The sequence below is a fragment of the Thalassiella azotivora genome (assembly GCF_054781695.1).
The window spans coordinates 1-56091 of sequence record NZ_BAAGTX010000015.1 but is presented as its reverse complement, the minus strand read 5'-3'; the positions used below and the strand labels follow the sequence as shown (position 1 = coordinate 56091).

The window sequence follows — 56091 nt, the reverse complement described above, 5'->3', positions numbered from 1 at the left end:
GCACCGGAGGTCCGCACCCACTCCTGCATGGTCACCAGCTCGGCCTGCAGCCGGTAGAGCTCCTGCTCGTAGACCTTGCGCCGCAGCCGCTTCGGCGCGCGGTGCCCCGGTTCCGGCTCCTGCTGCTGGTGACGTCGCGCCATCCGCCGAGCCTACGACCGCTCGCCGCTCGTGCCGACCCGCGAGTCGGACGGACGCGCCGTCGATCCCGTCCGGCGGACGGCGCGTCTGCCCGTCCCGGTGCGACCGGGGGCCGGACGGGACGGCGCGGGACCGGCGGGGAGGGGGCCGGACGTCCGCGTCACGCGCCGGAAACACGCCGTGACCTCCCCGGAACGGGACCGGGGGACGGTGGCCACCTCGTCCGGTGGCGCCGACCGCGCCGCCCCGTCGCAGGGAGGTCCCGATGGCACCCACCACCGCCCCCGCACCCCACCGGCCCGTCCCGCGGCAGCGGGCCGCCACCCCGCCCGTCGTGCCAGCGCACGGCCACCGCCCCGGTGCCACCGACCCCGCCGTCCGGCTGGCGAGGCGGCCCTGGGCGCTCGGGCCGCGCACCGGCGCGCCGCTGTCGGTGCGCGGCGTGGAGCCCGCGGACCTGGCGGCGCTGGCCACCCTGCACGCGCGGTGCAGCCGGCAGACGCTGCTGCAGCGCTACCGCACCGGCGGCCGCGCACCGAGCCTGCTGACGCTCGCGGCGACGCTCCGCGAACCGCTCGTCCTCGCGGCGTTCGCCGCGCCCGGGCACGCGGTCGCCCTGGCCACCGCCGACGTCGGCTCGGACGACGGCTGGGTGTCGGAGGTCGGTCTGCTCGTCGAGGACGCCTGGCAGGGTCGCGGTGTCGGCACGGCGCTGGCCCGCCACCTCGCGGTCTGGCTGCGCGCCCGGGGTGCCGTGCAGCTGACGACGCGCTCGGCGTCGGCGTCCGTCCCGCTGCTCCGCGTGATGGAGCAGGTGGGTGAGACGCGGTCGGGGCTGGACGAGCACCGCTGCACCGTGCTGACCACGCGGATCCAGCTCCAGGGGCCGGGGGCGCTCGCTCCCGCAGGGTGAGCCTGCCGACCGGGCGGTGGGGACCTTGGACCCTCACCGGCCGGGTGCCGCGGGGGGACAGTGGCCTCACCAGCACCAGTGAGAGGAGCCGGCCGTGGTCACCGCAGCAGCTCTGCAGAGCCAGGTCCGTCAGGTGATGAGCCGTCCCGTCGCCGGGGTCGACGTCACCGCCAGCATGCGTGAGATCGCGGACCTCCTGACGTCCAACGAGATCAGCGCCGTGGCCGTGCTGGCCGGTGGCCGCTTCGTCGGGGTCGTCACCGAGCGGGACGTCACCACCCAGGTCAGCGTCTGCACCGACCCGGACCTCGTCCGGGCCGACGAGATGGTCACGTACGCACCGGTGACGGTCGCGGCCACCGACACGCTCTCGGACGCCGCGCACGCGATGCTGGACGCGGGTGTGCGGCACCTGCCCGTGGTGGAGGGGGACGAGGTGGTCGGGGTGCTGTCGCTGCGGGACGTCGCCCGGCTGCTGCTCGCCGGCCAGGAGGCCGAGGCCACCGTCGGGTGAGGCGGCCCGCACGGCGCCGTGGCCGCGGCGGGTGGGTCCCGCCGCGGCCACGTGCACGTCAGCCGGCGGTGGCAGCCGGCCCGACGCTGGTCAGCCGCACTCGACCGGCACGGCGTCCACCAGGTTGAAGTTGGCCCGCTCGTCGAGCAGCAGCGGGATGATCGGCTGGCGCTCCTGGGCCATCGACACGGTGACCGTGCGACCCTCGCGGGTGAACTCGATGCCGTGCAGGTTCATCGTGCGCCGCACCTCGCGCAGCTGCTCGACGGTGAGCTCGTACGCGCACGGCGGGTCGAGGTCGACGGCGCTCGGCGACGGCAGCATGTTGTCGGCTCCGGCGAAGAAGAACGGCAGCTCGCCGCTGGCGCCCTCCTCGACCGCCTGCTGTGCCGCCTCGCGGGTGGTCGCGAGGATCTGCGCCCCCTGCTCGAGCATGAGGTCCAGCGTCGCCTGGTTGGCGAGGACGTGCGTGCGCACACGCCGGATCTTGTTCTCGGTCTCGGTCTCGTCGTCGTCGAAGTCGTTGACCCGGCTCTCGGTGAGCTGCCCCACCTTGTGCTTGAGGCCCATCATGTTGCGCATGATGCGCTCGTCCTCGTTGCCCGCGACCTGGGCGATCGGGCGGCCGTCGGGGCCGTACCAGATGCCGTAGTCGCCGGTCGTGTACCCCTCGTACTGGACGGTGGGGTCGATGTAGTCCCTGGCCAGCGACTGGGCGACGGCGCGCACGTCCTCGTCCACGTTGAGGTTGCGCGGCCACAGCCTGATGAGGTCGCGGTCGTAGACGTCGGGGCGGCCGCCGTACTCGTGGGCGTCGAGGACGACCTGGGGCCGGTAGTCACGCAGGACCCTGGCGAGCGCCTGTCCCTCGTTGGTCTCCAGCACGAGGTGGTCGCGGTTGACGTCGATGCCCTGGCTGTTGCCGCGGGTGTCGGCGGCCCGGCCGTCGGGGTTGGCGGTCGGGACGACCAGGACGGTGGTGCGCTGCAGCAGCCGGCCGGTCGCGGGGGTGTCGTCGTACGCCAGGTCGCGGATCAGCTGCAGGCACGACTCGCGACCCGCCGGCTCGTTGCCGTGCTGGGAGCACGCGAACAGGATCGTGCTGCCCGCAGCCACCTGCTCGGGCGTCCGCGGCTCGGCACCGAGCTGCGCCATCCAGATGGGGCGACCCTGCAGCGTCGTCCCGATCCGACCGAGGCTCATGCGGTCGCTGCCCTGGTCCACCTGGCGCAGGAACTGGCGTTCCTCCTCGAGGGTGGTCCAGTCGGCGCCGCCCCGCTGCTCGAAGCCGGTGAGCGGGCCGTCGTCCACGGCCTGGGCGGGGGCCTGCGCGGCGGGCCCGTCGGCCTTGACGGGAGCGTCGAGCGCGGTCTTGTCCGGTGCGCCGACCCCCTGCTCAGGGATCTCCTCCGGAGCGGGCTCGACGGCTTGCGGGAACGCCACGTCGGCGTCCGCCGGCGGCGCGGCGCCCGCGGTGCTGCCGACCGCGAGGGCACCGACGACGGCCATGGCCGCCGTGGTGGTGACCGCGACGAGCTGGGCCCTGCTGGTGAGTCTGCTGCGGTGCACGGGGACCTCCAGGTGAGGGGTTGGCGACCCCACGGATGAGACTCCCCCGGCGCGGCCGGAGGCAATGAAACGTCCCGCTTTGCCCAGGTTGTGCCCCTGTCGGTGGGTGAACGCCCACGTCGCTGCCCCTCGCCGGTCCGGATGCCGTCAGGACGCGGTCACCGTCAGGACGCGGTCACCGTCGCGGCCGGGACGCCCGTGCCGAGCCGTGGCGCGTGACATCTGTCAGGAGACCGTTCCCGTCGGGTCCGCGAGCGCTCCGGCGGGAGCACAATCCGGCTATGGGTGCCCGGTTCTGGAGCGGCGTGTACCTCGTCTTCCTCGCCTGGCCGGTGCTGGTCCACCTCGAGACCCGGCCCGGCGGTCCCGAGGCCGCCGTCGTGCTCGCGGGGGCCCTGGCGTTCGCCGGCCTGTACCTGCGGGTCGTGTGGACGGCGCTGGACAGCCCTCGTGCCGGCCGGCGCCGCGGGGAGCTCGCCCTGCTGATGGTCCTGGGGGCGGCCCTGGCCGTGCCCCTGCGTGAGCCGTGGCTGCTGGTGAGCATGTTCTTCGTCGTCACCGCACTGGTCACCAGCCTCGCCTCGCGTGCGGCCGTGGCCGGCGTCGGGGTCGTGGTCGTCCTCCAGGTCGTGCACGCGCTCCTCTCACGGGCGCCGGCGAGCGAGCTCTGGTGGCTGCCGCTGCAGACCGTGCTCTTCGCCGGGGCCGTCTCGGGCTACCTGCGCTCGCAGCGGGCGCAGGAGAACCTGCTGCGCTCCCGCGCCCTGGGCGAGCGCCTGGCGGTGGAGAACGAGCGGCTGCGTTTCTCGCGCGACCTGCACGACGTGCTGGGGCACAGCCTGTCCGTGATGGCGATCAAGAGCGAGCTGGCCCGGCGCCTGGTCCCCACGTCGCCGGGCCGCGCGGCGACGCAGATGCAGGAGGTGGAGGAGCTGTCGCGGTCCGCGCTCGTCCAGATGCGCCAGGCCGTCACCGGCTACCGACGGCTCAGCCTCGAGGACGCCGTCGACCAGGCGCGCGAGGCCCTCGGTGCGGCCGGGGTCGTCGCCGAGGTCGAGGTGCACGACGTCCCGGCCCGGGCGGGGGAGGTCCTGGCCTGGGTGGTCAGGGAGGGGGTGACCAACGTGGTCCGGCACAGCGGCGCGACGCGCTGCAGGCTGGCGTGCGGGACCGGTCGCGACCACGCGTACGCCGAGGTGCGGGACGACGGGCGACCGGACCCCCGCGCGCGGCCGGGGACGGGGCTGCTGGGGCTGGCCGAGCGCGTGGAGGCCGCCGGCGGCCGGCTGACCAGCGGCGGGGCCGGTGGTGGGGGCTTCCGGCTCCGGGCGACGCTGCCGCTGACGTGATCACGCTCCTGCTCGCCGACGACCAGCACCTGGTCCGCGAGGCGCTGGCCGCCCTCCTGGGTCTCGAACCGGACCTCGAGGTGGTGGCCCAGGTGGCCCGCGGGGACGACGTCGTCCCCGCCGTCCACCGCCACCGTCCCGACGTCGTCCTCCTCGACATCGAGATGCCGGGCAGGGACGGTCTGCGGGTGGCGGAGGACCTGCGCGCCGTCCCGCACGGGCCGCGCGTCGTGGTGCTGACGACCTTCGCGCGGCCGGGGTACCTGCACCGCGCCCTCGGCGCCGGAGCCGCGGGCTTCCTCGGCAAGGACGCGCGGGGAGGCGAGCTGGCGGAGGCGATCCGACGGGTCGACGGCGGGGAGGTCGTCCTCGACCCCGCGCTCGCCGAGGCGGCGCGCGGTGTCGGGGCCAGCCCCCTGACACCTCGGGAGGTCGACGTGCTGAGGGTCGCGGCGAGCGGCGCGCCCGTCGCTGTGGTCGCGCGCCGTCTCTTCCTCGCCGAGGGCACCGTGCGCAACTACCTGTCCGGGGCGATGGCCAAGACGGGTGCGGCCACCCGCGCCGAGGCCGTGCGCGTCGCCGCCGACAACGGCTGGCTGTGAGACGGCCGGCTGCAGGAGGTTTCGCACTACCGGACGGATCGGGCGTCGACCGACGCTGGGACCGTGTCCAGACACCTCACCCCCGCAGCCGGCCTGTTCGTCCTCGCACCGCTCGTCGCCGAGTTCCTCCTCGGGAACCTGCCGCTGACCATGCTGCCCGCCCTGGTGACCCTCGCCCCGCTCTACGGGGGCGGCGCCCTGCTCGTCCGCGAGCTGTCGCGGCGCCGGGACTCCGGCTGGCCGGGGATCCTGCTGCTCGGCGTGGCCTTCGGCCTCGTCCAGGAGGCGTTCGTCACCCGCACCCTGACCGACCGGGACTACGCCGGGTTGGGCCTCCTGGAGATCGCGCACGTGCCGGCCCTTGGCGTGGGCGCGTGGTGGACGGTGTTCGTCCTGGTGGTGCACGCGGTGTGGAGCGTCGCCCTGCCTGTCGCGCTGGTCGAGTCGCTCAGCAGCCCGCCGCGGGACGCGGCGTGGCTGGGCCGGTCGGGCGTGGTCTCCTGCGCGGTGGTCACGCTGCTCGGCGGCGTGGGGGCGAGCGCGTTCGCCGAGGCGGGACGCGCACCCAGCGGGCCGCAGTCGGCGGCGGTGCTCGCGGTCGCCGGTGGCCTCGCGGTGGTCGGGCTGCGGCGCCGCGCCACGCCGACCCGTCCGCTCGCGCGGGGTGGTGGCCGCGCGCCGGCGCCGGTGCTGGTCGGGCTCCTGGCGCTGACGGCGGGGTCGGTCTTCTGGGCGTCGGCGGCTGCGCTCGACGACGTCGTGCGACTCGTCGGCGAGTGGGGCACCGTGGCGCTCTACGTGCTGCTCCCGTCGACCGCCGCCGTCGCCGTGGTCCGTTGGTCCCGCCGACCGGGGTGGGGTGACCGGCACGTGCTCGCGCTCGCCGCCGCCGGGGTGCTCACCTACGTCTGGCACTCCTTCGTCCAGCCCTCGGCCGTGCCGGTGGACCCGAGAGTCGACCTGGTGGGGGACGTCGTGCTCGCGGTGGCTGCCCTGGTGCTGGTCGGGCTGGCCGCCACCCGCTCCGGGATGCCCTCCGACCGGGCCACGAGGCGCGGGTCAGCGGGGCCCGGGGCCGATCAGCGGGAAGGGGTCCAGCGCGAAGACGAACTCGACCGGTACCTCGAAGTACCGGGCGATGCGAAGCGCTAGGTGCAGGCTCGGCGCGTACTCGCCCCGCTCGAGGTAGCCGACCGTCTGGTAGTGCACCCCGAGCGCCTCGGCGAGCTGGCGACGGGTGACCCCGCGCTCCACCCTCAGCATCGCGATCCGGTTGTGCACGGCGTCCGGTGTGGCCTGCGGGCCGGTGCCCGTCCGACCGTCGGCGGGCTCGTCGGACGGCGGCGCGTCCCGCGGCGCGGACCGCTGGCCGGTGCGCTCAGACACGCTGCAGGACCTTCTGCTGGCGCGCGGCCACGGTCGCACCGGACTCCCGGCGGGCCATGCGGCGCAGCAGCGTCGGGGCCAGGGCGAGGCCGACGACGGCCCACACGACGAGCACGGCGACCGCCAGCGGCGTCCGGTCGCCTTCCCCGATCGCGGTGAGCGCCTCGGCCGGCAGGACCGCCTCCCGCATGCCGACCCCGAGCCAGTACAGCGGCGTGACCCGCCCGACGGCCTGGGCCCAGCCCGGCAGCGCGTCGAACGGGATGAAGAGCCCGCTGACCGCGACCAGCCCGCCCATGACCAGGAAGCCCCACCCGCCGACGCTGCGCGGGTTGGTGAAGACGGAGCCGATCGCCAGGCCCAGCGGGATGCAGGCCAGCAGCGCCAGCAGGACGAGCCCCGTCACGGCCAGGACGGTGCCGGCCACCTGGGCGCCACCGCCGCCCCACAGGCCGGGCACGACCACGGTGGCGATGACGAGCGTGAGGACGACGCCGAAGAGGGCCTCGACGGCCGTGCGGGTGACCTGGCCCGCGACGTACCCGGTCATGCCGTGCGGGACGGACTTCATCCGCAGCAGCGTGCCGTCCTCGCGCTCCGTGGTCACGGCGGTCGCCAGCCCGTACGCGGCGGTGAAGAGGATGATGAACGCCAGCACACCGGGGACCATGAACAGCGCCAGCGGCATCCCGGTGCCGGCGATCTCGTTGTCCCGGTTGGCCCACAGCACCGTGGCGTAGACGGCGTTGCCGATCACGTAGTAGCCGATGTCCTCGGGGGCGCGCAGGCTCTTGCCGAACTCCAGGCGGCCCCGCCGCGAGCCGGACAGGACGGCGTTCCGCAGGGGGCTCACGACCGGACCCCCGTCGCCCGCGGGGACGGTTGCTGGGCGGGCTGCTCCCCGGGGCCCTGGGGGGCCGCGGCAGCCACGGGGGGCACGCCGTCGGCGGTCCCCGGGGCCGCCGACCCACCGGGTTCGCTGCGGACGACCATCGCCAGGTAGGTGTCCTCCAGGGTGGTGCGGCGCACCTCCAGCTCGCTGACGTCGTCGTGGTGGGCGAGCAGGTCGCGCACGAACGCCGTGCCGTCGTCCGTGGCGTGCACGTGGCGGTGGCCGTCCTCGAGCCAGCGGACCTCGGTGGCGCCTGCCACCTGCCGGGCGAGCTCGTCGGCGCTGCCGTTCGCGACGATCCGGCCGCGGTCGAGGATGAGGATGCGGTCGGCGAGCCGCTCCGCCTCGGACAGGTCGTGCGTGGTCAGGAGCACGGTGGTGTCCTCGAGGTCGGACAGCCGGTGCACGAGGTCGTGGAAGTCGCGGCGGGCGACGGGGTCGAACCCGGCGGTGGGCTCGTCGAGGAAGAGCAGCTCCGGCCGGCCCACGATGCCCACGGCGACGTCGAGCCGCCGTCGCTGGCCGCCGGAGAGCTTCTTGACCGGGGTGCCGGCCTGCGCTGCGAGCCCGACGCGGTCGAGCAGCTCGTCGGTGGGGTAGGGGCGTGGGCGCTCCGGCCGGCTGAACGGCCGGTAGTAGGAGCCGAGGTGGCCGAGCAGCTCGCCGACCCGCCAGCGGCCGTGGTCGCGCCACGACTGCAGGACGACGCCCACGCCGGCGCGCCAGGTCTCGTCGCCGTGGACGGGGTCGGACCCCAGCACCGTGACGTCGCCGGCGGAGCGTGCGCGGAAGCCCTCGAGGATCTCGATGGTCGTGGTCTTGCCCGCGCCGTTGGGCCCGAGGAGCGCCACGACCTCCCCGCGGTGGACCTCGAAGGAGACGCCGTGGAGCACGTCCACGTCGCCGTAGCGCATCCGCAGGTCGCGGACCCGGACGACCGGGTCGCCTGCCTGGTCGAGGACGTCCACCGCCCACCTCCGTCGTAGGTCGAGGTCAATATGTAGCACAACTGCTATAGGAGTGGGTAGACGTCCGCGCAGTCGTCGTGGGGGCGCGTGCCGAGGCGAGGCACGGGGTCCGCAGGTCTGCCCGAAGGTGCAGGCCGCCCGCGACCACCGGTTCCGCGGGCCCGCGGCTCGCCAGCATGGGCCGTCACCCGCCGCCGGGGCGGGTCGTCCACATCGGGGGGAACCACCGTGCGCCTGCGTCTCGCCACCACCGCCTGCACCGTCCTGACCTCGGCCCTGGTCACCGCCGTCGGCCTGGCGCCGCCGTCCACCGCGGCGGCGGGCGCCGGGGACGCCGTCCCGGTCCCCGGCTGCGGTGCCGTCCTCACCGCCGACGCCTACCTCGTGGCGGACCTGGCGTGCGGCGACGGCGTCGCCATCCGCGTCGGCGACGGCGTCACCCTCGACCTGCGCGGCCGCACCCTGAGCGGGGCAGGGCCCGCGAGCTCCTCGCTCGGCGTCGTCCTCGGTGCCGGCTCCACCGTCCGCCGGGGGGTGGTCACCGGCTTCCACACCGGCATCAGCGCAGGGGCGGTGGGGACCGCCACGGTCGAGCGGGTCACCGTCACCAGCACCTCGACGGGCCTGCTGAGCGCCGGGTGGGTCGTCGAGCCGTGGGACGGGGTCGTGCGCGTGCACGGCTCCCGGTTCGAGTCCAACACGACGGGGATCCGCGGCGGCGACTTCGGACGGGTCGAGGTCCGTGACTCCGCCTTCGTGGACAACCACTGGGGCGTGGACGTCGAGCGCGGTTCGGGTGGGGCGCTGCTGGAGGACAGCCTGATCGAGGGCGGCTCGACCGGCCTGCTGTGCAGCGAGATGACCTGCGAGGTCCGCGGCGGCTCCGTCCGGTCGAGCGCGGAGGAGGGCGTGTTCCAGTACGAGGGCCACGTCACCCTGGACCGGACCCTGCTGGCGGACAACGGCACGGGCTTCTCCGGCAGCTTCGGGACGGCCCGGGTCACCGACGCCACGTTCCGCGGCAACGGGACGGGGGTGCGCAGCGGACTCGGCCAGGGGGTGACGCTCGACCGCGGGGTCCTCGTGGGCAACGGAACCGGCTTCCACGTCCCTTCCGCCGCGGCGGTGGGGTCATCGGCGCCGCGACCGGCGGGCGGGCTCGCGACCGCGTCCGACCCGGCGTCCGACCCGGCGACCGACACGGTGCGCGACAGCCGCTTCCACGACAACGGGGACGGCGTCCTGGTCGAGGACCCGGGTGCGGAGCTCGGCGGCAACACCGCGGTCCGCAACAGCGGCTGGGGCCTGTACGCGCCCGGCGCGGTGGACCTGGGTGGGAACCGGGCCTGGGGCAACGGCCGGACCCCCCAGTGTGTCGGGGTCGTCTGCTGAGGCGCGAGCGCCAGGTCGGGTGACGCGCAGGCGTCACCCGACCGCGCCGTCGTCCGTGGGAACAGGCATCACCTCCGCAGGGTTGAGTCAGGTGGACTCAGTTCTCCTCAGCCTCGGTTTGACAGAGCGGGCGCGAGGACGAACAGTTGAGCCCAGCAGACGCAAGGCCGTCGAGGTCGGCGTCCCCGAACCGAGCACCAGCGGAGGAATGCAGACATGGCACGAGCGGTCGGTATCGACCTGGGCACCACCAACTCCGTGGTGTCCGTCCTGGAGGGTGGCGAGCCCACCGTCATCGCGAACGCCGAGGGCGGGCGCACCACGCCGTCCGTCGTCGCCTTCGCCAAGTCCGGCGAGCCGCTCGTCGGCGAGATCGCCAAGCGGCAGGCCGTCACCAACGTCGACCGCACCATCCGGTCCGTCAAGCGCCACATGGGCACCGACTGGACCGTCGAGATCGACGACAAGAAGTACACGCCGCAGGAGATCTCCGCGCGCGTGCTGCAGAAGCTCAAGCGGGACGCCGAGGAGTACCTGGGCGAGCCGGTCACCGACGCCGTCATCACCGTCCCGGCGTACTTCGACGACCACCAGCGCCAGAGCACGAAGGAGGCCGGCGAGATCGCCGGCATGAACGTGCTCCGCATCATCAACGAGCCCACCGCGGCGGCCCTCGCGTACGGCCTGGACAAGGGCAAGGAGGACGAGCTCATCCTCGTCTTCGACCTCGGCGGCGGCACGTACGACGTGTCGCTGCTCGAGGTCGGCAAGGACGCCGAGGACGGCTTCTCCACCATCCAGGTGCGCGCCACCAGCGGCGACAACCACCTCGGCGGCGACGACTGGGACCAGCGCGTCGTCGACCACCTGGTCACCACGGTGAAGAACAGCAGCGGCGTGGACCTGTCCAAGGACAAGATCGCCATGCAGCGCCTGCGCGAGGCCGCCGAGCAGGCCAAGAAGGAGCTGTCCTCGGCGACCAGCACGACGATCTCGCTGCAGTACCTGTCGATGACCGACAACGGCCCGGTCCACCTGGACGAGAAGCTGACCCGGGCGCAGTTCGAGCAGATGACCAAGGACCTGCTGGAGCGCACCAAGCAGCCGTTCCGCAACGTCATCAAGGACGCCGACGTCTCCATCGGCGACATCGACCACATCGTGCTGGTCGGCGGCTCCACCCGGATGCCCGCAGTCGCCGAGGTGGTCCGCGAGCTCACCGGCGGCAAGGAGCCCAACAAGGGCGTCAACCCCGACGAGGTCGTCGCCGTCGGCGCCGCGCTGCAGGCCGGTGTCCTCAAGGGCGAGCGCAAGGACGTCCTGCTCATCGACGTCACCCCGCTGTCCCTGGGCATCGAGACCAAGGGCGGGATCATGACCAAGCTCATCGAGCGCAACACGGCCATCCCGACCAAGCGCTCCGAGGTCTTCACCACGGCCGACGACAACCAGCCGAGCGTGCAGATCCAGGTGTTCCAGGGCGAGCGCGAGCTGGCACAGCACAACAAGCCGCTCGGCAACTTCGAGCTGACCGGCATCGCGCCGGCGCCCCGCGGCGTCCCGCAGATCGAGGTCACCTTCGACATCGACGCCAACGGCATCGTGCACGTGTCCGCCAAGGACCGCGGCACCGGCAAGGAGCAGTCCATGACGATCTCCGGTGGCAGCGCGCTGCCGAAGGAGGAGATCGACCGCATGGTCCGCGACGCCGAGGCCCACGCCGAGGAGGACAAGAAGCGCCGCGAGGAGGCCGAGGTCCGCAACGGCGCCGAGCAGCTCGTCTACTCCACCGAGAAGTTCCTCACCGACAACGAGGACAAGCTCCCGGAGGAGAACAAGACCGAGGTCAAGGACGCGGTCGACGAGCTGAAGAAGGCGCTGGACGGCGACGACGTCGAGGCCATCAGGACGTCCCAGGCGAAGGTCGCCGAGGTCAGCCAGAAGATGGGCACCGCGATGTACGCGGCCGCGCAGGCGGCCGAGGGTGAGGGCGCCGCGGGCGCCGGCACCGGTGCGGACGCCGGCTCGACCGGTTCCGACGGCGCCTCCGCCGGCGCCGACGACGACGTCGTGGACGCCGAGATCGTCGACGAGGACGAGAAGAAGTGACCGAAGCGCACGAGCCGACCCACGGGTCGGGTCCGCACCCCGGCGCGGACGACGAGGCCCCCCACCAGGAGCCCGTCGTCCGCGACCGGCGGCGGATCGACCCCGACACCGGCGCCGTCCGCGACACCTCCACGCACCACGGGCGGCACGAGGCCCCCGAGGAGGAGGCGGCGCCCACCACCGCGGCCGACGCCGAGGCGCTGGGCGGTGAGGCGGCCACGCTGGCCGCCGAGCGGCTCGCGGACCTCCAGCGGCTGCAGGCCGAGTACGTCAACTACCGGCGGCGGGTCGAGCGCGACCGCGACGTGGCGCGCGACAGCGCCGTCGCCGGGGTCGTCGAGTCGCTGCTCCCGGTCCTGGACGACGTCTACTTCGCCCGCGTGCACGGCGACCTGACCGACGGGCCGTTCGCCGCCATCGCGGAGAAGCTCGAGGGCGTCCTGGCGCGCTACGGCGTCGAGCGGTACGGGGAGGTGGGCGAGGAGTTCGACCCCGCCGTCCACGAGGCGCTGATGCACCAGCACTCGGCGGACGTCACGGTCACCACCGTGACCCAGGTGATGCAGCCCGGGTACCGGGTGGGGGAGAAGGTCCTGCGCCCGGCCCGCGTCGGGGTCAGCGACCCCGAGGGCTGAGCACGACCACGATCACGAGCACGACGGGAGGGAGGCGCCGGTGACCGGGCAGGACTGGTTCGAGAAGGACTACTACGCCGCGCTCGGCGTCTCCAAGGACGCCTCGGCGGCCGAGGTCAAGAAGGCGTACCGCAAGCTCGCGCGGACGCTGCACCCGGACGCGAACCCGGGTGACGAGGCCGCCGAGGCGCGCTTCAAGGACGTGGGCGAGGCGTACTCGGTCCTGTCGGACCCCGAGAAGCGCAAGCAGTACGACGCCGTGCGCGCCATGGCGGGCGGCGCCCGGTTCACCGCCGGCGGCCCCGGTGGCGGAGCGGGCGGCTTCGAGGACCTGTTCGGTGGCCTGTTCGACGCCACCGGCGGCGGCGCCGGTGGGCAGCGGGTCCGCTTCACCACCGGCGGCGGGGGGCGCGGCCAGGCCGGCGGCGTCCCGCCCGGGTTCGAGGACCTCATCGGCGGGATGTTCGGAGCCGGCGGCGCCGGCGGGTTCGACCGCTTCGGCGGGACGCGCGGACCGCAGCCCGGTGCCGACGTCCAGGCCACCACGACCCTCGGGTTCCTGCAGGCCGTCGAGGGCTCGACGGTGACGTTGCGCTCCGGGGACGGCCAGCAGGTCACCGCGCGCATCCCGCCGGGCGTCCGGGACGGGCAGAAGATCCGTCTGCGCGGAAAGGGCCGCCCGGGCGACCCGGGGGCACCGAACGGCGACCTGGTGATCACCGTCGCGGTGCGGCCGCACCCCGTGTGGTCGCGGGACGGCGACAACCTGCGGATCACCGTGCCGGTGACGTTCCCCGAGGCCGCCCTCGGTGCGGAGATCCAGGTGCCGACGCCCGGCGGCGGCACGGTCCGGCTCAAGGTCCCCGCGGGGACGCCGTCCGGCCGAACGATGCGGGTGAAGGGCCGGGGCGTCGTGACGTCCAAGGGCACCGGTGACCTGCTCGTCACCGTCCAGGTGGCGGTGCCGCAGCGCCTGGACGGCGCGGCGCGCGAGGCCGTCGAGGCGTTCCGCGACGCGACGACGGGGTGGGACCCCAGGGAGGGGCTCACCGCACGGGCGGGTGAGGGTTGATGGCCGTCCGCGTGCCCGGCCTGGGGCCCGGCGCGGGTGGGGGCCTCGACGAGGACGCGCCGGTGTTCGTCATCTCCGTCGCCGCGCAGCTCGCCGGGATGCACCCGCAGACCCTGAGGCAGTACGACCGGCTGGGCCTGGTCTCACCGACCCGCACCCGCGGTCGGGGCCGTCGCTACTCGGCCCGCGACGTCGTGACCCTGCGCGAGGTGCAGCGGCTCTCCCAGGAGGAGGGTGTCAACCTCGCGGGCATCAAGCGCATCCTCGATCTCGAGCGGCAGGTCGAGGTGCTGCGCGAGCAGGTCGCCGACCTGCTCGACGAGCTCGAGCACGCCCGCGCCGCCGCCGGGCACGCGCGCCGCGTCTTCGCCGCCGGCCCCGCTGGCGAGGTGGTCGCCGTGCGGCCCGGACGTCGTCCCGACCGCTCGGCGTTCGGCCCCGGCTCCGCGCTGGTCGTCTGGCGCCCCCAGCGTTGACCCGCCCGGCCCCCCTCCCGTGCTGATCGTCAGACCGAGATGGGGGTGATCACCCCCATCTCGGTCTGACGATCAGTGCGGTCAGCGGGGTTCGGTCAGCAGTGGGGGCTGCGGCGGGTCAGGCGCGGCCGTGGGAGCGGCGGCTGCGGCGCGAGAGCGAGTCGACGGTGACCGCGAGCAGCAGCACCGCGCCGGTCACCATGTACCGCACGGACGAGTCGAGGTTCAGCAGCGTCAGGCCGCTGGAGATCGACATGATGACGAGCACGCCGAGCAGCGCGGAGTAGGCGCTGCCCCGTCCGCCGAAGAGGCTGGTCCCGCCGATGACCGCGGCGGCGATGGCGTTGAGGTTCGTGTCCGCCCCGCCGGAGCTCTGGTTCGCGGCCGCGACGCGGCTGGCGGCGAAGATGCCGCCGACCGCCGCGAGCGTCGACGTCAGCATGAACACGCTGACGTAGACCCGGTTGACCGCGATGCCGGCGCGCCGGGCCGCCTCCACGTTGCCGCCGACGGCGAAGACCGCACGGCCCCACCGGGTGCGGCGCAGCGCGACGTCCACCAGCACGACGAGCAGCGCGAACAGGGCGAACATCATGGACACGCCCCGGTCGATCTGCAGGTACCAGACGCCGAGCAGCAGGACGGCGGCGAGCAGGCCGGCGCGGACGGCGACCCCGGACAGCGGCGGCGTCGACAGTCCCGCGGCGGCGCGGCGCCGTCCGCCCACGACCCGCGTGGCGGCGTACGCGGCCGGGATCAGCACCGCCAGGGCGTACGCCACGGGGTCGGGCAGGAACGCCTGCTGGGCGAAGCGGACGACGGCGGAGTCGAACGGCAGGTTGATGGACCCGGTGTCGCCCAGCACGTACAGCTGGACGCCGAGGAAGCCGAGCAGGCCCGCCAGGGTGATGACGAAGCTCGGGACGCCGAAGCGCACGTACAGCAGCCCGTACAGCAGCCCGACGACGGTCCCGGCCGCGACGGCCAGGACGAGCGCCAGGGCCAGCGGGAGGCTGTTCTGGACGAAGGCGACGGCGAGGACGGCCGCCGAGACGCCGCTGACCGACCCGACGGACAGGTCGATCTCGGCGACGAGGAGCACCAGCACGACCCCGAGGGCGATGGTGCCGATCGCCGCCGACTGGAGCGTCAGGTTGACGAGGTTGCGGCTGGACAGGAAGACCGGGTTCAGGGCGTAGAACACCAGCCAGATGACGGCCAGTCCGACGACGACGGGGACGGCGCCGAGGTCCCCGGAGCGCAGTCGCCCGACGAACCGGGTGACGTGCCCGCGCAGGCCCTGCTCGTGCACGAGCCGGTCGTCCTGCAGGTCCGCGGGGAGCGCCGCGGCGGTGGGGGTGCTCGTGGTGCTCACGGGGTCTCCTCCGTCGGGGCGGTCGTGCCGGTGGTCGCGCTGGCGCTGGACGCGGTGGGGTCGCCACCTCGTGCGCCGGGGACGTCCTCGGGTCGGCGTCCCCGGGCCGCGCGCTGGGTCACCGCGTTCGTGGTGGCCCCGGTGATGGCGGCGACGACCTGCTCGTGGGTCGTGGTGTTGACGTCGAAGTCACCGTTGTTGCGCCCGAGCCGCAGGACGCTGATCCGGTCGGCGACGGCCATCACGTCGGCCATGTTGTGGCTGATGAGGATGACGGCCAGACCCTGGTCCCGCAGCGTCTCGACGAGGTTGAGCACCTCGGCGGTCTGCGCGACGCCGAGCGCGGCGGTCGGCTCGTCGAGCATGACGACCTTGGGGGCGCCGAGCAGGGAGCGGGCGATCGCGACCGTCTGCCGCTGACCGCCGGACAGGCTGGCGACGGGGATGCGGACCGACGGGATCTTCGCCGACAGCCGGCGCAGCAGCTCCCACGACCGGCGCTCCATCTCCACCTCGTCGAGCAGCCCGCCGGTGAGGGACTCGTTGCCGAGGAAGAGGTTCGCGACGACGTCCAGGTTGTCGCACAGGGCGAGGTCCTGGAAGACGGTGGCGATGCCGGTGCGCTGGGCCGCCGCGGGACCGTCGATGGTGACGGGTCGCCCGGCGAAGCGGACCTGGCCCGCGTCGGGCGGGTGCACGCCGGCGATCACCTTGACCAGCGTCGACTTGCCGGCGCCGTTGTCCCCGACGAGCGCGACGACCTCGCCGGCGTGGACGTCGAGGGAGACGTCGCTGAGCGCCTGCACGGCGCCGAAGCGCTTGGAGACGCCTCGCAGGGACAGGACCGGCTCACCGCGCCCGGTGGGCGCCGGGCCGGCCTCGGTCGTCGTGGTGGTCATGTGCCTCTCCGGGTCGCGGGGACTGCTGTGGTGTGCCGAGGACAGCCTGTCGCTGCCGCGGCGTCCGGGGGAGGGGGCGGGCCCCGCTCCCCCGGACGTCCGGCTCAGGACCGGTCGCTCAGGAGAGCCCGGCGGCCGCGCACGCGTCGGCGTACTCGGCGGTGCAGATCTCCTCGACCGAGTAGAACTCGTCGGCGACGATCGTGTCCGCGATGTTGTCGACCGTGACGGCGACCGGGTCGAGCAGCACCGAGGGGATGCCGTTGACCTCGTCGTCCGCCTCGTACGACTCGCCGCGGGCGAGCGCCACGGCCATCTCGGCGGCCGTCTCGGCCTCGGGCTTGATCGCCTTGTAGACGGTCATGAACTGGTCGCCCGCGACGATGCGCTGGATGGCGGACAGCTCGGCGTCCTGTCCGGTGACGGGCGGCAGCGGGGTGATGCCGGCGCCCTTCATCGCGGCGATGGCTCCGCCGGCGGTGCCGTCGTTGGCGGCGTACACGCCGACGAGGTCGGTCGACTGGGCGAGCTGGCCCTCCATCCAGGCCTGCGCCTGGTCCGGGCTCCAGTCGGGGGTGTCGTACTCGGCGGCGATGGTGTAGCCGCTGCTGTCCAGGACCGAGTGGGCACCGGCCTTGAACAGCGTGGCGTTGTTGTCCGTGGGCGAGCCGTTGATCATGACGAGGTTGCCGCTGGTCACGCCGTTCGCCGCCAGCTCGTCCACGAGCGCCTGGCCCTGGAGCTGGCCGACCCGCTCGTTGTCGAACGAGATGTAGTAGTCGATCGGGGCGTCGTTGATGAACCGGTCGTACGCGATGACCGGCACGTCCTGGCCCTTGGCCTCGTTGACGATGCTGGCGGCCGCGTTGGAGTCGACAGGGTCGAGGACCATGACGTCGACGCCCTCGGTGAGAGCGGCCTCGGCCTGCTGCAGCTGCTTGGCCTCGTCCTGGTCGGCGTTGGAGTAGACGACCTCGCACTCCTCGCAGAGCTCGGCGACCTTCGCCTCGAACAGCGGCCGGTCGAACGCCTCGTACCGCGTCGTCTTGGACTCGGGCAGCAGGAAGGCGATCTTCAGGGTCTCGCCGCCCTCGGCAGAGCCCTCGCCGCCGCCGTCGGCGGCCTCGTTGGCCCCGCAGGCGGCCATGCTCGCGGCGACGACGCCGGCGAGCGCGACGGTCAGCGACCGCCGGAGGATGGTGGTGCGCACGACTGAACCTCCCGGATGAGACGAGACGCCGACTGCGCTCGCGTGTCGGGTAGTGAATTGGCTTCAAGTGTTGGAGTCAAGACCTGAACGCAACGAATCGGTAACGCACGTCCGGGACGTCGCGCAGAGCCGTCCGCTAGCGGGCTGAGGTGGCGCTTACCTGCGAGAATGGACATGTCGGTCGGGGCTGCGGCGGCTCTCCCGCGTCCGGCTATGGTGTGCCCCATGTCGGTGACGCCACCGACGGCCCCCGGCTCCCAGACTTCACTGCGTGAAGCCAACCGCGCACGGGTCGTCGACGTGCTGCGGCGCTACGGCGCGCTCACGCAGGTGGAGGTGGCGACGGCGACGGGCCTGTCGCCGGCCACCGTCAGCAACATCGTCCGGGACCTCGTTGCCGCGGAGGTCGTCGACGTCACCCGGACCTCCCGCAGCGGACGCCGCGCCCAGCAGGTCTCGCTGGCCCGCACCGTCGGGGTCTGCGTGGGCGTGGACTTCGGCTACCGGCACCTGCGGGTCGCCGTCGCGGACCTGTCGCAGCAGGTCCTCGCCGAGCAGCGGCTGCCGCTGCCGGCCGACCACAAGGCCGACGAGGGACTCGACCGGGCCGCGCTGCTCGTCGGCGAGCTGCTCGAGCGCGTCGACTCCTCGCACGACGAGGTGGTCAGCGTGGGCATGGGGGTGCCCGCCCCCGTGGACGTCGTCACCGGCGAGGTGGGGTCCGCGACGATCCTGCCGGGGTGGGGCGGCATCCGGCTCGCCGACCAGCTCGCGGACCGGCTGCAGGCGCCCGTGCACGTCGACAACGACGCCAACCTCGGGGCGCTGGGGGAGGTCCAGCACGGTGCGGCCCGCGGCTGCTCGGACGCCGCCTACATCAAGGTCTCCCACGGGGTCGGCTCCGGCCTGGTCCTCGGCGGTCGGGTGTTCCGCGGCCACGGTGGCACCGCCGGGGAGATCGGCCACGTGACCATCGACGAGAACGGCGCGGTCTGCCGCTGCGGCAACCGCGGCTGCCTGGAGACGTTCGTGCGCGCACCGGTCCTGCTGGAGTCGCTGCGGACGACCCACGGCAGCATGTCGCTGGCGGAGGTCACCAAGCGCGCCCGCGCCGGGGACGCCGGCTGCGCCCGCGTCGTCGCCGACGCCGGACGTCACATCGGTGTGGCCGCCGCCAGCGTCTGCAACCTGCTCAACCCCGAGCGGGTCGTCGTGGGCGGCGGGCTCGCGGCCGCGGGCGACCTCCTCCTCGACCCCCTGCGGGACGTCGTCCGCCGGCTCGCGATCCCGTCCGCGGCCGAGCGGGTCACCGTCGTCGTCGGCGAGCTGCGGGAGCGGGCCGAGGTGATCGGCGCCCTGGCGCTGGCCGCCGAGCACGCCGCCGTGCGCACCGGCTGACGCGTCGTCTGCCGCTGCGTCGCAGGCGCCTCCTGCGACGGCCGGGCCGCGAGGCGCCGGGGGTCGTCAGGCGCGGTAGGCGTGCCGGTCGGCGCCCTCGGCGACGCCGGTGCTGTGCTCGGCGTGCGACAGGGCCTCCGCGAGCAGGCGGTGGACGTGCGGGTCGGTCGCCGAGTAGTAGACGAACGTCCCCTCGCGACGGTGGTCGACGAGGCCGGCGAGCCGCAGCTTGGACAGGTGCTGGCTGACCGCCGTCGTGGAGGACTGGACCAGCTCCGCCAGGGCGCCGACGCTGGACTCGCCCTGGAGCAGCGCCCAGAGGATCTTGACGCGTGTCGGGTCGGCGAGCATCCGGAACGAGTCCGCGGCGACGCGGGCGTGCCTGTCGTCGGGTACGGGCAGGACGGGGTCCGCGTGCACCCCGTCAGGCTACCCGTGCGTGACTGCTTGCATGATTACGCAAGTAGACTCGAAGGCGTGAGCACTCGCGTCCCCCCGGCACCGGGGCACCGGCACGACGACGGCCCGTCGCCGGTCCACCACGACGACCACCAGGACCACGACCACGCCGGCGGTCGCCGGCGCCGGGTCCGGCACGCCCTGGTACCCCACGCGCACGACCACGGCGAGGTGATCCAGACCGCGGAGGAGTCGAGCCGGGTGGGGATCCGCGCCGCCTGGGTGAGCCTGGTGGGGATGGGGGCGACCGCGGTGCTCCAGCTCGTGATCGTGGCTCTCAGCGGCTCGGTGGCGCTGCTCGCCGACACCGTCCACAACGTCGGGCACCTGGCGACCACGATCCCGCTGCTCATCGCCTTCCGGATGGGGCGACGCCCGGCGACCCGCCGGTACGCGTACGGGTACCGGCGGGCCGAGGACCTGGTCGGGCTGCTCATCTCGGGGGTGATCGCCCTGTCGGCGGCGCTGATCATCTGGGAGTCGGTCCGCGCCCTGGTCCACCCGCGGGAGCTGACGCACCTCGGCTGGGTGCTGGCAGCGGCGGTCGTGGGAGCGGCGGGCAACGAGGCCGTCGCCCGGTACCGCATCCGGGCAGGTCGACGGATCGGGTCGGCCGCCCTGGTCGCCGAGGGCCAGCACGCCCGGACGGACGCGCTCACCTCGCTGGCGGTGGTCGTCGGTGTCGGCGGCGCCTGGGCCGGGATGCCCTGGCTCGACGCGGCGGCCGGTCTGCTCATCGCCGCGGTGGTCGTCGCCGTGCTGGTCGCCACCCTGCGCGTCGTCGTCCGGCGCCTGATGGACGGCGTCGACGAGGAGGTGCTGGACCGCGTCGGGCGCTCCGCGGCAGCGGTGCCCGGCGTCCTCGGGGTCGACCGCACCCGGGCCCGGTGGAGCGGTCACCGGTTGGAGGCCGACCTCGACGTCCGCGTGGACGCCTCGCTCAGCGTCGTCGACGGTCACCGGATCGCCCACGACGTCCACGAGGCCCTCCGCCGCCGGGTCCCGCACCTCGACCACGCGACCGTGCACGTCAACCCCGCCGGGGCCCACCCAGCCGGCTCACGGCCGGCCTAGCGCCACCTCGTGGACGTGGCGCGCGGCCCGGTCCCGGAGCCGGGCGCTCAGCGACGCGAACACGCGCACGCCCTCCGCGCCCGGCCAGTCGGGTGGCAGGAGGTCCGCGGGCAGACCGGGGTCCAGGTAGGGGATGGAGCGCCACGCGTCCACGACGCGCAGGTGGTCGGCGTACGCCTGCGCGTCGCTGCCGGTCGGGCCGTCGGCCGGGCCGTCGGCGGTGGCGTGCCAGCGCTCGTCGAGGGGGTGGGCCACGGCGAGGAAGGCGGCGTGGTGCCCGGCGATCACGTCGAGCTCCCACCACCGGGCGACGGCGTCCGCGAGGGTGCCGGCGACCACCGGGGGGTCGGCGCGGAAGACGGTGACGTACTCGGCGAGCTCGACCTCACCGAGCACCTGCAGGGTCTCCTCGACGAGGTGCCCCGGGCCGATCCACGTCCCGGGGGCGACGGAGCCGCAGCCCAGCCAGGTCAGGTGCGTGCGCAGCCGGTGCCGCAGGGAGCGCTGGGCCTCGGGGACGCTGAAGACGACGAGCATGTAGGGGTCGCCCGGCGCCATCGGCCGGTACCCGTAGATGCGTCGGTCACCGCGCGCGAGCATCGGGTGCGCCTCGTCGACCAGCCGGTACCCGGCCACGCCGTCCCGCCGCTCCGCCGCCAGCAGGCCCCTGGTCCGCAGCCTCGACAGGCTCGTCCGCGCGCTCGGGGCCGCGACGCCGGCGTCCCGCAGCAGCGTCACGGCCGCGGACGTCGGGACCCACCCGCCCAGCTCGCGCCACCACAACCCGACGAGGGTGCGCGCGAGCGAGCTGTCCGTCGTCCCGGCGCGGTGCTCCTCGAGCGTCGCGCTCACGGCCGGGGGCGTGCCTCGAGCAGCGCGCGCAGGACGTCCAGGCCCGCGACGACCTCGGCGAACGACGTGGTCAACGGGGCGAGCCCGAGCCGGATACCGTCGGGGGCGCGGAAGTCGGGGACCACCCCCCGCTCCCACAGCTCGTCGGTGACCTCGCGGAAGTCCGGACGGCGGATCGTCACGTGCCCGCCGCGTCGCCCGGGCTCGCGCGGGGTGGCGACGGTGACCCCCAGCTCGGTGGGCCAGGAGTCCACGACGTCCAGCGCGAGCTGCGTGAGCAGCAGCGACTTCGCGCGGATCGCCTCGATCCCCGCCTCGGCCACCATCTCGACGCCGACCCGCACGGGCAGCATCCCCAGGATCGGCGGGGTGCCGCTGACGACCGCCCGGACGCCGTCCGCCGGCTCGTAGCCCGGGCCCATCGTGAACGGGTCGCGCCGGCCCATCCACCCCTGGACCGGCTGGCGCAGCGTCGACTGGTGACGCTCGGCCACGTACCCCCAGGCCGGGGCGCCCGGCCCGCCGTTGAGGTACTTGTAGGAGCACCCGACGGCCAGGTCGACGTCCCACTCGTCGAGGTGGATCGGCACGGAGCCGACGGAGTGCGAGCAGTCCCACAGCACCAGAGCGCCTGCTGCGTGGGCGATCCGGGTGATGACCCGGGCGTCGGCGAGGTGGCCGGACCGGTACGCGACGTGGCTGAGGACGACGAGCGCGGTGCCGTCGCCGACGACCCGCTCGACCTGCTCGGGCTCGATCCCGGCGGCGGGGTCGGTCTCGACCCAGCGCAGCGTCAGGCCGCGCTCGGCGGCGATCCCCTCGAGCACGTACCGGTCGGTGGGGAAGTTGTCGGTGTCGAGCACCACCTCCCGCCGCTGCGGGTCGGCGGCGACGGCGGCGTCGACCGCGGCGCGCGCCAGCTTGTAGAGCATCACCGTCGTGGAGTCGGCGACCACGGTCTGGCCGGCGGCGGCGCCGAGCGCGGCCCGTCCCAGCAGGTCCCCGACCTCCTCGGGCCAGGTCATCCACTCGTCGGTCCAGCCGCGGATCAGCCGGGTGCCCCAGGCGCCGGTGACGAGCTCCTGCAGGCGGGTCGCGGTCTCGCGCGGCGGGCGGCCGAGGGAGTTGCCGTCCAGGTAGGCCAGGACGCCGTCGGCGTCGTGGAAGCGGGAGCGGAACGCGGCCAGCGGGTCGGCGGCGTCCAGGGCGGCGGCGCGCTCGGCGAACCCGGTAGCCGTCGGGCCGGTCGTCGGGTCGGTGGTCGTCACGGGATCACCTCGGAGATCTCGGAGCGGACGGCGTACAGCTCGGGGAAGAAGGTGAGGTCCAGCGCCCGCCGCAGGAAGGGCACGCCGGACGAGCCGCCGGTGCCGGGCTTGGAGCCGATGATCCGCTCGACGGTCTTGAGGTGCCGGAACCGCCAGAGCTGGAAGTTGTCCTCGATGTCGACGAGCTCCTCGCACGCCTCGTACTCGCGCCAGTGGCCGTGTGGGTCGGAGTAGATGCGCTGGAACACGGGGACGAGGTCGGGGTCGAGCGCGTACGGCTGCGACCAGTCGCGCTCGAGCCTCCCGGCGGGGACGTCGTGGCCGTGGCGGTGCAGGTACGCCAGGAACTCGTCGTAGAGGCCGGGTCGGTCCAGCAGGTCCCGCAGGAGCTGCTGCGCCGGCGGGTCGTGCGCGAAGACCCCGACCATGTCCGCGTTCTTGTTGCCGAGCACGAACTCCACCGCCCGGTACTGCCAGGACTGGAAGCCGGACGACGCCGCCAGGTGACCGCGGATGAGGGCGTACTCGCTGGGGGTGAGCGTGGCCAGCACGGACCACTGCTCGGCGAGCTGGTGCTGCACGTGCTTGACCCGGGCCAGGCGCTTGAGCGCGGGCGCGAGGTCGTCGGCGCGCAGCAGCTCGATGGCCGAGCCGAGCTCGTGCAGCACGAGCTTGAGCCACAGCTCGGAGGTCTGGTGCTGGATGATGAACAGCAGCTCGTCGTGCTGGTCGCTGAGCGGGTGCTGGGCCGACAGCAGCCGGTCCAGGCCGAGGTAGTCGCCGTACGACATCGAGCGACGGAAGTCTCGCTGCACGCCGTCCTCGAGGGCGCGGGTGTTGTCGCGTCCTGCGGTCGTCCCCATGGCCGTCCTCCTCGTCCGCGCCGTGTCCGCAGAGAGTGTCAGATTCCTGACGTCCGTCACAAGAGTGTTCCGCCTGCGGGGTGGGCGACGTCCGGTTGCGGACCCGTCGTGAGTCGCGGACGGTGGAGCCGACGCCGGGGTCGGGAGTCCGTCCGGACCCCCGACCGACCCGGTCGACGACGCACGGGAGGCACAGATGAAGGGCAAGGGCGGACTGCTGCTCGGACTCGCGGCCGGGTACGTGCTCGGAACGCGAGCCGGGCGGCAGCAGTACGAGCAGATGCGGTCCTGGGCGAAGGGCAAGTGGAACGACCCCGCGGTGCAGGAGAAGGTCCACGAGGCCGCCGACAGCGTCAAGCAGAAGGCCCCCGAGGTGCAGCACAAGCTGGCTGACGCGGGCCGGCAGGCCGTGTCCTCGGCCAAGGACTCCGTCTCCGGCGGCTCGGGGTCGTCGGGCGACGACGTCACCCCCACCCAGCCGTCGGGTGCCACCGGCGCGGACCCGATGCAGCAGCGGGTCGAGGGGTACCGCGACCAGAAGGGCGCCTGACGACGGGGCACGCCCCGCACGGCGGTGCGCGGGTGGTCGGTCGGAGGCTGACCGCCCGCGCGCCGCGGGGTATGGTGCCCGATCAGCGTTCGACGGGCGGTGCCTCGCGCCGTCGGCGCGGGGGTGCTGCGCAGGAGGTGGTCGATGGACGGCCGGCACGAGCTGCCGACGTCCGAGACCCCGCGACGGGACCGTCACGCTCTGCGCTCGAAGCATCGCAAGCAGTCCCGTCGGCGTCGTGCCGCCCGCGTCACGGCGTACCTGCTCAGCGCCACCGTGGTCGGTGCGGGGGTCGCGGAGGTCGAGCGCGTCCTGACCGGGGGCACCTCGGTGGTGGTCATGACGAACCTCCCCGCCGCCGCCCAGGGGTGGAGCCCGCTGTCCCGTGAGGAGGCGTCCGTCTCGCGCCACCTCGACCGTGAGCCCGCGCCGCTGCCCACCGTGGACCTCGGCGACCTGCTGGCACCCGCGCCCACCCCGACGGCCCCGACGCCGCCCACCGCCCCGACGCCCAGCCCCACCGTGACCCCGACGCCGACCGCCAGCCCCCTGCCGTCCGTCCCGGAGCGCGGCGACGGGGTGGTCACGGCCGTCCCGGTCCCGGACGGCGTCCAGCCCGCCGCCGACGGCAGGGTCGTCACCTACAGCATCGAGGCCGAGGGCGGGCTCGGCGTCGACACCGCCGAGCTGGCCCGCGTGGTGACCGCGACGCTCGCCGACGCCCGCGGCTGGCAGGGCGTGCTCGGGGTGTCCCTGCGACCGGTGCCCGCCGCCGACGTGGCCGCGGGGGCGGCCGTCGACGTGCGGGTCACCCTGGCCAGTCCGGGGCTGACCGACGAGCTGTGCGCGCCCCTCGACACGGCCGGCGAGGTGTCCTGCTGGAACGGCTCGCGCGCCGTCCTCAACGCGAAGCGGTGGGTCCTGGGCGTCGAGCACTACGGCGGCGACCTCGCCCTGTACCGGCAGTACCTGGTCAACCACGAGGTGGGTCACGGACTCGGGCAGAAGCACGTGGACTGCACGACGCCGGGGCAGCCCGCGCCGGTGATGCTCCAGCAGACGTACGGGCTGCAGGGCTGCACGCCGTGGGCGTGGCCCGCGCGCCCCTGACCGCACCGGCGGACACCCCTCCGCAGGGGTTGCCGCTCCCCGCGGACCCGGTCACGTCCCGGCGAGCCGCCGGACGACCGGGGCGAGGGCGTCGACGTCACCCAGCATGAACGAGGAGATGCCCAGCCGGTCCCGCAGGTCGGTCAGCTTGGCGACGAGGTGGTCGTGCGAGCCGATGAGCAGGTGCGGTGACCCGATCACCTCGTCGGTGCTCAGGCGCGTGCCGCTGCGTTGCTCCAGCGCGTCGGCCACCCGCTGCGCCTCGGCCTCGACGTCGTCGGTGACGGTGACGGGCCAGAACGACGGGTAGGCGTTGAGCGTCAGCTCGTCGAACCGGTCGCCGGCGGCCTCGCGCACCCAGGCGACCTTCTCCTCCGTCGCCGCCCACGTGAACGAGCGCGCGTCCGGGCGGCCCCCGGGCAGGATGCGCGGCGCCAGGCCCACCGTCTGCGCCTCGCGGGCCGCGAGGCTGAGGGTCGTCCGGCCACCGCCGCCGATGAGGAACGGCGGGTGCGGCCGCTGGGCGGGCTCGGGCAGGCCGGTGTGGTCGGTGAGCGTGTAGTGCTCGCCGGCGAACGAGAACGGGCCGGGGGCGAAGCACCCCTTGAGCACGGCGACGGCCTCCGCCAGCCGGGCCTGCCGCACGCGGATCGGGTCGAAGCGCAGCCCGATGGCGTCGTACTCGGCCCGGTTCCACCCGGCGCCGATCGCGACGTCCAGACGCCCCTGCGACAGCCGGTCGAGCGTCGCCAGCTCCTGCGCCAGGACCGCCGGGTGGCGCAGGTCGTTGTTGTGCACGAAGGCGCTGATGCGGATCCGCTCCGTCTGCGCCGCGACGGCGGCCAGGTAGGGGACGGGCGCCGGCTGGTCCACCAGGTGGTCCGGCAGCACGAAGGTCGTCACGCCGAGCGCCTCGGCGGCTCGCGCGCGCTCCCCGACCTCGCGGGCGGTCCAGGCGCCGGACGTCCCGGCGAGGAAGGTGAAGGGCTTGGTCACGGTGCCGATCGTGCCGCGTCCGCGGACCTCGCGTGGCCGAACGACGTCCACCGCCCCTCGGAGACGACCTCGACGGCGCCGTCGACGACCGTGATGGCCGTCTGCTCGTCGATGGCGTACGCCGGGACGCCGACGTCGGCGGCCCACCGTTCCGCGTGGGCCATGGTGTTCGTCGGGAACGCGTCGAGGTGGGGGAAGATCGAGAAGTCGACGACGCCGAGGGTGCTGTCGTCGGGGGCGGACGGCCACTCGACGAAGTAGCTCCCGATCCGGGGGGTCATCACCATGCTCCCGGCGCTGACCCCCACCCACACCGTGTCGTGCAGGGAGGGCAGCAGGTCGGCGAGCCCGGACTCCCGCACCCAGTGGCACAGGTAGGTCGCGTCACCCCCGTCGACCAGGAGCACGTCGGCCTCCCGGACCCAGGGCACCCAGCGCTCCGGGCCGATGCTCGCCAGCGCCGTCAGCTCGAGGGCGCCGACCGACGCCCATCCCAGCCCGGACAGGTGCCGCCACGCCGGTTCGGCGGCGAGGAGGCCGCGCACCGACGCCGGCCCGCACGCGGGGTGGCCCCACTGGGCCGTCGGGACGCACAGGGCGTGGGACTCGGCGACCGGCTTGCCGAGAAGGCGTTCGAGCGCCGCGTGGATGCTGGGGTTGGTGACGCCGCCCGAGGTGAGCAGGAGCTTCACGGGACCTCCGGGTCGTGGGGGGTGGACGTGCCGCCCGTACGACCGCGGAGGCCGCGGGAAGTCATCGCGGTCGGCTCACAGCCGGTCGACGCCGGTGACCCGGACGACGGCCGTGCCGGCCTCGTCGCTGGCCTCGAGGTCGACCTCGGCGCTGATGCCCCAGTCGTGGTCGCCGGCGGGGTCGTCCAGGACCTGCCGCACCAGCCAGCGCCCGGGTTCGACGGTGACCAGGAGCAGCCTGGGGCCGCGCGCGTCGGCGCCGGTGCCGATCGCGTCGTGGTCCTGCCAGTACGGCTCGAGGGCGTCGGCCCAGGCGTCGGCGTCCCACCCGGACGCCGCGTCGAGGTCGCCGAGGTCGTCGTACCGCTCCAGCGCGGCGAGCTCGACCCGCCGGAACAGGGCGTTGCGCACCAGCGCGCGGAACGCCCGCTCGTTCGCGGTGACCGGCCGGGGACGGGACGCGACGGCCAGCGCACCCGGCTGCGCCGCGGCGTCCTCGGCGGGGTTCGTGAGCTGCTCCCACTCGTCGAGCAGGCTGGAGTCGACCTGCCGGACCGTCTCGCCGAGCCACTCGACGAGGTCCTCCACCTCCTCGGTCCGGGCCGCCGCGGGTACGCCGGCGCGCAGGGCCCGGTAGGCGTCGGCGAGGTACCGCAGCACCAGGCCCTCGGACCGGGCCAGTCCGTAGAACGAGACGAGCTCGCCGAACGTCATGGCCCGCTCCCACATGTCCCGGACGACGGACTTCGGTGACAGCGCGTGGTCGCCGACCCAGGGGTGACCCTGCCGGTACGTCTCGTAGGCGACGGCGAGCAGGTCCGCGAGGGGCCGCGGGTGGGTGACCTCGTCCAAGAGCTCCATCCGCTCGTCGTACTCGATCCCGTCGGCCTTCATCTGCGCGACGGCCTCGCCCCGGGCCTTGAACTGCTGGGCGGACAGCACCTGCCGGGGGTCGTCGAGGGTCGACTCGATGACGGACACGACGTCGAGGGCGAAGGTGTCCGACTCCGGGTCGAGCAGCTCGATCGCGGCGAGGGCGAACGTCGACAGCGGCTGGTTGAGGGCGAAGTTCGCCGGGAGGTCGACGGTGAGCCGCACCGTGCGGCCCTGCTCGTCCGGTGCGTCCAGCCGCTCGACGACCCCGGCGGCGAGCAGCGAGCGGTACGCGGCGATCGCCTGCTTGACGTGCCGGGCCTGCGCCGCCCGTGGTTCGTGGTTGTCGAGGAGGAGCGACCGCATGGCGGTGAACGCGTCGCCGGGTCGGGCGACGACGTTGAGCAGCATCGAGTGGGTGACGACGAGGTGCGACGTCAGCGGCTCCGGCTCCGCGGCGACGAGGCGCTCGTGCGTCTTCTCCGTCCACGACACGAAGCCGTCGGGGGCCTTCTTGCGCACCACCTTCCGGCGCTTCTTCGGGTCGTCCCCGGCCTTGGCGAGTGCCTTGAGGTTCTCCACCTCGTGCTCGGGCGCCTGGACGACGACCGTGCCGGCGGTGTCGTAGCCGGCCCGGCCGGCGCGGCCGGCGATCTGGTGGAACTCGCGGGCCTTGAGGTGCCGGGTGCGGGTGCCGTCGTACTTGCTCAGCGCCGTGAGCAGCACCGTGCGGATCGGGACGTTGATGCCGACGCCGAGGGTGTCGGTGCCGCAGATGACCTTGAGCAGGCCCGCCTGGGCGAGCTGCTCGACGAGCCGGCGGTACTTCGGCAGCATCCCGGCGTGGTGGACCCCGATGCCGTGCCGCACCAGGCGCGACAGGGTCCGCCCGAAGCCCGCGGAGAAGCGGAAGCCGCCGATCGCCTCGGCGATCCGGTCCTTCTCCTCGCGGGTGCAGACGTTGACGCTCATCAGCGCCTGCGCGCGCTCCAGCGCCGCGGCCTGGGTGAAGTGGACGACGTACACGGGCGCCTGCTTCGTCTCCAGCAGCTCGGAGATCGTCTCGTGCAGCGGTGTCGTCGCGTAGTAGTGGTGCAGCGGGACGGGGCGTTCCGCGGACGCCACGTGCGCCGTCGTCCGGCCGGTGCGGCGGGTGAGGTCCTCGCGCAGGAAGGTGACGTCGCCGAGGGTGGCGGACATCAGCAGGAACTGGGCGCGGTTCAGCTCGAGCAGCGGCACCTGCCACGCCCAGCCGCGGTCGGGTTCGCCGTAGAAGTGGAACTCGTCCATGACGACGAGGCCGACGTCGGCGTCGGCGCCTTCGCGCAGCGCCTGGTTCGCCAGCACCTCCGCGGTGCAGCAGATGATCGGCGCCCCGGCGTTGACGGACGCGTCGCCGGTGGCCATGCCGACGTTCTCCGCGCCGAACACCGCGCAGAGCGCGAAGAACTTCTCGCTGACGAGGGCCTTGATGGGTGCCGTGTAGACGCTGCGCCGCCCCTGCGCCAGGGCGGCGAAGTGCGCGCCGAGCGCGACGAGGGACTTGCCGGAGCCGGTGGGGGTGGCCAGGACGACGTTCGAGCCGGAGACGAGCTCGATGAGCGCCTCCTCCTGCGCCGGGTACAGCGACAGGCCGGTGCCGGACGCCCACTGCGAGAACGCCTCGAACAGCGCGTCGGGGTCGTCGCCGGTGGCGCTCGCCGCCTCGGTGAGCGGCGCGGTCGGGGTGGTGGCGGTCATCGGGGGCGGCTCGCCAGTCCCTCGAGCAGCCGGTCGACGTCCGCGTCGTCGGTGTACGGCGCCAGCCCGACCCGCAACCCGCCCGCGTCACCGAGCCCGAGGTGCCGGGACGCCTCGATCGCGTAGAAGTGGCTGGCGGGTGCGTTGACACCCACCGTCGCCAGGTGCCGGGAGACGTCCGCGGCGGACGCGTCGCCGAACGTCAGCAGCAGGGTGGGGGTGCGACGGCCGGCCCGGGAGTGGACGGTGACGCCGTCGAGCTCGGCCAGGCCCTTCTCCACCCGGGTGAGGAGGGCGTCCTCGTGCTCCTCGACGGCGCGCATCGACGCGACGACGCGCCCCCGCCGGTCGGCGCCGTGCTCGTCGTCCGCGCCGTCCGGCGTGAGCCTGGCGACGAAGTCGACGGCGGCGGTGCACCCGGCCAGCAGCTCGTAGGGGAGCGTGCCCAGCTCGAACCGCTCCGGGACGGCGTCGCTGGAGGGCAGCAGCTTGTCGGGGTGCAGGGTCTCCCACAGCGCCGGGTCGGCGACCACCACGCCGCAGTGCGGGCCCATCAGCTTGTACGGGGAGCAGGCCCAGAAGTCCGCTCCGTCGGCGGTCACGTCCACCGGGGCGTGGGCCGTCGCGTGCACGCCGTCGACGTACGCCAGCGCGCCGACGTCGTGCGCCGCGGCGGTGACGGCGGCGACGTCGGGCCGGGTGCCGATGAGGTTGGACGCGGCGGTGACGGCGACGAGCCGCGTCCGGTCGGACAGGACGGCGGCGACGTCGCCGGTCTCGAGCTCACCCGTGGCCGGGTCGAAGTCGACCCACCGGACCGTCGCGCCGACGGTCTGCGCGGCCTGCACCCACGGCCGGATGTTCGCGTCGTGGTCCAGCCGGGTCACGACGACCTCGTCGCCCGACCCCCAGCCCTTGGCCAGGGTGCGTGCGACGTCGTAGGTGAGCTGCGTCATCGACCGCCCGAAGACCACCCCGCGCGGGTCGGCGCCGAGCAGGTCCGCCATCGCGGCCCGGGCGTCGCGGACGACGGCCTCGGCCCGGCGCTCGGCCGGGGTGACCGTGCCGCGGTTGGCGATCGCGGCGGTCAGCGTGTCGCGCACGGCGTCACCGACCACCCGGGGCACCTGCGAGCCGCCGGGCCCGTCGAAGTGCGCCGCGCCCTCCGCCAGGGCGGGGAACGCGGCGCGGACGGCCTGCACGTCGTACGTCATCCGAGGTCCTCTCCGGTCGGTCGGGCCCGTACCCACAGCCGGTCGTCGTCGGCGAAGCCGTCGGCCCGCAACCCGGCGGACGCCAGCGCGCCGGCGAGGTCGTCCTCCGACAGCCGCCGGGCACGGAACCGCTGGGTCCACGTCGAGTCGCCGTGGGTGTACGTCAGCTGCCCGGTCAGGTGGTCGTCGTCCAGCGTCAGCACGTCGAGGGCGGTGGTGACCCCGTGCGAGCTGTGGGTGAAGTGGGCGCCCGTGGTCAACCGCGTGAACCACTCGGGCGGGTGCCACTGGAGCAGGACCACGCCGTCGTCGGCCACGTGCCGGGCAGCCGAGGCCAGCAGCTCGTGGCGCTGCCGGTCGTCGTCGGTGTTGACGAGGTGGCCCGCGAGGAGCACGACGTCGAACCGGTCCGCGAGGTCGAGGTCCTCGATCCGGCCGAGCACGGTCTCGGCGCTGGTGACCCGGTCGAGCATGTCGGCGGACTCGTCGACCGCGACCACGCGGTGCCCGAGCCCCACCAGGGGGTCGGCGACCCGGCCCGCCCCCGCGCCCAGGTCCAGGACGGACCCGCCGACGGGGGCGTGCGCGTGGACGAGCTCCGGCTCGCCGGCCGGCTGCAGCAGCGCGTACAGCTCGACGGCGCACCCGTCCGGGGTGATGGACCCCGGCCCGGAGCCGGTGCGGGTCGGTGGCGTCGTCACCCCCCGACCCTACGCGCCGGAGCCCGCCCGCTGCCCCGCGCGCCGTGCCGCCTACTGAGCGACCGCCGCGCGGGTGTCCTCGGTGACGAGGTCGGCGTTGAGGAACGCCGCCGCCCGGTTGCCCGCGGCCGCCGCGTGCACGACCTGCGCGGACAGGTCGGTGACGTTGCCGGCGACGTGGACGCCCGGGACGGACGTCGCCCCGCTCGGGTCCGCGGGCACGTGGGTGCCCATCGCCGCCCCCGGCGGGCCGAATGGCTCCGGGGTCACGCCGAGCGACTCGAGCACCGCCGAGCGCGCCGTGAACCGCGGGCCGACGACGAGCGCGTCGCACGGCAGCGTGGTCCCGTCGTCCAGCAGGACGCCGCGCAGCGCGTCACCGTCCACGACGAGTCCGCGGGCCGTCCGGTCCACCACGTCCACACCACGGGCGGCGAGCTGCTCCGCCTCCTCCGGGGTGGGCGCGCCGGCGGTGTGCAGCAGCAGGGTGACGTGCTCGCTCCACTGCCGGAACAGCAGCGCCTGGTGCACCGACATCGGCCCGCCGGCCAGGACGACGAGGCGCTGGTCCCGCACCTCCCACCCGTGGCAGTACGGGCAGTGCAGGACGTCGTGGCCCCACCGCTCCCGCAGGCCCGGGACGTCCGGCAGCTCGTCGACCAGCCCGGTCGTCACCAGCAGGCGGCGGCTGGAGACCTCCCGGCCGTCGTCCAGGGTGACGGTGAACCGGGGCGTCGTGACGTCCCCGGTGGCACGGGCGGCGACGACCTCGCCCGGGGTGAGCACGCCGCCGTACCGGGTCACCTCGTCGCGCCCCCGCGCGGACAGCTCCGCCGGTGGCGTCCCGTCGAGGCCGAGGTAGGCGTGCACCGCGTGCGCCGGGGCGTTGCGCGGCTGACCGGCGTCCACCACCAGCACCCGTCGCCGCGCCCGGGCCAGCGTCAGCGCACCGCTCAGCCCAGCGGCGCCGCCGCCGACCACCACCACGTCGTACTGCTCGGTCATCGTCCTGCCCTCCCGTCGTCGACGCGGTCACCTCGACCGCACCACGACGGTGCGCGCTCCAGTGCCGACTTGACAAGCGGTGTTGCGGCAACGGCAAACTGGGTCCGTGGCAGACGACGAGCTGGTGAGCGTCCTCGAGGGCGTGGGACCGCGGCTGCGGGCGCTGCGGCAGGAGCGGGAGGCCACCCTGGCGCAGGTCTCGCAGGAGACCGGCATCTCGGTGAGCACGCTGTCCCGGCTGGAGTCGGGGCAGCGGCGACCCACCCTGGAGCTGCTCCTGCCGCTGGCCAGGGCGCACGGCGTCCCCCTCGACGAGCTCGTCGACGCACCACCCACCGGTGACCCGAGGGTCCGACGTCGTCCCGAGACCCGCCACGGCATCACGTTCGTCCCCCTGACCAACAGGCCCGGGGGGATGCGCGCCTACAAGCTCGTCCTGCCGCCGGGGCGCGCCGACGTCGATCCCCAGCCGCAGACCCACGAGGGGTACGAGTGGCTGTACGTGCTGACCGGCCGCATCCGGCTGGTCCTCGGCGAGCACGACGTCGTCCTCACCGAGGGCGAGGTCGCCGAGTTCGACACGCGGGTCCCGCACTGGTTCGCCAACCCCGGACCGGGCACCGCCGAGCTGCTCAGCCTGTTCGGCCCGCAGGGGGAGCGGATGCACGTGCGGGCCAGGCCGCGCGGCCGGCGAGCCGACCAGTGAGCCCGCCCGGTGCGCCCTCCCGGTCGGGCTGCTCGCTCAGTGGCGCGTCGCCAGGACCGCGCGGGCGTACGCGCTCTCGACGTCCGCGTCGGTGAAGCCCAGGACGTCGCCGTCCACCGCCACCTCCACCGTCCAGCCCGCCGCGTCGCGGCGCAGGGCGCGGAAGTCACCCGCCAGCAGGTCGCGCAGCTGGTCCTCGCGGGGCAGCCACAGGACGCTGCTGACCCGCAGGCTGTCCAGGGCCCACTCGGTCGTGCCGTTGAACCCCAGCACCCGCCCGCTGGGACGCTCGTGCACCTCGATCGTCATGTCGCTGATCCAGAAGACCTCGTCGTCCATGTCCTTGTCGGGGACGACGAACCGGTCGCCCGCCGCCGGCTCCCACGGGACGCCCGCCCGCTGCAGCTCGCGGGCCAGGTCGAGGCGGATCACCCGGGCATCGTCGCACCGCCCGTGCCGTCCGGCAGGTCCAGGCGGAGGGTCATGAAGGTGCTCCACGGGCTCGACCGGTACGCCCCGAACGGCCCGCACGGCACGAAACCCGCTGCCGCGTAGAGCGAGCGTGCCGCCGCGAACGCGGCCGGCGTCCCCGTCTCGAGGCTGACGCGGACGTAGCCGCTGTCGCGGGCCACGCGGAGCAGGTGGTGCAGGACGGCGCGAGCCACGCCCTGGCCACGCGCCTCGGCCGCGGTGTGCATGGACTTGAGCTCGCCGTGGCGCGGGTCCAGCTCCGTCAGCGCGCCGACGCCCAGCAGGACGCCGTCGCGGCGGCAGCCGACGAACGCGACGGCGCTCGCGGCGAGCGCGTCCACGTCCAGTGCGTGCACGTCCTCGGGCGGGCTGTGCTCACGGGCGAACGCGTGGTGCCGGGCCAGGAGCGCGCGGACGTCGTCGGACCGGGGGTCGTGCGGGGTCACGAGGCCGGGGTGCACGGCCCGCAGCGTAGGGCGCCGGCCCGCCGGGCCCGACGCGCCCGGCCCCACGCGTCGGGGCCTACGCGTCGGGGCCGCCCGGTCAGGCCTGCTGGCCGGCCCACTCCGCGAGCCGGCGCTCCGCCTCGTCCGGGGCGACGTCCTCGACGCGGGTCATGATCGCCCAGCGGTGGCCGAACGGGTCGACGACGGAGGCGAACCGGTCCCCGGTGACGAACGTCGACGGCTCCTCCCGGACCCGGGCGCCGTGCTCCACCGCGCGCGCGAACGTGGCGTCGACGTCGGGCACGTACACGCACGTCGACCCGCTCACCGTGTCGGCCGCCGGGTCGGGTGCGGTCAGGCCGTACTCGGTCATCGGGTCGCTCAGCTGCAGGCGCCCCAGCCCCAGGTCGAGCTCGGCGTGCATCACGGTGCCTCCCGGACCGTCCATCACGCTGACGGCGGTCGCGCCGAACACGGCCTCGTAGAAGGTGATCGCCTCCCGCGCGGGCGAGCAGACGAGGAAGGGCGTCAGGGTCGTGAAGCCGTCGGGACGGCCGTTCTCGATGGTCATGTCGCCCAGCCTGCCTACGCTCCTGCCGTGACGTCTTGGACGAACGCGACGACGGACGCGACGACGGACCCGACGACGAGGGGCGTGCTGCGACCGCGGGCGACGGAGCACGTGGCCGGGCTGCGCCGCGACCACGTCGTGTCCGAGCCGCTGAGGCCGTTCGTGGAGCGCTACTGGTCCGTGCGCTGGGACCGCAGGGGTCAGCCGCCCTTCCGGTCCGAGGTCCTCAGCCACCCCAGCGTCAACGTGTCCGTCGAGCAGGGGACGCAGCCCCGGTTCGGCCTCCCGATGCCCGCCGTCCTCGTGCACGCCGTCGTGACCCGCCGGTTCGTCGTCGACCTCGTCGGCGCGGGCAGCGTCGTGGCCGTGAAGTTCAGGCCGGGCGGGTTCGCGGCCATGACGGGGACGCCACCGGCACGCGACACGGTGGCCCCGCTGGGTGACGAGCTGGGCGTCGACGCCGGCCGGTTGCTCGAGGACGTCCTGGCCCAAGACGCGGACGACGACCGCGCGGCCGCGCTGGACGCGGCGCTGGCCCCGGCGGCCCGCGAGCCGGACGCGGCGTACCTCGAGCTCGTCGAGCTGCTCGCGGTGATGGTGGACGACCGTGACCTCGTCCGCGTCGAGCAGGTCGCCGCCTGGGCCGGGACGACGGTCCGCGGGCTGCAACGGCTCTTCTCCCGCTACGTCGGGGTCGGGCCGAAGGCCGTGCTGGCCCGCTACCGGCTGCAGGACGCCGTCGCCCGCATCGACGCCGGCGAGGTGGACGACCTCGCGGCGCTCGCGGCGTCCCTGGGGTGGTTCGACCAGGCGCACTTCAGCCGCGACTTCCGCGCGGTCGTGGGGACCACGCCGTCCGCGTACCTGGCGCACTCGAGGGGCGCTCCGGGCGCGGTCCACGAGGTCACCACGGGTCGCCCGGGCGCCCGTCGCAGGTGAGCTCCTCGTCGAGGTCGAGGACGACGCGCGCGTCGACCGGCAGGACGAGGACCGCGTCGTCGTCGTCCGGGGTGCGCCTCGGACCGTCCGCGGTCAGGACCGACGTCGGACCGCGCCACGGCAGCCACCCGCGGTGCCGGTAGAAGCCGAGCGCCTCGTCCGTCGACGCGAGGGCGGCCAGGTCGCAGGTGCGGCGGGCGTGGGCCTCCAGCGGGACCATCACCGCGGCCCCCATCCCGCGGCCGCGCCGGTCCCGCCGCACCGCCACGCCCTCGACGTAGCCGGTGCGCAGCGCCCGGCCCCGGTGGTGCAGGGTCCGCTCGACGAGGGCGGCGTGACCGACGAGGTCGTCGCCGTCGTACGCCAGGGCGTGGACGCCGCCGAGGCAGTGCTCCCAGTCCGGTTCGGTCATGTCGTCGAACACCGCCCACAGCAGCGCGCGGGCGGCGGTGGTCGTCGCGTCGTCCAGGTCGGCCGTGCGGACGGTGCGGACGGTCGGTCGCGTGGTCACCGGGACGCGACCCGGTCGGCGAACGCGGCGGCCCCCGCGCCAAACAGCTCCGCGGGGCCGACCGGACGGCCGCCCAGCGCCCGCAGCATCGCCTCACCGTCCGCGCGCACCTCGGGGCCGGTGCCGCGGGACCACCCGACGTCCTCGGCGACGAGCCGCAGACCGGCCGTCGCCCGTCGTCCGCCGCCACCCACCGTGAGCGTCGCGGGCCACCGCATCGTCGCCAGCAGGTCGGCGACGGGAGCGAACGCCGCCGGGTCGAGCGGCGCGCTGCGACGCAGCGGGTGGCGGACGTCGATCATGTGGCAGACCGCGTCCGCGAGCGCGGCGACCTCGGGGACGCCGGGCGGCCGGCGGCCGCGGTCGCGGTTGTCCCGCAGGCGGTCCAGGACGGCGCCGCGTCCCCGGCGCGCGAAGTCGCGGGCGAGCCGGTCGTTCACCGCGTTCACGCGGAAGCCGCACGCGACGGCGGTGCGGACCGCCGTGGGCAGGGACGTGGACGGGGCCGCGGCCAGGTGAGCGGCGACGTCCAGGACGGTCCAGCCGCGGCACAGCGACGGCGCGGCCCACTCGTCGTCCGACAGCGACTCCAGCAGGTCGATGAACGCCGTGCGCTGCGACCGCACCAGCGGCGCGAGGTCACCCACGGGTCGATGGTGCCACCGCCCGGACCCGGCGCTCACCTGCTTTCCCGCGCCCCGGCCCTCCCGTGATCATGCAGTTCTGCCCGTTGCGCTGATGGTCCGGTCGCGGCCGGCGAGCGCTCCGCTGACGCCGATCACCACGGCCACGGCGAGCAGGCCGAGCAGCGGGACCGTCCAGCCCCCAGTCACCTCCCGCGCGACGCCCGCCGCGACCGGTGCCGCCGCGGCGAGGGCGTACCCGACGAGCTGCGACATCCCGGACAGCACGGTGGCGACGTCCGCGTCGTCCGCCCGCAGCACGACCGCGGTGAACGCGAACGAGATCCCGGCCCCTTGGCCGATCCCCGCGAGGACGGTCCACGCCAGCCACGCCGACGGCACGAGCAGGAACCCGCCGACCGCCACCACCCACACGACGCCGACCCCGGCGCCGAGCAGCACCTGGTCGCGGCGGACGCCGGTCAGCGCGGGGACGAGGAGGGTCCCGGCGATGCCGACGACCTGGAAGACGGTCGCGGCGACCCCGGCGGTGATCAGGTCGGTGACGCCGTCCTCGACGAGGTACGTCGGTAGCCAGGCCGTGACCACGTAGTACCCGACGGACTGGGCGGCCAGGAACACCGCGACCAGCCACGCCGTCGGGTGCCGCCACACCGCTCGGCTCACGCCCCCTCCCACACCTTTCCACCGACCTGCGGTTTCCCGGCCCCCTCGAGCCGCACCTTGGTGGAAACGTGCGGTCCCGGGCGGGCCGATGCCCGCACCTTGGTGGAAAGGTGCGGGCTCGGAGGGGTCGGTGCCCGCAGGTTGGTGGAAAGGTGCGGGGTCGGGGCGGGCGGGGCGGCGGGTGACGAGCCACCAGGCGAGCGCCCCGGCTGCCGCAGGGAGGGACCACACCGCCAACGAGGCCCGCCAGCCCCACAGGTCGGCCACCGGCGCAGCGGCGGCCGTGGCCAGGGTGGCGCCCACGGCCAGGGACGCGGTGAACAGCCCGGTGACCTGCCCGGCGCGGCGACCGAAGTCCCGCTTGACGGCGACCGGGACCAGGACGTTGCCGACGGTCATCCCCGCCCCGGCGACGAACGTGCCGAGCAGCAGCAGCTCCGGGCCGCCGACGACCCGTCCGGCCGACCCGACGACCAGCAGGACGGCGCCGAGCACCATCGCCGCGTCCGTCCCGACCCGCCGTCCCAGCCAGGCGCTGGCCGGTGCGACGACGGCGAAGCACAGCACCGGCAGCGACGTCAGCAGGCCCGCGGCCGACGCCGACAGGTCCAGGTCGTCGCGCAGCCGGGGGAGCACCGGCCCGACGACGGCGATGGCGCTGCGCAGGTTGAACGCGACGAGCAGGACGGCGGCCAGCGTCGCGAACCCCGCCGCCCGCGGGCGTGCGGGGTCGCCGGGGACCGCCGGTGCCGTCACCCTGGGCATGCTGCCCCACGTCCCGGGCCGCCGACGAAGGAGGTCCCATGCCGAAGGTCGCGACCGAGCGGACGCCGTCCCGCGAGGAGCTCGTCGAGTTCCTGCGCCCGCGGCACCGCGCGATCCTCGCCACCACCCGCGCGGACGGGCGCCCCCAGCTGTCGCCCGTCGCGTGCGGGGTGGACGCCGAGGGGCGGGTCGTCGTCTCGACGTACCCGCAGCGGGCGAAGGCCCGCAACGTCCGCCGCGACGAGCGCGTCTCGGTGTGCGTCATGGGGGAGGACTGGGACGGCGAGTGGGTGCAGGTCGACGGGACCGCCGAGGTGCTCGACCTGCCGGACTCGGTCGAGCCGCTGGTCGAGTACTTCCGGTCCATCTCCGGTGAGCACCCCGACTGGGACGAGTACCGCGAGGCGATGGTCCGGCAGGGCAAGTCGCTGATCCGGGTCACGATCGAGCGGTGGGGCCCGATCGCGACCGGCGGGTTCCCGCCCGAGGTCGCGGCCCGCATGTGAGCACGACGGAGGGCTGCCGCCAGGTGGCGACAGCCCTCCGTCGGCTCTCAGCCGGCCTGCGTCAGCCCCGTGAACGGCAGTCGCAGCCAGGACCCGGGCAGGTCGACGTCCGTCGGACCCGCGCCGAGCACGTTCCACAGCTCGACCTGGACCCGGCCGTCGCGCAGGGCACCGAGGTCACCCTGGACGCCGTCCAGGCCCGCGGCCGCGGTGTAGCGCTCCCAGCCGGGCACCGGGTCCGTCGCGAAGTACCGGTAGGTCTCCACGCGGTCCCACGTCCCGTCGCCGGTGAGGTCGAACGAGACGCGCAGGCGGGTGCCGTTGGCGACCGCGTCCCCGGCGTCCAGGCCGATGTCGAAGGTGGTCTGCCCGGACGGCTGCCCGGTCAGGCCCTCCGCGACGAGCACGAGCCCGGTGGACGGCTCGCCGACGGCGACCGGCCCCGACCGCGCCCCGAGCCGTGCGCGGTCCTGCTCGACGGGCTCGACCGCGAGTGCGCCGCTGGGCGTCAGGTGCAGCCGGTCGACGGCGACGGGCGTCCCGGGGTCGCTCGGGTCCCCGGGGTCACCCGGGTCGCCCGGATCGCCTGGGTCACCCGGCCCGGTGGACTGGGTGAGCCCCGTGAACGGCAACCGGACGACGGACCCGGCCAGGTCGACGTCCGTCGGCGCGGCACCGAGGACGTTCCACAGCTCGACCTGGACGCGGCCCCCGCGCAGCGCACCGAGCGTGCCGTCGGTGCGGACGACGCCACGGTCCTGGGTGTAGCGCTCCCACCCGTCCACGGGGTCGGTGGCGAAGTACTGGTAGGTCTCGACGCGGTCCCACGTCCCGTCGCCGGTGAGGTCGAACGAGACGCGCAGGCGGGTGCCGTTGCCGACGGCGCCGCCGGCGTCCAGCCCGATGTCGAAGGACGTCTGCCCCGACGGTTGGCCGCTGAGGCCGTCCGCCACGAGGACCAGCCCGGTGGCGGGGTCGCCCACGCCCACCTCACCGGCGCGCGGCCGGAGCGTCGCGCGTCCCTGAGTGCCGGGTCGCACGGCGAGCTCGTCGCCGTCCGTGAGGTAGAACCGGTCGACCGCGACGGGGTCGCCCGGGTCGCCGGGGTCGCCGGGGTCGCCGGGGTCGCCGGGGTCGCCCGGGTCGCTGGGCCCGCCGACGCCGTTCCCGCCGGTCCAGGTATGCGCACCCGTCGTCGTCGTCCGCCCGGGTTCGACCTCCAGGGTCGTCCCGTCGGAGAACCGCACAGTGAGCGTCTCGGCGGTGACGTTCGCGGCGACGTAGGTGCGCTCGCCGCCGTCGGTGAACACGGCGGCGTTCGGGTGGTCGGCGGTCACCGACGTGTCGAGTGTGCCCAGCGCCGCGAGGTTGGCGATCCAGTGGTACGTGTGCGCCCGGCTCTCGCCCTCCTCGACGCGGTAGCCCGGGTTCCCCTCGAGCTTGGCGAGCGCGTCGTCACCGTCGCCGAGCGCGAGGTAGGACCAGTGGATGTCCTGCCAGACGCTCGGTTCGCCCTTGTTGACGCGCACCATCTCGGCGTAGTTCTCGACGACGTCGTCCGGGCGGGTGCCCAGGTAGAGGTGGCCGCCGGTGACGGGCAGCAGGTTGATGCCCTGGATCATCTCGGCCTCGCCGGAGAACCAGGTGGCGTAGGCGCCGCCCGAGCCCCAGACCATGCCGACCGTCGAGTGGCCGAAGCCCTCCGGCATCGCCTCTGCCTGGTCGAACCAGTACTGCTGGATCGCCGCCGTCTGCGTGGCGTACAGGTAGATGCCGGCGTCGCGCAGCTCGGTGTTGCCCGTGGCGATGCCCCACTGGATGACGCCGTTGGCGAAGTTCTGCCCCTCGGAGCTGGACTCCTGGTTGTTGCCGTTGACGAACCCGCCGTGACCGGACGCCCAGTCGTGGCCGGCGTAGATGTCGAAGTCGCGCAGGTAGGGGTACCGGGTGTTGTCGCGGTCGGGGTTGTTGGCGTCGGCGATGAGCTCCTCGACCATCCCCCCGTACTGCGACCGGGCGGCCCACTCGGGGTCGAAGCGGGCGAGCGTGGCCGCCGCCACGACGTAGTAGCCGTAGTGGAAGTGGTGGTCGTTGAGCTCGAGGTCCGAGCCGTAGGACCCGGGGAAGCCGACGAGCGTGCCCCAGTTCTCGTTGTAGGCGAACACCTTCTCCGTCTTGCCCGGTCGCGCGGTGAACCACTCGGTGAGGGTGGCCTCGATCTGGCTGAGCGCGGCGTCGCGGATGTCCTCGCGGCCGAGCTGGTCCGCGATCTCGGCGATCCGCGTCGCGCGGCCCAGCCCCTTGCCGGTCCAGTAGGTGTCCGTGGCCGTGGTCTTCATCGGGTCGGCCGCCTCGGCCTCCAGCAGCTGCTCCAGGCGCTCGCGGTCCGGCCCGTCGCCCGTCGCGACCGCGGGCACCTCCGGCAGCACCCCGGTGAACGGCGTGGCGGTGGTGAACTCGGTGGCGCCCACGACGACGTCCATCTCGCCTCGCGCCGACGGGTACGTCTCCTCGGAGACGTCGCCGTCGGTGCTCTCGAGGTACGCGCTCTGGTGCGGGTAGAGCGCGACGACCGTGCCCGGCGTCCCGCCCTCGTGCGCCTGCGTCTCGAACGCGTACGTCGTCCGGACGACGCTCGCGGACTCGTCGTACACGTAGTCCGCGACGGTCCCCGTCACCTCGTTGTAGGCGTAGGGGGTCATCTCGTCCGCGAGGTCACGGCGGGTGGAGTCGTCGTCGGCGGCGGTGGTCGGCAGCACCGCGACGGACAGGTAGCCCTGGCCCGCGAGCGAGCTGCGCAGGGTCAGGCCCTGCGTCGTCCAGGTGGCCCCGCTCGGTGCGAAGGCGACGTAGTCGGCGCCGCCGGCGCTGAAGCCGACCCGCTCGCCGTCGTCCAGCCACACGCGCAGGTCCGTGCGGGCGGTGAGGACGGCGTCCCCGCCGGACATCTCGAACCACGTGAGCGGCAGGCCGTGTCCGATGGTCGCGGTCATCGTGCGGGCGCCGTCGGTCCAGTGCGGTGTGACGGTCCAGTCGCTCCAGTCGGCGACCTTCACCACCGGGGCGCCGAGGCCGGCGACGCCGACGACGACGTCCTCCTCGTACGGGTAGTGGAACTCGCCGATGCCGCCCGGGGTGCCGTACAGCGTCGGGGTGGTCGTGTGGGACATGCCGAGCCCGTTGGTGCCCGGCTTGTACGAGACAGGGTGGGCGTGCAGGTTCTCGCTCATCGAGCAGTTGAACTTCTTGAAGGCGAGGGAGGACCACCAGTCGTTGGTGGGCACGGGCCCGGGCGGGGCGTCCTCGGTGAGGAAGGCGCGGGCGTCGCGGTCCAGCGGCGGGCAGCCGGCCGGCGCGGGGCCCACCTGGTCGGTCGTGTAGCTGCCCGCCCCGACCGGGACGATGTCCGCCTGCGCGGGTGGGGCAGTGGCCAGGCCGAGCAGCGCGAGGCTCGCGCTGGTCAGCAGTGCGGTGATCCGGCGGCTGGCGGCCCGCGGGCCACCTCTCGCCGGTGCCTCCTGGACTCTCACGGGTGGACCCCTTGTCCGGGAACCGCGCTCGCGCCCGGTCCCTGATCGGCGCCGCCCGCTGGCCGTCGGTGACGGTCGGGCGACTCGCGCCTCGCGCCGGACCCCCTGCCCGGATGTCAAGAGCGCGTTCCGGGGACCGTAGTGATGTGGGCCACAAATCTGCAAGGGCTTGCACACCTAGAACCGACTTCTCGTGTAGGACATGCGCACAGGTCGAGACCCAGATCGCCAAGCGCTTGCGGGTCCGCCTGAGGGAGTCCGATGACCTGATCTCAGCTGGTGAGCGCAGTGAGGGACGCGGTTCAAGCACGCCGGATGCACGGCGATACGGCGCGCGCGGTGGGTTGTGTGAGCCACGAAGCGGGGGGCGGGTCGTGTGGCGCCTCGCGGTCGTTGCCAGCAGTCAGCGCTACCGTTTGCCAGCCTTCAACGCTACCGATTGTCACGGCCGGGGATGTGCCGGGCCACCGCGCCGAGGTGACGAGGTGCGCGAGGCGGTGGTCAGGAGGTCAGCTGCTGCAGCTCAAGCGGGCCGACAGGCTGAAGCGGGAGGGCCCACGTCACCCGCTGACCTCCACGCAGGTGCTCGCGGTGTGACCTCAGGGCGCGTTGAGCCGGGTCAGGCAAGAGTCGCAGTCGCACACGCCTGCTCCGTACTCGGGTGTGTAGTGGATGCAGCCGTGAACTGCCCCGTCGTCCCTGTCGAAGCGTGGCCACATCCGGCTGAGATACCGATTGTCCCGCGTGTCCGGGTTGTATCGACGGAAGACGCCGTAGGAGACGAGGTCCGCGAGTTGCAGCAGTCGTGAGGCGCGGCTGTCCGAGAACAACGGGACGTCGGCGAGGTTGCGAAGGCGACCGATCGTGCCGGCAGCCAGCCGCCATTCGGATACCCACTGTTGGATATCACGCTCGGCGACCACACGTCGATCATGGATGACGAGTCCGCGATTCGGCTTGTCGTGCTGATGAAGCGTTCGCTTGAGCATGACGTCGAACTTGTTCAGCAGCACTTCGTAGGCGAATCGCTCCCGTTCTACGGCGGTCCAGTCCACGCCGCGGAAACGGCGGTCTATGGCCACTGCGAACAGCGAGAGCGGTTGCGTCGGGTCGGAGGTGGTGTACCTGGCCAAGAGGTCGTATGCGTCGTCGAGGAGGGCGAGACGGACGGATCGGGGGATCCTGGCCCACACGCCAGGAGCGGCCTGGCTCTCGGGCTTCTTGGCATTGCGAAGCTCGCTGGCGTGGAGCTCGTACTCGTCGAGGTTGAGGGGCGCCCGACCGAGATGTCGGATGACGAGCTCGTCGACCTGGCGCTGGAGCGGCTGCGCGTCGTCCTCGTGGACGGCGAGGCCCCCAGCACGAAGGGGTGCATGCCGCCGTGCGTGCCCGACTCATCGACGAACAAGAGGTACACATTCCCCCTAGGGCAGTTTGAAACAAGCGGCGGGGCCCGGACAGTGTCCGAGCCCCGCCAGGGTCTGCGTCGAGTCACGTGTGGGCACCGCGTGTGCAGTCCCACCCTGTGATCGAACCGCGTGGGCAGTCCTCTCGACGAGGTCGATTGTCCCGACCGGTCGCGATCGATGTCAACCTCGCGGGGCCGACGCACTCCGTGTCACGGCCCGAAGGTGACCGTCCGTGTGAACAGGGTCTCGCCGTCCCAGCGGACCCCGTGCGCGGTGACCGTCACCGTCGTCCCGTCGTCCTGCACCTCGACGTGCCCGAACTGCCCGCCGCCGGGCAGCACCGGCCCGGTGTACGGACCGCCCTTGACCGAACCGGGCCGGTCGACCGCCGCGGCGTGCAGCAGCGGGAACCCGCCCGCCCCGGACGTCGAGTAGTCGGTGTGCGTGCCGTCGTCCCACGCGAGCATGTGCGCGTCACCCGCGACCATCAGCACGTTGCCCGCCCCGGACGCCGCGACCGCGTCCGCGACGACCCGCCGCTCCTGCGCGAACCCGCCCCACCCGTCGCCGGCCGGGTCCTCCTCCTCGACCCACGGGTCGGGGTTGACGAGCACGACCGCGCCGTAGTCGCCGGCCCGGGACAGCTCGTCGACCAGCCACTCCCGCTGGCTGTCACCGAGCGTCGTCCGGAACGCGCCCGTCACGTCCCCGGCCGGGTCGCGCGCGGACCGGGTGTCCAGCAGCAGGAACCGCACCCGGCCGACGGTGAACGCCTGCTCGATGGTGTCGTCAGGCCCGCCGCGCAGCGCGTAGTGCGGGGTGAGCTGCCGGTACGCCGCCATCGACGCCTCGCGGCTCGGCGACGTCCGGTCCGCGTCGTTGCCACCGAAGTCGTGGTCGCCCCACGCGTACGCGAACGCCGTCGACCCGTACAGCTCGGCCTGCGCCGGTGCCGTGAGGTTCAGGTCGTACTGGTCCTGGAACAGGGCCAGCCGGTTGCGCTCGACGTTGCCGTAGTTCCAGTCGCCGGTGGACAGGACGAGCAACGGGTCCAGCGACCGCATCACGTCGAACACCTGCCCGTTCGACCCGCCGACCTGGCACGACCCGACGACGAACGAGAACGACCCCGGCCCCTCCGGTGCGGTGGTGAACGACTGCACCCGCTCGTCCACGAGGTCACCGTCGACCTCCGCCGCGTACCAGTAGCGCGTCCCCGGCTCCAGCCCGTCGAGCCGGACGGCGGCCACGCGGTCGCCGTCCACGTCGCCCGTCGCCGTGGCAACTCGCGGCGTCAGGTCGGGCGACGTCGACACGACGACCGCGACCTCGTCCGAGGGGTCCGCGGTACGCAGTCGCACGTCCGCGCCGCTCGACGTCAACGCCCCCAGCCACATCCAGGACACGACGTCCGTCGCGGGAGGCGCGGTGAGCGACCGCGGGTGGGTCGGGCCCCAGTACGACGCGTACGTCTGCGCGGCCGCCGACACGACCCCGACGACGACCACGGACGCAGCCGCGGCGACGGCGACGACCGCGCGCAGGCTCGCCCGGTGCTGCCACCCCCACCACAGCAGGAACGCCGGCACCCACGCGACCACGGCGATCGCGAGGGCCACGGTGGCCGGGTACTCCACGGAGGCGGCGAACCCGAGCAGCGCACCCGCGAACGCCGCGACCATCGCGCCGGTCAGGTGCCAGCGCCACGACGCCAGCACGGACAGCACGAGCACGGCGACGAGCCCCCACTGCAGCGGGACCTCCAGGCCCGTGCCCATCACCCCGGACTCGGGGGAGCGCGGCAGCCCGACCGTCGCCGCCAGCAGCCCGAACCCGGCGACCAGGGCGAGGACCCACACCAGCGCGCCGAGCCGCAGCACGTGCGCCCGCGACTCGGGCACGTCGACGACGGGCGCAGCAGGTGCGCTGTCCGCGCTGACCTGCCACGGGCACCCGGCGCACCGGCGGTGGTGGCGCGGGTCCTCCGTCCCGACCCGGACCACCGCGACGACCAGCGTCCCCAGCAGGGCGGCGCCGACGACGTCCAGCGGCCAGCTCGTCCCCGCGTGTACCTCGGACACCGCCACCAGCGCGGTGACGACGACCCCGGCGCTGACGACGAGCGCCTGCTCGAGCGACCTCAGACCCACCGGTCCGGTGACGACTCCGAGCAGCCCGGTCACGACGGTCAGGGCGAGGACGGCGTCGCTGGGCCAGCTGCCCGTGGGCACCTCGGACGTCGCGGGGCGCAGGACGTCGACGAGCGCGCCGAGCGCGGTGCCCGACAGGGCCGCGAGCACCACGGTCAGGACGACGGCGCCGGGCAGCGCGCGGCACCGCGACGCCAGGGACGCGACGAGGACGACGAGCAGCCCGGCGAGGACGAGGAGGATGCGCGCGCCGTCCCCGGCGAACCAGGTGACGGCGCCGCCGAGCGGCAGGCCCCGCACCCACGTGCGGAGCCCCGCGTCGACGGGCGGGGTGGTGGTCGCCGCCAGCGCGGTGACGGCGCTGGCGCCCAGCAGGGCGGACGCCGCGGCCAGGACGTGCCGTCGCTGCGCCCGGGTCGGCGTGGTCAGCGGCTGGGTGGCGGCCGGTGCGTCGGGGCGCACTGCATCGGTCCGGGTGCTCATCACAGACCTCCCCTCAGGACGTCGTCGCCCGCCGGCCCTGGTGCCGCCGGGGCGGTGGCGTCGAGGTGCCGGCTGCCGGTGACGACGAGCCGGTGGCGCTCGAGGTTCGCGTCCTCGAGGCAGCCGCTGAACCGCCGGAGCGCCTGCTCGTCGAGCAGCGGCGCCACCACCAGGTGGGCGGTGTCGGCCGACACCGGGTCGACCCGCCGCACCTGCACGCCGTCGATCGCGGACGTCGTGCACCACCGCGCCACGAGGTCGACGGTCTCCTCCGCGGGAGCGGGCGCCGTCTGGGTGTCGACCCGCACGGTCAGGCCGGTCAGCCCCGCCCCCAGGGCGACGGGCCGGTAGTGCGCCACCTCCCACATCCCCGCGACGGCGGCGCCGGCCACCACGGCGGCGGTCACCAGGCCGGCCAGCAGCCGGCGCCGAGGCGAGGGGCGTCCCCGAGGAGCCCCCGGGTTGGTGGCGGTCACGGCGGTGGACCGGTCCGGTGACCTGGTCGCCGGGACCGCGGCCGCTCCTGGCCGCCGGTCGACGAGGCCGGCGACCCGTTCGACCGCTCCGGCCACCAGCGACAGGGCCAGCCCCGCGCCCAGCAGGACCGGGATGAAGACGCCGCTGCTCGGCTCGACCGGGACGGCTGGCAACGTGGTCAGCGGAGCCGACGGAGCCAGGGCCGGCAGCGCGGGGAGCGCCAGGAGGGTGAACGCCCAGGTCCGCGGTGGGCCGTAGGCGGCGTCGAGCCACGGCAGGTCGGGGGAGCGGTCCGGTGGGCGCACGGGGGGCGGGGCCGGCGCCCTCGGGGCCGGTGGCTGCGGGGCCGCCGCCGGCGCGGGCGCCCGCAGCCGTTCGCCCAGCTCGTCGAGACGCTGCAGCACCGCACGCTCCTGCCGGTCGAGGCGACCCAGCACCACGCCGGCGACGCCGACGACGAGGCAGGCGACGAACGCCGTCCCGGCGACCTGCGCCCGTACCCACTCCCAGTGGTAGAGGTAGTAGACGAAGTGGACGGCGGCCACCGTGCCCGTGCCGAGCAGGGCGAGCCGGGCCACCCACCGCAGCAGCTCACGCACCGGAGCCACCTCCCGGGGTCGGGCCGTCGGCCAGGTCGACGGCGCCGGTCGTGCCGTCCACCACGACGCGGTGGCCGGGACGGAACCGGGTCAGCGCGTCGTGGACGCCGACGACGGTCGGGACGCCGTGCTCGCGGGCCAGGATCGCCAGGTGCGACAGGGTGCCTCCCGTCTCGGCGACGAGTCCGGCGAGCCCCGGCAGGTAGGGCGCCAGCCCGGGGTGCAGCTCGCGGACGACGAGCACGTCGCCGGGGGACGGCGGGTGGCGTACGGAACCGTGCGCTACGGGTCCGCTACCGCGTCCGCCCCCGGCGCCGACGCCGCCACCACGGTGCGCCCCGGCTCGCTCGGCGGGCACGACGTCGCCGTCGGGCGTGAGCCGGAACCTGGCGGGCAGGGGCGTGCTCAGGGCGGACGCGACGTCGTCCGCGCGGCGGGTGCGCAGGTCCGCGGGAGGCGTCCCGTCGCGCACGGCGCTCGCCAGGGCGTCGAGGTCGAGCAGGGCGACGGACGCGGGGCTGTCCACCAGCCCGCGGTCGGCCAGCCGTCGTCCCAGCACCCACGCGACGCGGGCGGTGAGCTCCTGGACCCATCGGGCGCGCAGGCGCAGCAGCTCGCGCGGGCCGAGGTCGCCGAGCTGCTTCCCTGACGTCGGCCCTGACGTCGGTCCCGTCGGGGCGGGGGGCAGGCGCGGCGGCTCGCCGACGACCGGCGGGACGAGCGCCAGGAGCACCGGGTGCCGCCGCAGCAGCCCGTCGGCGGGTCGTTGGTCGGGGAGCCCGGGCCGTGCGCCGTCGTGCGCACCGGCCAGGACGTCCAGCGCGACCTGCGCCGCGGTCACCGGGGACGGCGCGAGCAGCGTCCCGGCGAGGACCTCGTCGCGGTGCAGGCGCCGCAGCAGGTCGCTCGCGGTGGCCAGGAGACCGACGAGCTCGTCGTCCGGAGCGTCGAGGTCCGCGGCGGCGAGCACCGCGTCGACCTCGGCGACGAGGGCCGCCGTCCGCGCCGGCAGGGCCGCCCGGAGCCGGCCGACGCGCCAGGCCGCGTGCAGCCGCCGCGCCCCCGGCCGCGGGTCGAGCAGCGCCAGGCCGTGGCGGTGCGCCGGCACGTACCCGAAGAGCTCGAGGTCGGCCGCGACCCGCCCGTGCACCGTGGTGACGACCGGTGACGTGGACAGGCGCCGTGCGGTGACGGCGCGGCTCTCCCGCAGCGCGCTGACGACGCCGTCGCGCAGCGGCACCAGCCACAGCTCGACCTCCAGGGGTGCCAGGGGGTCCGGGAAGGTCTCAGCGACCGGTCCGGGGCCGAGCACCGGGCCGGTCGCCAGCGATGCCGTCCCGGTCGCCGTGACCGGTCGGCTCTGCAGCAGCAGCAGGCTGCCGGAGCGGTCGAGGGCCCACTCGACGTCCTGCGGCCCGCCGAAGACCGTGGCCACGCGGGAGGCGAGCCGGGCCAGGGCGCGCAGGTCGCCGCCGTCGAGCAGCGACGACCCGGTGCGCCGCCTGCCGTTGCCGTTGGCGTGGACGAGCCGGCCGCGCCGGGTCAGCACGTACCGCTGCGCGGCGACGCGACCGCTGACCAGGGCGTCCGGCCCCCCGGCCACCGCCTCCACGACGAGGTGGGCGGGGTCGCCGGTGACGGGGTCGACGCCGAACATCACGCCGCCGCGGTCCGCGGCGAGCATCGGCTGCACGAGCACGGCCATCGGCGCGACGTCGTCCGGACCGGCGACGCGGTCGGCGGACCGCAGCACGCGCTCGACGGCCGCGAGGAACGCCTCCCAGCCGCGGACGTCGAGGACGCTGGTGAACTGCCCCGCCATCGACGAGGCCGCGACGTCCTCGACGGTGGAGGAGGAGCGCACGACCAGCGGCACCTCCCCGCCCCGGGCCAGCTCCCGCCACGGACGCCGCAGGGCCTCCGCGGCGTCGGGCGGCAGCTCGCGGCCGCAGGCCAGGAACCGCCGGTGGACGTCGGTGGTCACGGCGAAACCGGCGACGACCGGCAGCCCGGCACCAGCGGCGCGGGCCAGTGACGAGGCCTTCGCGCCGACCAGCCCGGCGTCTCGCGCCGCTGCATCGTCCAGCCGGACGGTGGCTGTCGTCCGCGTCGTCGTCGTCGCCATCGCGTCCCCTGACGCCCCGGCCCCCCGCGTGCGACCGGCCGGTCGACCGGTCACGTCGATCCTGCCGAGGCGTGCGGTGACGGGGCAGGGCCGGAGGTCCCGCGGGCACCCGGCGGCACCCGGCGGCACCCGGCGGCACCGTGGCGCGGCCGGCCCTACGCTGCCTGCCGTGACCGACGCGACGCCGGACCCGCGGACCAGGGTGCGGTCCGCCGTGACGGACGCCGCCCTGGAGCTGTTCGCGCAGCGGGGGTACGACGGCACCACGGTCGACGCGGTCGCCGAGCGGGCCGGGGTGGCCCGGCGCACCTTCTTCCGGCACTTCGCCACCAAGGACGACGCGGTGCTCCCGGACCACGAGGCGCTGCTGGGACGGGTCCAGGCCGTCCTCGACGGCTGGGACGGCGACCCGCTCGACGCCCTGCTGCCCGCGGCCCACGTCGTCCTGGACGCCTACCTCGCCGAGCGGGAGGTGGCGGTGGCCCGGTACGGCGTCCTCGCCCGGGTGCCGGAGCTGCGGGAGCGCGAGCGCGCCGTCGTCACCCGGTACGAGCGGGCGTTCGCGTCGTTCCTGCGCGCCCGGCTGCCCCGCGGGACGGAGGGCCCGCCCGCAGGGGCACCGGCGGGGGCGGCCTCGCCGGCGGACGTGCTGCCCGACGTGCTCGCCGCCGCGCTCGTCGCCGCGCACAACGGGGTCCTCAGGCAGTGGCTGCGCGACCCCGCCGGCGTGGACGCCGCGGCGCGGCTCGACGAGGCGCTCGGCTGGGTCGTGCGGTCCCTCACGGAGGGGCCGGTCGCGCCCAGGCGCGCCGCGGGAGCGGACGTCGGCGCCGCGCAGACCCTGCGCAGGATCCGGGCCCTGGCGGACGAGGCGCTGCGCGGCGAGGGCTCCGAGCCGGTCTGAGGGCGCGGAATGGGCGGTCGCGCGGATACCTGCTATCCACCACGCGTGCCGTCTCGCATGCCGGACGCATCGGCGGGTGCTGACCCTGCGCCGTAGGATTCATCCCATCACCATCCAGAGCGACTGAGAGACCTGGCTCGTCGACGTCGCAGCAACCACCGCGGACGGCTCATCGGAGCGCCCCCGGGGCGGTGCTAACGCCAGGACCGATGGAGCAGCACCACGCCGGCCCGACCGTCCGCGCCTGCCGCGACCCGGCAGCACGCGACGGCGCGCCCCGTCACCGTGAGGAACCCTCGACGTGATTCGCCTCGACTCGGTCCGCAAGGTCTTCCGACCACCCGGCCGCCCCGACCGCCAGGTCATCGCCCTCGACGACGTCACCGTCCACGTCCCCGCCGGCGAGGTGCTCGGCGTGGTCGGGCCGAGCGGCTCCGGCAAGAGCACCCTCGCCCGCTGCGTCAACCTGCTCGAGCGGCCGACGTCCGGGACGGTCACGGTCGACGGCGCCGAGCTCACCGCGCTCGCCGAACCCGAGCTCCGTCTGGCCCGCCGCCGGATCGGCATGATCTTCCAGCACTTCAACCTCCTCGACTCGCGCACCGCCGCCGGCAACGTCGAGCACCCGCTGCAGCTGGCCGGCGTCCCGCGCGCCCGGCGCCGCGCCCGCGCCGAGGAGCTGCTCGACCTGGTCGGGCTGGCCGACAAGCGCGACGTCCACCCCGCCCAGCTGTCCGGCGGGCAGAAGCAGCGCGTCGCGATCGCCCGCGCCCTGGCCGCCGAGCCCGCCGTGCTCCTCTGCGACGAGGCCACGTCGGCGCTCGACCCGGTCAGCACCGCGTCCGTGCTGTCCCTGCTGCGGCGACTGCGCGCCGACCTCGACCTCACCGTCCTGCTCATCACGCACGAGATGGACGTCGTCAAGGCCGTCTGCGACTCCGCCGTCCTGCTCGAGCACGGCAGGGTCGTGGACGCCGGTCACCTCGCCGACGTCAGCACCCGGCCCGACTCGGCGCTGGCCGACCACCTCGTCCCACCGCTGCCCCCGGTCGCCGTCGCGACCGGCCGCCACCTCGTCGAGGTCACCCTCACCGGGGACGTCGGCTCCGACGCCGTCCTCGCGCTGCTCGTGCGCGAGCACGGCCTCGACGTCGACGTCGCCGGTGGCCGCGTCGAGACCGTCGGCGGCCAGCGCTTCGGGCGCCTGCAGCTCGCCGTCGCCGGCGACGAGGCCGTGGTGGCCCGCGCGGCCACCGACCTCACCCGGCGCGGCGCCCACGTCAGCGCCCCGGCGCTCGCGGGGGTGACGCCGTGAGCTGGGACCGGATCGCCCCGCAGCTGCTCGACGCGACGTACGAGACGCTCTACATGGTCGGCGTCGCCACGACGCTGACCGTGCTGCTCGGCGTCCCGCTCGGGGTGCTGCTCGTGACCAGCGCCGCCGACGGCCTGCGACCGCACGCCGGCCTCCAACGGGTGCTCGGGGCGGTCGTCAACCTCGGCCGCGCCCTGCCGTTCATCATCCTGCTCGTCGCCGTCGCGCCGGTGACCCGGGCGCTGGTCGGCACCACCATCGGGTCGACCGCCACCATCGTCCCGCTGACGCTCGGCGCCGTGCCGTTCCTCGCCCGGCTCGTCGAGACGTCGCTGCGGGAGGTGTCGCCCGGCAAGGTCGAGGCCGCCGCGGCCATGGGCGCCCGGCGCCGCGACGTCGTCCGCACCGTGCTGCTGCCCGAGGCGATGCCGTCCCTCGTCGCGGGCGTCACCGTCACCGTCGTCGCGCTGGTCAGCTACTCCGCCATGGCCGGTGCCGTCGGCGGCGGGGGGCTCGGTGACTTCGCGATCCGCTACGGCTACCAGCAGTTCCGCGGTGACATCACGCTCGCCACCGTCGTCGTCCTGCTCGCCGTCGTGCAGGCCCTCCAGCTCGCCGGCGACCGGCTCGCCCGTCCCCTCGCGCACCGCTGACCGGCGCGAACCAGCAGACCCGCACCACCCGACCCGCACCACCGACAGGAAGTGACCGCACCACCATGCGCACCCGACTGACCCTCGTCGCCACCGCCGCCGCCACCGCCCTCGCGTTGTCCGCCTGCGGCGGCGAGGAGGCGGCCCTCAGCGACGCCGACGCCCCGCTGCGCGTCGGCGCCTCGCCCGTGCCGCACGCCGAGATCCTCGACTTCGTCGCCACCGAGCTCGCGCCCGACGCCGGGCTGGAGCTCGACGTCGTCGAGTTCACCGACTACGTCCAGCCGAACGTCGCCCTCGACGACGGCTCGCTGGACGCCAACTACTTCCAGACCATCCCGTACCTGGAGGAGCAGGAGGCCAGCGCCGGGTACGACTTCACCGCGCTGGAGCCCGTGCACGTCGAGCCGCTCGGCATCTACTCGCAGCGCATCGAGTCCGTGGACGCCGTCCCGCAGGGCGCCCAGGTCGCGATCCCCAACGACCCCACGAACGCCGGTCGAGCGCTGCGCCTGCTCGCCGCGGAGGGGCTCGTGACGCTCGCCGACACCGGTGACCGCTCGCCGACCGCCCTCGACGTCGAGGACAACCCGCTCGGCCTGGAGGTCGTCGAGGTCGAGGCGGCGCAGCTCCCGCGCTCGCTGGAGGACGTCGACCTGGCCGTCATCAACGGCAACTACGCCATCGACGCCGACCTGTCGCCCGCCGAGGACGCCATCGCGCTCGAGGACGCCGAGGGCAACCCCAACGCCAACCTCGTCGTCGTGCGTGACGGCGACGAGGACGACGAGCGCATCCAGCAGCTCGAGGAGCTGCTGCACTCCGACGAGGTCCGGCAGTTCATCGAGGACACCTACGCCGGGGCGGTCATCCCGGCGTTCTGACGGTACGCACGACACGACGAACCGGACCGGTCCCTCGGGGGCGGTCCGGTTCGTCGTCGCTGGTGCCTGGGTCAGGCGCCCCCGTCGGCCCAGGGGCCGAGGACCAGGTCCCAGCCGACGACCTCCCGGGAGGCGACGACACCGGCCGCGGTGAACGGGTCGCCGTCCAGGACCGCCTCGACCGCCGACGCGGAGTCGGCCCGGAACACGAGGATCGCCCCGTTGTCGTCCGTCGGGCCGCTGCCCATCAGCGTCGGCTGGGCGGCCAGGTAGGCGCGGTGCGCGGGGCGCGTCGCGGCCAGCGCCTCGGCGTCGTCGGTGTAGCGGTAGCGGGCGGCGAACAGCGGCACGGGGACCTCCGTCGGTGAGGGCAGGTCAGGTCAGGTCAGTCTCGCGCAGGAGCGGGAGCGCGGACTCCACCGGCCGTCACCGGAGCAGCTGGCGGGCCATCACCAGGCGCTGGATCTGGTTGGTGCCCTCGTAGATCTGCGTGATCTTCGCATCACGCATCATCCGCTCGAGCGGGAAGTCCTTGACGTACCCGGCGCCGCCGAGCAGCTGGACCGCGTCCGTCGTCACCTTCATCGCGACGTCCGAGGCGTAGCACTTCGCGGCCGCACCGAAGAACGGCAGGTCGGCGTCCCCGCGCTCGGACTTCGCCGCGGCGACGTACACCATCTGCCGGGCCGCCTCGAGCTCCATCGCCATGTCGGCGAGCATGAACTGCACGCCCTGGAAGTCGGCGACGCGCTGGCCGAACTGCCTGCGCTCCTTGACGTACGACACGGCGTTGTCCAGGGCCCCCTGGGCGATGCCGACGGCCTGCGCGCCGATCGTCACGCGGGTGTGGTCGAGGGTGCGCAGGGCGATCTTGAGACCGTCGCCGACGTCCCCGACGCGCCGGTCGTCACCGATCCGGACGCCGTCGAAGTGCAGCTCGCGGGTCGGGGACCCCTTGATGCCCATCTTCTTCTCCGGCTCGCCCATCGTGAAGCCGGCGTCGTCGGCGTGCAGGACGAACGCGGTCACGTTGCGGCCGCGCGGGCCGTCGGGGTCGGTCACCGCCAGGACCGTGTAGTAGCGGCTGATGCCGGCGTTGGTGATCCACGACTTCTGGCCGTCGAGGACCCACTCGTCGCCGTCCTGCCGGGCCCGGGTGCGCATGCTGGCGGTGTCGCTGCCGGCCTCCCGCTCGGACAGGCCGTAGGAGAACATCGCCTCGCCGCTGGCGACCTCGGGCAGGTACCGCTTCTTGACGTCGTCGCTCGCGCCGAGGATCACCGGCATCGTGCCGAGCTTGTTGACCGCTGGGATGAGCGAGGACGACGCGCAGACGCGGGCGACCTCCTCGATGACGATGCAGGTGGCCAGGGCGTCGGCGCCCACACCGCCGTACTCCTCGCCGACGTGCGGGGCGTGGAAGTCGGCGGCGCGCAGAGCGTCGTAGGCGTGCTGGGGGAACTGGGAGGTCTCGTCGACCTCGGCGGCGTGCGGGGCGATCTTGTCCTCGGCGACGGCGCGGACCGCCTGCCGCAGCTCCTCGTGGTCCTCGCTGGGGCGGTACAGGTCGAAGGCGCTCATCTGCTCATCCTCGGTCGCCGGGTGCTGCTGGGGAAGCGCTGCCGGCCGGATCCCGCGGACGGACCAGCCGTCGGGCGCGGCACGCGATGCCACCGAGTATGGCACGCGATGCCACTTGCCCCCGCTCCTCCGCCCACCCCACCCCTTTGCTCACCTCCACCCAGTTTGCTCACCTCCACCCAGTTTGCTCACCGACTGCTCGGTTCTCGGGCCGAGAAGCGAGCAACTGGTGAGCAAGGGTGCACAGCGAGGCGTCCACACGCCGGCACTCCGCGCGTTTCGTCCACAGGAGGTGAGGGTCTGGACGGACGTCACGCGGCTCCTCGACCACCCTCGGCCCGTGCCCGCTGATCCTGAGCTGCCCGCGGTCTTCACGCGTGCCCAGGCGCTGACCCTCGGGATGACGTCCGCGCAGGTGAGCCGGCGCGTCGCCGCAGGTCGGTGGCGACAGCTGCGTCGAGGGGTCTACTGCACCGAGGCCGCGTGGCGGGCGGCGGGTCACCGGTCGCGCCGCGAGCTGGCGGTTCGCGCCGCCGTCTCGGCGCTGTCCGGGCCGTTGTGGGTGAGCCACGCCAGCGCAGCGCTCCTGCACGGCCTGCCCGTGCCGGGGCGCGAGCCGGGGGTCTTCCTCACCCGGCAACCGCCCGGGTCGGCGCGCTACCTCGACGGGGTGACGGTCGAGGTAGCCACCGTGCCCGCGGGGGACCGGCGAACGGCCCACGGCCTGCCCGTGACGTCGGTCCGGCGGACCGTGGCCGACTGCCTGCGGCACTGCTCGCCCCGCGACGGCCTCGCGGTCCTGGACGCGGCGCTCGCGCGCTCGCCCGATCTTCGGGAGGACGTCGGCCGCGTCCTGGCTGACTGCGAGATCTGGCCGTACTCCGCGAGAGCGCACCGCGTCGTCCGGCTCGGTGACGGACGCCGGGAGTCGCCCCTGGAGTCCTGGTCGGCATGGGAGATGGACGTGCACGGTGTGCCGGCTCCTGAGCCGCAGTTCGTCGTCCGTGACGCCTGGGGCGACTTCGTCGCACGGGTGGACTTCTGGTGGGACGACGTCGCGGTCGCCGGTGAGGCGGACGGTCTGGTCAAGTACGACGTGTCCCGTGGGACAGGTGAGGTCCAGCGCGCGCTGGTGGAGGAGAAGCGCAGGGAGGACCGGCTCCGTGCGCTCGGTATCGAGGTCGTCCGATGGGGCGCCGCCGACCTGGCGCGGCCGGAGCGATGGGCGGCCGACCTGCGGCACCGGCTGGCGCGGCGGTCGCCGCAGCGCCGCATCGGCTGACCCCTTGCTCACCGGTTGCTCGCTTTCCGGCCCCGAAACCGAGCAACCGGTGAGCAAAGCCCGCCGGGGTGAGCAAGAGGGGGTCAGGGGGTAGGGAAGTCGCCGGCGGCGGCGCGCAGGTCGCGCAGCAGCAGGTAGAGCTGCTCGCGGGCCCCCTCCGGCAGGGCGCCCAGCCCG

At 74.5% G+C, this 56091-nt stretch carries 52 protein-coding genes, 1 pseudogene and 1 riboswitch (1 of these 54 only partly in view); of the genes and pseudogenes, 22 read left to right on the top strand and 31 right to left on the bottom strand.

Annotated elements, in window-relative coordinates; all coding sequences use genetic code 11:
- On the bottom strand, window positions 1-143 hold the start of the coding sequence (gene ppk2, locus ACYVQV_RS11820) for a polyphosphate kinase 2 (RefSeq protein WP_461023491.1). 700 nt of this gene lie to the left of the window's left edge; the window shows 143 of its 843 coding nt (coding positions 1-143); its start codon is at window positions 141-143; the stop codon falls past the left edge of the window.
- Between the two features lie 263 nt (window positions 144-406).
- Here ppk2 and ACYVQV_RS11815 point away from each other — a divergent pair, with 263 nt between their 5' ends.
- Both ACYVQV_RS11815 and ACYVQV_RS11810 read left to right on the top strand, forming a co-directional pair.
- The gene (locus tag ACYVQV_RS11815; protein ID WP_461023490.1) at window positions 407-1054 is read left to right on the top strand and encodes a GNAT family N-acetyltransferase; all 648 of its coding nucleotides are present in this window, start codon (window positions 407-409) and stop codon (window positions 1052-1054) included.
- Window positions 1055-1148: 94 nt separating this feature from the next.
- Window positions 1149-1568, top strand: coding sequence for a CBS domain-containing protein (locus ACYVQV_RS11810; RefSeq protein ID WP_461023489.1), 420 nt, complete (start codon window positions 1149-1151; stop codon window positions 1566-1568).
- A gap of 90 nt (window positions 1569-1658) precedes the next feature.
- Here the strand turns inward: ACYVQV_RS11810 and ACYVQV_RS11805 are convergent, their stop codons facing one another.
- On the bottom strand, window positions 1659-3137 hold the full coding sequence (locus ACYVQV_RS11805) for a M14 family metallopeptidase (protein ID WP_461023488.1): 1479 nt from the start codon (window positions 3135-3137) through the stop codon (window positions 1659-1661).
- A gap of 281 nt (window positions 3138-3418) precedes the next feature.
- Between ACYVQV_RS11805 and ACYVQV_RS11800 the strand changes: the two genes are divergently transcribed.
- The 3 genes from ACYVQV_RS11800 to ACYVQV_RS11790 all read left to right on the top strand — a co-directional run bounded on the left by ACYVQV_RS11800 (window position 3419) and on the right by ACYVQV_RS11790 (window position 6240).
- Window positions 3419-4486, top strand: a complete 1068-nt coding sequence (locus tag ACYVQV_RS11800) for a sensor histidine kinase (protein WP_461023487.1) — start codon at window positions 3419-3421, stop codon at window positions 4484-4486.
- Complete coding sequence (locus ACYVQV_RS11795) at window positions 4483-5088, top strand: response regulator transcription factor (RefSeq protein WP_461023486.1); 606 nt, start codon at window positions 4483-4485, stop codon at window positions 5086-5088. Before ACYVQV_RS11800 ends, ACYVQV_RS11795 begins: the two co-directional genes overlap by 4 nt.
- 63 nt (window positions 5089-5151) lie before the next feature.
- A complete protein-coding gene (locus ACYVQV_RS11790) occupies window positions 5152-6240 on the top strand; it encodes a hypothetical protein (protein ID WP_461023485.1) in 1089 nt (362 codons plus the stop codon).
- Here ACYVQV_RS11790 and ACYVQV_RS11785 read toward each other — a convergent pair.
- The 3 genes from ACYVQV_RS11785 to ACYVQV_RS11775 all read right to left on the bottom strand — a co-directional run bounded on the left by ACYVQV_RS11785 (window position 6148) and on the right by ACYVQV_RS11775 (window position 8280).
- Window positions 6148-6369 carry a helix-turn-helix transcriptional regulator gene (locus ACYVQV_RS11785; RefSeq protein ID WP_461023544.1) on the bottom strand — a complete coding sequence of 74 codons (222 nt, stop codon included), beginning with the start codon at window positions 6367-6369 and terminating at the stop codon, window positions 6148-6150. The two genes, ACYVQV_RS11790 and ACYVQV_RS11785, sit on opposite strands and share 93 nt — an antisense overlap.
- Window positions 6370-6466: 97 nt before the next feature.
- Window positions 6467-7327, bottom strand: a complete 861-nt coding sequence (locus ACYVQV_RS11780) for an ABC transporter permease (protein WP_461023484.1) — start codon at window positions 7325-7327, stop codon at window positions 6467-6469.
- Window positions 7324-8280: an ABC transporter ATP-binding protein gene (locus ACYVQV_RS11775; RefSeq protein ID WP_461023543.1), complete on the bottom strand. Its 957-nt coding sequence runs from the start codon at window positions 8278-8280 to the stop codon at window positions 7324-7326. Before ACYVQV_RS11775 ends, ACYVQV_RS11780 begins: the two co-directional genes overlap by 4 nt.
- A gap of 282 nt (window positions 8281-8562) precedes the next feature.
- Between ACYVQV_RS11775 and ACYVQV_RS11770 the strand changes: the two genes are divergently transcribed.
- The 5 genes from ACYVQV_RS11770 (at window position 8563) to ACYVQV_RS11750 (ending at window position 14018) form a co-directional block, all read left to right on the top strand.
- Window positions 8563-9726, top strand: a complete 1164-nt coding sequence (locus ACYVQV_RS11770; RefSeq protein WP_461023483.1) for a right-handed parallel beta-helix repeat-containing protein — start codon at window positions 8563-8565, stop codon at window positions 9724-9726.
- A gap of 216 nt (window positions 9727-9942) precedes the next feature.
- Window positions 9943-11835, top strand: a complete 1893-nt coding sequence (gene dnaK, locus ACYVQV_RS11765) for a molecular chaperone DnaK (protein WP_461023482.1) — start codon at window positions 9943-9945, stop codon at window positions 11833-11835.
- Window positions 11832-12470 (top strand): nucleotide exchange factor GrpE, encoded by a 639-nt coding sequence (grpE, locus tag ACYVQV_RS11760; protein WP_461023481.1) that lies wholly within the window; start codon window positions 11832-11834, stop codon window positions 12468-12470. The genes dnaK and grpE overlap by 4 nt, the downstream gene beginning before the upstream one ends.
- Window positions 12471-12510: 40 nt before the next feature.
- Window positions 12511-13542 carry a DnaJ C-terminal domain-containing protein gene (locus tag ACYVQV_RS11755; protein ID WP_461023480.1) on the top strand — a complete coding sequence of 344 codons (1032 nt, stop codon included), beginning with the start codon at window positions 12511-12513 and terminating at the stop codon, window positions 13540-13542.
- On the top strand, window positions 13542-14018 hold the full coding sequence (locus tag ACYVQV_RS11750; protein ID WP_461023479.1) for a heat shock protein transcriptional repressor HspR: 477 nt from the start codon (window positions 13542-13544) through the stop codon (window positions 14016-14018). The genes ACYVQV_RS11755 and ACYVQV_RS11750 overlap by 1 nt, the downstream gene beginning before the upstream one ends.
- Window positions 14019-14136: 118 nt before the next feature.
- Here ACYVQV_RS11750 and ACYVQV_RS11745 read toward each other — a convergent pair whose 3' ends face one another.
- From ACYVQV_RS11745 to ACYVQV_RS11735, 3 genes are all read right to left on the bottom strand, one after another.
- Window positions 14137-15348: a sugar ABC transporter permease gene (locus tag ACYVQV_RS11745; RefSeq protein WP_461023542.1), complete on the bottom strand. Its 1212-nt coding sequence runs from the start codon at window positions 15346-15348 to the stop codon at window positions 14137-14139.
- 41 nt (window positions 15349-15389) lie between these two features.
- On the bottom strand, window positions 15390-16292 hold the full coding sequence (locus ACYVQV_RS11740; RefSeq protein ID WP_461023478.1) for an ATP-binding cassette domain-containing protein: 903 nt from the start codon (window positions 16290-16292) through the stop codon (window positions 15390-15392).
- A 118-nt stretch (window positions 16293-16410) separates the two neighbouring features.
- The gene (locus ACYVQV_RS11735; protein WP_461023541.1) at window positions 16411-17439 is read right to left on the bottom strand and encodes a sugar ABC transporter substrate-binding protein; all 1029 of its coding nucleotides are present in this window, start codon (window positions 17437-17439) and stop codon (window positions 16411-16413) included.
- A gap of 288 nt (window positions 17440-17727) precedes the next feature.
- Here ACYVQV_RS11735 and ACYVQV_RS11730 point away from each other — a divergent pair, with 288 nt between their 5' ends.
- Complete coding sequence (locus ACYVQV_RS11730; RefSeq protein WP_461023477.1) at window positions 17728-18900, top strand: ROK family transcriptional regulator; 1173 nt, start codon at window positions 17728-17730, stop codon at window positions 18898-18900.
- A 66-nt stretch (window positions 18901-18966) separates the two neighbouring features.
- Here the strand turns inward: ACYVQV_RS11730 and ACYVQV_RS11725 are convergent, their stop codons facing one another.
- The gene (locus ACYVQV_RS11725) at window positions 18967-19320 is read right to left on the bottom strand and encodes an ArsR/SmtB family transcription factor (protein WP_461023476.1); all 354 of its coding nucleotides are present in this window, start codon (window positions 19318-19320) and stop codon (window positions 18967-18969) included.
- A gap of 57 nt (window positions 19321-19377) precedes the next feature.
- Here ACYVQV_RS11725 and ACYVQV_RS11720 point away from each other — a divergent pair, with 57 nt between their 5' ends.
- Window positions 19378-20433 (top strand): cation diffusion facilitator family transporter, encoded by a 1056-nt coding sequence (locus ACYVQV_RS11720; protein WP_461023475.1) that lies wholly within the window; start codon window positions 19378-19380, stop codon window positions 20431-20433.
- Here ACYVQV_RS11720 and ACYVQV_RS11715 read toward each other — a convergent pair.
- From ACYVQV_RS11715 to kynA, 3 genes are read right to left on the bottom strand one after another with little or no spacing between them, the layout of a single operon-like run.
- Window positions 20419-21285, bottom strand: coding sequence for a PaaX family transcriptional regulator (locus ACYVQV_RS11715; RefSeq protein ID WP_461023474.1), 867 nt, complete (start codon window positions 21283-21285; stop codon window positions 20419-20421). The two genes, ACYVQV_RS11720 and ACYVQV_RS11715, sit on opposite strands and share 15 nt — an antisense overlap.
- Window positions 21282-22553: a kynureninase gene (locus ACYVQV_RS11710; protein ID WP_461023473.1), complete on the bottom strand. Its 1272-nt coding sequence runs from the start codon at window positions 22551-22553 to the stop codon at window positions 21282-21284. Before ACYVQV_RS11710 ends, ACYVQV_RS11715 begins: the two co-directional genes overlap by 4 nt.
- Window positions 22550-23416 (bottom strand): tryptophan 2,3-dioxygenase, encoded by an 867-nt coding sequence (gene kynA, locus ACYVQV_RS11705; protein WP_461023472.1) that lies wholly within the window; start codon window positions 23414-23416, stop codon window positions 22550-22552. The genes ACYVQV_RS11710 and kynA overlap by 4 nt, the downstream gene beginning before the upstream one ends.
- 196 nt (window positions 23417-23612) lie before the next feature.
- Between kynA and ACYVQV_RS11700 the strand changes: the two genes are divergently transcribed.
- Entirely contained in the window at window positions 23613-23966 is a 354-nt protein-coding gene (locus ACYVQV_RS11700; RefSeq protein ID WP_461023471.1) for a YtxH domain-containing protein, read from the top strand.
- Between the two features lie 144 nt (window positions 23967-24110).
- Entirely contained in the window at window positions 24111-25076 is a 966-nt protein-coding gene (locus ACYVQV_RS11695; protein ID WP_461023470.1) for a DUF3152 domain-containing protein, read from the top strand.
- A 51-nt stretch (window positions 25077-25127) separates the two neighbouring features.
- Here ACYVQV_RS11695 and ACYVQV_RS11690 read toward each other — a convergent pair whose 3' ends face one another.
- The 6 genes from ACYVQV_RS11690 to ACYVQV_RS11665 all read right to left on the bottom strand — a co-directional run bounded on the left by ACYVQV_RS11690 (window position 25128) and on the right by ACYVQV_RS11665 (window position 32297).
- Window positions 25128-26072, bottom strand: a complete 945-nt coding sequence (locus ACYVQV_RS11690; protein WP_461023469.1) for a TIGR03621 family F420-dependent LLM class oxidoreductase — start codon at window positions 26070-26072, stop codon at window positions 25128-25130.
- Window positions 26069-26764 carry a Type 1 glutamine amidotransferase-like domain-containing protein gene (locus ACYVQV_RS11685; RefSeq protein ID WP_461023468.1) on the bottom strand — a complete coding sequence of 232 codons (696 nt, stop codon included), beginning with the start codon at window positions 26762-26764 and terminating at the stop codon, window positions 26069-26071. Before ACYVQV_RS11685 ends, ACYVQV_RS11690 begins: the two co-directional genes overlap by 4 nt.
- A 75-nt stretch (window positions 26765-26839) precedes the next feature.
- Complete coding sequence (locus ACYVQV_RS11680) at window positions 26840-29377, bottom strand: DEAD/DEAH box helicase (protein ID WP_461023467.1); 2538 nt, start codon at window positions 29375-29377, stop codon at window positions 26840-26842.
- Window positions 29374-30591 carry a cysteine desulfurase-like protein gene (locus ACYVQV_RS11675; RefSeq protein WP_461023466.1) on the bottom strand — a complete coding sequence of 406 codons (1218 nt, stop codon included), beginning with the start codon at window positions 30589-30591 and terminating at the stop codon, window positions 29374-29376. Before ACYVQV_RS11675 ends, ACYVQV_RS11680 begins: the two co-directional genes overlap by 4 nt.
- Window positions 30588-31292 (bottom strand): class I SAM-dependent methyltransferase, encoded by a 705-nt coding sequence (locus ACYVQV_RS11670; RefSeq protein ID WP_461023465.1) that lies wholly within the window; start codon window positions 31290-31292, stop codon window positions 30588-30590. Before ACYVQV_RS11670 ends, ACYVQV_RS11675 begins: the two co-directional genes overlap by 4 nt.
- Window positions 31293-31343: 51 nt before the next feature.
- Complete coding sequence (locus ACYVQV_RS11665; RefSeq protein WP_461023464.1) at window positions 31344-32297, bottom strand: NAD(P)/FAD-dependent oxidoreductase; 954 nt, start codon at window positions 32295-32297, stop codon at window positions 31344-31346.
- A 106-nt stretch (window positions 32298-32403) separates the two neighbouring features.
- Between ACYVQV_RS11665 and ACYVQV_RS11660 the strand changes: the two genes are divergently transcribed.
- Window positions 32404-33003 (top strand): helix-turn-helix domain-containing protein, encoded by a 600-nt coding sequence (locus tag ACYVQV_RS11660; RefSeq protein ID WP_461023463.1) that lies wholly within the window; start codon window positions 32404-32406, stop codon window positions 33001-33003.
- Window positions 33004-33039: 36 nt separating this feature from the next.
- Here the strand turns inward: ACYVQV_RS11660 and ACYVQV_RS11655 are convergent, their stop codons facing one another.
- The 3 genes from ACYVQV_RS11655 to ACYVQV_RS11645 all read right to left on the bottom strand — a co-directional run bounded on the left by ACYVQV_RS11655 (window position 33040) and on the right by ACYVQV_RS11645 (window position 34491).
- Window positions 33040-33435 (bottom strand): pilus assembly protein CpaE, encoded by a 396-nt coding sequence (locus ACYVQV_RS11655; protein WP_461023462.1) that lies wholly within the window; start codon window positions 33433-33435, stop codon window positions 33040-33042.
- The gene (locus ACYVQV_RS11650; protein WP_461023461.1) at window positions 33432-33935 is read right to left on the bottom strand and encodes a GNAT family N-acetyltransferase; all 504 of its coding nucleotides are present in this window, start codon (window positions 33933-33935) and stop codon (window positions 33432-33434) included. Before ACYVQV_RS11650 ends, ACYVQV_RS11655 begins: the two co-directional genes overlap by 4 nt.
- 82 nt (window positions 33936-34017) lie before the next feature.
- The gene (locus ACYVQV_RS11645; protein ID WP_461023460.1) at window positions 34018-34491 is read right to left on the bottom strand and encodes a VOC family protein; all 474 of its coding nucleotides are present in this window, start codon (window positions 34489-34491) and stop codon (window positions 34018-34020) included.
- Between the two features lie 27 nt (window positions 34492-34518).
- Here ACYVQV_RS11645 and ACYVQV_RS11640 point away from each other — a divergent pair, with 27 nt between their 5' ends.
- Window positions 34519-35430: a DUF6597 domain-containing transcriptional factor gene (locus tag ACYVQV_RS11640; protein WP_461023459.1), complete on the top strand. Its 912-nt coding sequence runs from the start codon at window positions 34519-34521 to the stop codon at window positions 35428-35430.
- Here the strand turns inward: ACYVQV_RS11640 and ACYVQV_RS11635 are convergent.
- The 3 genes from ACYVQV_RS11635 to ACYVQV_RS11625 form a co-directional block, all read right to left on the bottom strand.
- Window positions 35396-35941 (bottom strand): GNAT family N-acetyltransferase, encoded by a 546-nt coding sequence (locus ACYVQV_RS11635; protein ID WP_461023458.1) that lies wholly within the window; start codon window positions 35939-35941, stop codon window positions 35396-35398. The two genes, ACYVQV_RS11640 and ACYVQV_RS11635, sit on opposite strands and share 35 nt — an antisense overlap.
- Complete coding sequence (locus ACYVQV_RS11630; RefSeq protein WP_461023457.1) at window positions 35938-36588, bottom strand: maleylpyruvate isomerase family mycothiol-dependent enzyme; 651 nt, start codon at window positions 36586-36588, stop codon at window positions 35938-35940. Before ACYVQV_RS11630 ends, ACYVQV_RS11635 begins: the two co-directional genes overlap by 4 nt.
- A 66-nt stretch (window positions 36589-36654) precedes the next feature.
- Window positions 36655-38007: an MFS transporter gene (locus ACYVQV_RS11625; protein ID WP_461023456.1), complete on the bottom strand. Its 1353-nt coding sequence runs from the start codon at window positions 38005-38007 to the stop codon at window positions 36655-36657.
- A gap of 47 nt (window positions 38008-38054) precedes the next feature.
- On the opposite strand from ACYVQV_RS11625, the gene ACYVQV_RS11620 reads away from it, so the two are divergent.
- Window positions 38055-38522: a PPOX class F420-dependent oxidoreductase gene (locus ACYVQV_RS11620; protein ID WP_461023455.1), complete on the top strand. Its 468-nt coding sequence runs from the start codon at window positions 38055-38057 to the stop codon at window positions 38520-38522.
- Window positions 38523-38569: 47 nt separating this feature from the next.
- On the opposite strand, the gene ACYVQV_RS11615 is transcribed toward ACYVQV_RS11620, so the two are convergent.
- From ACYVQV_RS11615 to ACYVQV_RS11595, 5 genes and pseudogenes are all read right to left on the bottom strand, one after another.
- On the bottom strand, window positions 38570-42052 hold the full coding sequence (locus ACYVQV_RS11615; RefSeq protein WP_461023454.1) for a glycosyl hydrolase: 3483 nt from the start codon (window positions 42050-42052) through the stop codon (window positions 38570-38572).
- Window positions 42053-42651: 599 nt separating this feature from the next.
- Window positions 42652-43371: pseudogene (locus tag ACYVQV_RS11610) on the bottom strand (DUF3800 domain-containing protein); the annotation flags it as partial.
- Window positions 43372-43670: 299 nt separating this feature from the next.
- Window positions 43671-46094 carry an alkaline phosphatase D family protein gene (locus ACYVQV_RS11605; RefSeq protein ID WP_461023453.1) on the bottom strand — a complete coding sequence of 808 codons (2424 nt, stop codon included), beginning with the start codon at window positions 46092-46094 and terminating at the stop codon, window positions 43671-43673.
- Complete coding sequence (locus ACYVQV_RS11600; RefSeq protein WP_461023452.1) at window positions 46094-47170, bottom strand: hypothetical protein; 1077 nt, start codon at window positions 47168-47170, stop codon at window positions 46094-46096. Before ACYVQV_RS11600 ends, ACYVQV_RS11605 begins: the two co-directional genes overlap by 1 nt.
- Entirely contained in the window at window positions 47163-49295 is a 2133-nt protein-coding gene (locus tag ACYVQV_RS11595) for a PEP/pyruvate-binding domain-containing protein (RefSeq protein WP_461023451.1), read from the bottom strand. The genes ACYVQV_RS11600 and ACYVQV_RS11595 overlap by 8 nt, the downstream gene beginning before the upstream one ends.
- A gap of 169 nt (window positions 49296-49464) precedes the next feature.
- On the opposite strand from ACYVQV_RS11595, the gene ACYVQV_RS11590 reads away from it, so the two are divergent.
- The 4 genes from ACYVQV_RS11590 to ACYVQV_RS11575 all read left to right on the top strand — a co-directional run bounded on the left by ACYVQV_RS11590 (window position 49465) and on the right by ACYVQV_RS11575 (window position 53051).
- Window positions 49465-50199: a TetR family transcriptional regulator gene (locus ACYVQV_RS11590; RefSeq protein WP_461023450.1), complete on the top strand. Its 735-nt coding sequence runs from the start codon at window positions 49465-49467 to the stop codon at window positions 50197-50199.
- 107 nt (window positions 50200-50306) lie between these two features.
- Window positions 50307-50415: riboswitch (SAM riboswitch) on the top strand.
- Window positions 50416-50500: 85 nt separating this feature from the next.
- On the top strand, window positions 50501-51514 hold the full coding sequence (locus tag ACYVQV_RS11585) for a methionine ABC transporter ATP-binding protein (RefSeq protein ID WP_461023449.1): 1014 nt from the start codon (window positions 50501-50503) through the stop codon (window positions 51512-51514).
- 53 nt (window positions 51515-51567) lie between these two features.
- Window positions 51568-52167 (top strand): ABC transporter permease subunit, encoded by a 600-nt coding sequence (locus tag ACYVQV_RS11580; RefSeq protein ID WP_461023540.1) that lies wholly within the window; start codon window positions 51568-51570, stop codon window positions 52165-52167.
- A gap of 65 nt (window positions 52168-52232) precedes the next feature.
- Window positions 52233-53051, top strand: a complete 819-nt coding sequence (locus ACYVQV_RS11575) for a MetQ/NlpA family ABC transporter substrate-binding protein (protein WP_461023448.1) — start codon at window positions 52233-52235, stop codon at window positions 53049-53051.
- A gap of 71 nt (window positions 53052-53122) precedes the next feature.
- On the opposite strand, the gene ACYVQV_RS11570 is transcribed toward ACYVQV_RS11575, so the two are convergent.
- Together ACYVQV_RS11570 and ACYVQV_RS11565 are read right to left on the bottom strand one after the other, a co-directional pair.
- Window positions 53123-53401, bottom strand: a complete 279-nt coding sequence (locus ACYVQV_RS11570) for a YciI family protein (RefSeq protein ID WP_461023447.1) — start codon at window positions 53399-53401, stop codon at window positions 53123-53125.
- A 76-nt stretch (window positions 53402-53477) separates the two neighbouring features.
- Complete coding sequence (locus ACYVQV_RS11565) at window positions 53478-54632, bottom strand: acyl-CoA dehydrogenase family protein (protein WP_461023446.1); 1155 nt, start codon at window positions 54630-54632, stop codon at window positions 53478-53480.
- A gap of 340 nt (window positions 54633-54972) precedes the next feature.
- Between ACYVQV_RS11565 and ACYVQV_RS11560 the strand changes: the two genes are divergently transcribed.
- Window positions 54973-55914: a type IV toxin-antitoxin system AbiEi family antitoxin domain-containing protein gene (locus ACYVQV_RS11560; RefSeq protein ID WP_461023445.1), complete on the top strand. Its 942-nt coding sequence runs from the start codon at window positions 54973-54975 to the stop codon at window positions 55912-55914.
- Window positions 55915-56091: the final 177 nt, after the last annotated feature.

What these genes read in the sequence shown, in the direction of transcription:
- ACYVQV_RS11815 (WP_461023490.1), top strand. Translation starts at nt 407, where the DNA reads ATGGCACCCACCACCGCCCCCGCACCCCACCGGCCCGTCCCGCGGCAG.
- ACYVQV_RS11800 (WP_461023487.1), top strand. Translation starts at nt 3,419, where the DNA reads ATGGGTGCCCGGTTCTGGAGCGGCGTGTACCTCGTCTTCCTCGCCTGG.
- ACYVQV_RS11775 (WP_461023543.1), bottom strand. Translation starts at nt 8,280, where the DNA reads ATGCGCTACGGCGACGTGGACGTGCTCCACGGCGTCTCCTTCGAGGTC.
- dnaK (WP_461023482.1), top strand. Translation starts at nt 9,943, where the DNA reads ATGGCACGAGCGGTCGGTATCGACCTGGGCACCACCAACTCCGTGGTG.
- ACYVQV_RS11750 (WP_461023479.1), top strand. Translation starts at nt 13,542, where the DNA reads ATGGCCGTCCGCGTGCCCGGCCTGGGGCCCGGCGCGGGTGGGGGCCTC.
- ACYVQV_RS11740 (WP_461023478.1), bottom strand. Translation starts at nt 16,292, where the DNA reads ATGACCACCACGACGACCGAGGCCGGCCCGGCGCCCACCGGGCGCGGT.
- ACYVQV_RS11735 (WP_461023541.1), bottom strand. Translation starts at nt 17,439, where the DNA reads ATGGCCGCCTGCGGGGCCAACGAGGCCGCCGACGGCGGCGGCGAGGGC.
- ACYVQV_RS11730 (WP_461023477.1), top strand. Translation starts at nt 17,728, where the DNA reads ATGTCGGTGACGCCACCGACGGCCCCCGGCTCCCAGACTTCACTGCGT.
- kynA (WP_461023472.1), bottom strand. Translation starts at nt 23,416, where the DNA reads ATGGGGACGACCGCAGGACGCGACAACACCCGCGCCCTCGAGGACGGC.
- ACYVQV_RS11700 (WP_461023471.1), top strand. Translation starts at nt 23,613, where the DNA reads ATGAAGGGCAAGGGCGGACTGCTGCTCGGACTCGCGGCCGGGTACGTG.
- ACYVQV_RS11695 (WP_461023470.1), top strand. Translation starts at nt 24,111, where the DNA reads ATGGACGGCCGGCACGAGCTGCCGACGTCCGAGACCCCGCGACGGGAC.
- ACYVQV_RS11680 (WP_461023467.1), bottom strand. Translation starts at nt 29,377, where the DNA reads ATGACCGCCACCACCCCGACCGCGCCGCTCACCGAGGCGGCGAGCGCC.
- ACYVQV_RS11675 (WP_461023466.1), bottom strand. Translation starts at nt 30,591, where the DNA reads ATGACGTACGACGTGCAGGCCGTCCGCGCCGCGTTCCCCGCCCTGGCG.
- ACYVQV_RS11665 (WP_461023464.1), bottom strand. Translation starts at nt 32,297, where the DNA reads ATGACCGAGCAGTACGACGTGGTGGTGGTCGGCGGCGGCGCCGCTGGG.
- ACYVQV_RS11645 (WP_461023460.1), bottom strand. Translation starts at nt 34,491, where the DNA reads ATGACCATCGAGAACGGCCGTCCCGACGGCTTCACGACCCTGACGCCC.
- ACYVQV_RS11620 (WP_461023455.1), top strand. Translation starts at nt 38,055, where the DNA reads ATGCCGAAGGTCGCGACCGAGCGGACGCCGTCCCGCGAGGAGCTCGTC.
- ACYVQV_RS11605 (WP_461023453.1), bottom strand. Translation starts at nt 46,094, where the DNA reads ATGAGCACCCGGACCGATGCAGTGCGCCCCGACGCACCGGCCGCCACC.
- ACYVQV_RS11595 (WP_461023451.1), bottom strand. Translation starts at nt 49,295, where the DNA reads ATGGCGACGACGACGACGCGGACGACAGCCACCGTCCGGCTGGACGAT.
- ACYVQV_RS11580 (WP_461023540.1), top strand. Translation starts at nt 51,568, where the DNA reads ATGGTCGGCGTCGCCACGACGCTGACCGTGCTGCTCGGCGTCCCGCTC.
- ACYVQV_RS11575 (WP_461023448.1), top strand. Translation starts at nt 52,233, where the DNA reads ATGCGCACCCGACTGACCCTCGTCGCCACCGCCGCCGCCACCGCCCTC.
- ACYVQV_RS11565 (WP_461023446.1), bottom strand. Translation starts at nt 54,632, where the DNA reads ATGAGCGCCTTCGACCTGTACCGCCCCAGCGAGGACCACGAGGAGCTG.